This window comes from Paracoccus sp. SSJ, from assembly GCF_030234105.1.
GTDB classification, from domain to species: domain Bacteria; phylum Pseudomonadota; class Alphaproteobacteria; order Rhodobacterales; family Rhodobacteraceae; genus Paracoccus; species Paracoccus denitrificans.
In genome coordinates, this window is sequence record NZ_JASSPE010000014.1 from 54,839 (window position 1) to 108,609 (window position 53,771).

Genomic DNA, 53,771 nt, shown 5'->3' on the forward strand with positions numbered 1-53,771 from the left:
CGCGCCGATGGCCATGGTGGCGACCGGATAGCCCTTGGGCATCTGCAGGATGGAATAAAGCGAATCAACGCCCGACAGCGCCTTGGTCTGCACCGGCACGCCGATCACCGGCACCCGGGTCTTGCTGGCCATCATGCCCGGCAGATGCGCGGCGCCGCCGGCACCGGCGATGATGACCTTCAGCCCCCGCGCCACCGCCGTCTTGCCATAGTCCCACAGCCGGTCCGGCGTGCGATGGGCGGAAACGATCCGCGCCTCGTAACCGATGCCCAGTTCGTCCAGGATGGCCGCGGCCTCGCGCATGGTCGGCCAGTCGGACTGGCTGCCCATGATGATCCCGACGGGTTTTCCGGTGGCTTTTTCCATGGCTCGACCCCCTTTTGCGCCCCGCCCTACAGCGCCGGGCTGGATCATGCAATCAGGCGATGATGTCGGGGGTCAACTCGTCCTCGAGCCGGGAGATGCGGTCCTTGAGCGCAAGCTTTTGCTTCTTGAGCCGTTGCAGGGTCAGCGAATGGGTCAGGCTCTGCTCGGAAAGCGCGGCGATCGCCTCGTCGAGATCCCGATGCTCGCGCCGCAGCACCTCGAGCTTGGCACGGGCGATCTCTTCGTGGGACATCTCGTGTTGGGCGTTCATCTCGGGCCTCGGGCTGGATCGTTCCGGTTATAGCGCAGCCCCCTGACGTTGTTAATGGTTTTGCGGAAAAGCGTTAACGCGAGGCCGCGGTCCGAGAAAACGCTTGCCTGGCGGCGCCATACGCCCCGAAGCTTGGACCTGGATCCCATGCAGGAGAAGCCGATGCCCCGCACAGCCGCCGTCAAAGCCTCGGCCCTTGCGCTTGCACTGTCGCTGCCGCTTGTCCCCGCCCATGCGCAGGGGGCGGGCGAGCAGATGCAGCTTTGCGTCAACCAATGCCTTTATCACTTCGGCCCGGCCTCGAACCCGCGATACCATGCCTGCGTCGCCGAGCAATGCGAGGGGACCGGCCCGGCGCCCCAACGCCAGCAGCCCGCCCAGCCGCCGCGGCAGGGCGCCGCCTGGACCACCGGCGCGGTCGACGGCGGCAGGACGCATTACGCCAGGGTGCAATCCGGGCGGCTGGCGCTGAGCTACATGTGCCAGCGCGGCAGCGAGGGGCTGATCGCCGTCGAGGGCATGGCCGGCTCGCCCGGCTCGCTGGCGCTGCGCATCGACGGCAAGCGGATGGCGCAGCCCTTTGCCACAAGCGGCGGCATGCGCGCGACCCAGGCGGCGCGCGGCTCGGCGCTGCTGGCCGGGTTGCTGGGCGGCAGCCGGGTCGAGCTTTCGGACGACCGCGGCCGGGGCAGCCTGCCGCTGGCCGGATCGGGCCGGGCGATCCGAGCGGCCATGGCCGCATGCGGCCTGCGACCCTGAGGCCGCGCCGCTGCGACGCGGCAAGCCCTTGTTTCCGGCGGCATCCGTTCACATATTGGTCTTGCCGGATCGCCATTCCGGGGTCCGGCCGACAGTCGCTTTGATGCAAAGGGCTTGGGAACATGACCAAGATCAGTCTGGCCACTCATCCGTTCCTGCTGGGGTTCGACCAGTTGGAGCGCCTGGCCGAACGGGCCGCCAAGGGCGCCGAGGGCTATCCGCCCTACAATATCGAACACCAGGGGCCGAACGGCTTCCGCATCACGCTGGCCGTGGCGGGTTTTTCCGACGACGACCTGTCCATCACGCTGGAAGACCGCCAGCTGGTGATTCGCGGCCGCCAGTCGGATGCCGAGGAGGGCCGCGTCTTTCTGCACCGGGGCATCGCGTCCCGCGCCTTCCAGCGCAGCTTCGTGCTGGCGGACGGGGTCGAGGTGGTGTCGGCAGGTCTGGAAAACGGGCTTCTGAACATCGACCTGAGCCGCTCCGTGCCCGACAGCATCGTGCAGACCATACCGATCAGCCGCAAATGAAAGGGGATCGCAAATGAACGAGAAATTCGATTTCGGCCCGGAGAACGCGGGCAACATCGTCTATATCCGCCGCGTCGCCATGGACAGCCTGCCCGACGAGGTGCGCCGCCAGGTGCCGGATGCCGAGGCGCTTTACGCCGTGCATGGCGCGGACGGAGAGCGGCTGGCGCTGGTCAAGGACCGCAGCCTGGCCTTCATGCTGGCCCGTCAGAATGAACTGACCCCGGTCAGCGTGCACTGACCCGAAAGGCGCCTCCGCCCGGAAAAGCGGCGGCGGGGCATGTGGCCGGGGTCCGGTTGTCGCTTTCGCAGCGCAAGGCCGGGCTCGCGCCCGTCCGATACCAGTTCCCCGATCCGAGCTGAGAAAATGCCGAAGCGCACCGTCAAGGCGCCCGGCGGCCCCGCTCAAGGAGTGGGCCGCCCTTCACCATCGACCAGTTCCAGCCCGATCTCGTCCCGGTATTGCCGCAGCAGCGCCCGTGCAGCCGGATCGGCGGGCAGCAGCAGATGCGTCGCGCCATGGTTGCGACGGATCAGCGCCTGCCACAGCGTCTCGCGCCCGCCCGCATGGCGCGGCTCGGCCCCGACCGCCAGCAATTCGGCGCCAAGCTCGCCGGCCAGCCGCGCCGCGGCCGCCGCATCCGCAGGATCGCAGGCCAGCACCCGTTCGCAGCCCTGCGCGCGGAAATGCGCGCGCCAGCCGTTCGGCCCGCGCCGGGTGTCGCCCGCACCTGGCAGCCCCTTGACCGGCCCGCCCAGGCAGATCGGCCCGGCCGCGCGCTGCAAGGTCACGCCCGGATGGGCGGGATCGGCGCTGCCGAACAGGAGCTCAGCCTCGCGCGCCCTGTCCGGGCTCCATTTGTCGGTAACCGACAGGATGGCCATGACCGCGCCATCGGGGCCGCGCAGGGCGATATCCTCGCCCGGATCGACCTGAGCCGCGAAATCCGCGCCGACCTCCAGCACCACCGGCATGGGCCAGAGCGCACCCGTGGTCAGGCGCATCCCAGCCAGCACCGAATCGTAATCCGCCTGGGTCAGAAAGCCGCGCAGCGGCAGGAACCCACCGCCCGTCAGCAACTCCAGGTCGGCCATCTGCCGGGCCGTCAGATCCCAGGCTGCCATGCGCCCGGCCTCGGCCCGCAGCTTCTGCCCGGCCTCGGGGCTGACAAGCAGCGCACGGATCGGCTGGTGATGCGGCAGGTTCATCGGCGGCAAGCAGGCAGAACCCCGGCCATCAGGCGGGGATCTCGGCCGCATGCGGGTTCGGCTCGCCGGCCATGTCGTGCTCGGCCAGGAAGCGTTCGGCATCCAGCGCCGCCATACAGCCCATGCCGGCGCTGGTCACCGCCTGGCGATAGATGTGGTCGGTCAGGTCGCCCGCCGCAAAGACGCCGGGGATCGAGGTCCGCGTCGTGCCGGGCTCGACCTTGACATAGCCGCCGTGATGCAGCTCCAGCTGGTCCTTGACCAGTTCCGAGGCCGGCGCATGGCCGATGGCGATGAAGACGCCGTCCGCCGGCACCACCTGCTCGGTCCCCTGCCGGACATGGCGTACGCGCACGCCGGTGACGCCCGGCGGCTGCTGTTCGCCCTGCACCTCGACCAGCTCGTGATCCCAGAGCACCGAGACCTTGGGATTGCGGAACAGCCGCTCTTGCAGGATCTTTTCGGCCCGCAGGCTGTCGCGACGATGGATCAGCGTCACCTTGCTGGCGAAATTGGTCAAAAACAGCGCCTCCTCGACCGCGGTATTGCCGCCGCCCACCACCACGACCTCGCGGCCGCGATAGAAGAAGCCGTCGCAGGTCGCGCAGGCCGAGACGCCGAAGCCCTTGAACTTCTCTTCACTGGACAGGCCCAGCCAGCGCGCCTGGGCGCCGGTGGCCAGGATCACCGCATCCGCCGTGATGCGCGCCCCCGAATCAAGCTCGGCCACGAAGGGCCGCCGGCCCAGGTCCAGCCGCGTCACCGTATCGACAAAGATGCGCGCGCCCATGGCGCGGGCATGCGCCTCCATCCTGACCATCAGGTCGGGACCCTGGATCTCGGTCTCGCCGGGCCAGTTCTCGACCTCGGTGGTGATGGTCAGCTGGCCGCCCGGCTGCATGCCCTGGATCAGCACCGGCGACAGCATCGCGCGCGCGGCATAGACCGCGGCGGTATAGCCGGCCGGACCCGAGCCCACGATCAGCACGCGGCTATGGGCGGGCAGGCTGGTGTCGGCGGCAATCTCGGCAGGGGCATGGGACATGGCAGGGAACCTTTCGCTTGGCGCAGCCTTAGCTAATCACCGCCGGCCCGGCATGCAATCCATGAACCCCCTTTCGCGCAGCAGCGGAAAGAATGTTGCGCAATCCGGGCTCGCGGGATAGTTTCCGGCATGTTTTTTGCCCGCAAGGCAAATCAGGGGATCCGATGACTGCCGCCAGACTTGACGAAATCGACCGCAAAATTCTGGCGGAGTTGCAGGCCGACGGCCGCATGACCAATGTCGAGCTGGCCCGCCGCGTCGGCATTTCGGCCCCGCCCTGCCTGCGCCGCGTCCGCGCGCTGGAGGAGATGGGCTATATCCGCGGCTACCATGCCGATATCGACGCGCGCGAACTGGGATTCGAGGTGCAGGTCTTTGCCATGGTCCGGCTGGTCAGCCAGTCCGAGCGCGACCTGTCGGCCTTTGAAGCCCTGGCCTGCGAATGGCCGCTGGTGCGCGAATGCCACATGCTGAACGGCGAGATCGACTTCATCCTGAAATGCGTCTCGCCCGACCTGACCAGCTTCCAGCGCTTCCTGACCGAGAAGCTGACGGCGGCGCCGAACGTGGCTTCGGTCAAGACCTCGCTGGTGATCCGCTGCGCCAAGGACGAGCCGGGCGTGCCCTTCGAGGTGGTCGAGGAACGCGCGGCGGCGCTGGGGTGAGGGGATGCGGTGACGGCGGGGGCTTTTGAGTTCTTAGCCGACGGTCATGATACGCATACTCTGCCGACAGCGGCTATGTCTTGGAGGCCCACTTGAAGCTCCTGTCACTTATCGCGCTCGCCGTGTTGTCTGGGTGCGTAGAGGAGGACATTGCTTACCGATTTGTGGCCAAAGGAAACGCGAAACCTTTGTCTCTCTTGGCCAGCGAAGCGCAGTCTTTTGTATGCGTGGTTGCCATCTATCGTGCCTCGCCCAGCATAAAACCGCCCGAATTGGCTAACGGCTTTGAGCCATGGAGCGTGACTCAATTGTCTGATCGGGTGAACGAAACAGCGGTTGAACTGCGAGCCCTAAACAATGCTGGCGAATGTTGGGATGCGGAAATCCGCAAAGCGAGTGGTTCGCCTGACCCCTGGCACTATACCAAAGCCGCACAGCCAATGATCTCGTCTGACCACAGCGGGAATGTCGCCGTTTTCGATCCGCAACGCGGTATCTTCATCGCAATATCTGGGTGACTGACAGCTTCGTCCCGCATCGCGGAAACCGGCCAGACATCCCGCAGCCGCCCGCCCCGGCATCGAATGCCGTAGCCCGCGCGCCATCCCCCCGACCTACAACGCAATCGCCGAGATCAGCCGTCCGTAATCCGCCTGGTTCTGATGCGTGCTGCGGCGATAGGAGAAAAAGCGGTCCGGGTCGGAATAGGTGCAATGCCGCGTCCATTCCGCCTCGACCCCGGCCTCGCGCAGCCGCATCAGGCCGAACGAGGGCAGGTCGAACATCGGCCGCCCGTTCGGCCCGCCGGCGAAGAAACGGTGATAGCCCGGATCCTCGACCAGGAATTCGTCCATGAAATCCTCGCCGACCTCATAGGCGCGCTGGCTGATCGTGGGGCCGATCACCGCGCGGATCCGCGAAGCGCCCAGGTCGTTCATCGCGCCCACCGCCGCCTCGATCACGCCCGAAAGCGCGCCGCGCCAACCGGCATGGACGGCGCCGATCACCCCTGCCTCGGGATCGGCCAGCAGGATCGGCTGGCAATCGGCGGTCAGCACCGCCAGCGCCACGCCGGGCTGGTCGGTGACGATGCCGTCGGCGCGAATCCCCGCAAGACCGGCGGGATCGTCGCCCGCGCGCAGCACGGCAATCTCGGCGGAATGCACCTGATGCACCGTGGCAAGGCCGGCGGGCGGCACGCCCATCGCCTCGGCGACGCGGGTGCGGTTGATGCTGACGATCTCGGCCTGGTCGCTGGAGCCGTAGCCGCAGTTCAACCCCGAAAACAGCCCCGAGGAGGCGCCGCCGCGCCGGGTGAAGAAGCCGTGCCGCACCGAGGCGAGCAATGGATGGGTCAGGATCTCAAGCGTCGTCTGCATCGTCGTCCCGGGGCTCGAATCCGGCAGGCACGGGCGCATGGCGAGCCCAGAAGGCCAGCACCTTGAACAGGTGACCCATTTCGCCGGGCGCGGTCAAGCGATGAAGCGCGGCCATCGCCCCCTCGTCGCCCGCCCGGGCCAGTTGCTGCGCGCGGCTCTCGATCCCCAGCCGCAGCAGCCAGTCGCCCTGCGCGACCATGCGCGAGGCGCGAACCCCGGCCGCCCGCCCCGCCGCGGCCAGGGGCGCGAAATCGACATGCGCGGTCAGGTCGGCCTCGCCGGGGTTGGCCAGCACATCCTCGGGCCGGTGGCGGCGCAGGGCCTGGAAGGTGTCGCCCTGCCCGTCCCAACCGCCATAGTCGACGACGATGGCGCAACCGCCATGCGCCGCGATGCGCCCGGCGACCTGCGCGACGATCGGCGCGGCCTCGGGGCAGGTTTCGCGGATCACCCCCTCGGGCGCGAGGGGCAGCGAAGCATCGCCGGGGATGGGCAGCAGCCCCATCTCCAGCCCGCCCTGCGCATCCAGCGCCACCACGCGCTCGGCCCAGCCCTGCGCGCCGCGCTGGAACTGGCGAATCGGCAGGGCGTCGAAGAACTCGTTGGCGACCAGGAACAGCGGCGCCTGCGGCAGTTGCGATACATCGTCCAGATGCACGATCTCGCCCAGCCTGTCGCGCTGGACCCGGCGCAGATGCGGCGATGCTTCGACCAGCGCGACCCGCGCCGCCTCGGCCATGCCGGGCACGATGCGGATGGCGCGCAGGATGTCGGCCATCAGCGTGCCGCGCCCCGGCCCGATCTCGGCCAGGGTAAAGGGCGCGGGCCGGCCCTGGTCCAGCCACGCCTGCCCCAGCGCCAGCCCGATCATCTCGCCGAACATCTGGCTGATCTCGGGCGCGGTGGTGAAGTCGCCCGCCGTGCCGAAGGGGTCGCGGGTCGCGTAATAGCCATGCTCGGGATGCAGCAGGCACAGCCGCATGTATTCGTCCAGAGCCATCGGCCCCGACAGCCGGATGCGCGTGGCGATCAGGCGGGCCAGCGGCGTCATGCGGCCGTCTGCGGCACGGCCGGCCGCATGCGCGCGCGAATCAGGAAGGCCAGCCCGAGCAGCACCATCGGCAGCGACAGAAGCTGGCCCATGGTCACGCCCCAGGCCGGCCCGCCCAGCACATGGCCCAGCGGATTGTCGGGCGTGATGAACTGCGCATCGGCCTGGCGGAAGAACTCGACGACGAAACGCGACAGGCCGTAGCCGATCAGGAATATCCCCAGCGCCTGCCCCGGACGGCGCAGGCCCCCGGCGCGGACCAGCAGGAACAGCGCACCGGCCAGCAGCACGCCCTCCAGCCCCGCCTCGTAAAGCTGGCTGGGATGACGGGCGCAGGGGCCGGCGATGCCGGGGCAGTTCTGCGCCGCCTCGCCGGGAAAGATCACGCCCCAGGGCGCATCGGTCGGCCGGCCCCACAGTTCGGCATTGATGAAATTCGCCATCCGGCCAAGACCCAGCCCGATCGGCGTCGCCACCGACAGCGCATCGGCCAGCCGCAGCGCCGGAATGCCGTGGCGGCGGCAATACCACCAGGAGGCCAGCACCACGCCCAGGAAACCGCCGTGAAAGGACATGCCGCCCTGCCAGATCACCGGGATCTGCCCCGGATTGGCCAGGTAATAGGCCGGCTCGTAGAACAGCACGAAGCCCAGCCGCCCGCCCAGCACCACGCCGGCGATCACCCAGGTCAGCAATTCCTCGACCCGCTCGGGACGCATCGGCGCATCGGCGCCCCAAAGCCGCGGGCGCCGCATCAGCGCGACGATGATGCGCCAGCCGATCAGCAGCCCGACCAGATAGGCCAGCGCATACCAGCGCAGCGAAAGCGCCATGCCGAACAGGTGGATCGTGAAGATCTCGGGCGAGATGTCGGGAAAGGGGATCATGGGCTCCTCGTTTCGGCGCGGGCAGGCTACGCGGGGGCGACCGGGTGTCAACCGGCGCTGTCAGGCAATTGAACAGCCGCGCCCCCGGGGCCATATAGGGGGTCACGCTGAACCGAAAGGCCCGCCATGACCGCGAACAACCGCTTTATCGACGATCTCTCGAAATTGATGACCAATGCCATGGGCGTGGCCCAGGGCGCCAAGGACGAGGCGCAGACCGCCTTCAACGGCTGGATCGACCGCTGGCTGGCCGATCGCGACTTCGTCACCCGCGAGGAATTCGAGGCGGTACGCGAAATGGCGATCAAGGCGCGGTCCGAGAATGCCGAGCTGCGCGCCCGCCTCGACGCGCTGGAGGGCAAGGCGGCCGATCAGGGCTGAACCTGCCGGTGCAGCCGGCCCTGCTTGTCGTAAAGCAGCACCTCGCCCGTCTCGGTCACCACCACCAGCCAATCGCGGGCAAAGGTGACGGCGGCGGGCACGGCCCCTTCGGGCAGGGCGATCTGTTCGGGCAGTTCCGGCAAGGGCGGTTGCGACAGGCGCAACCATAGCAGCGCCGCGATCACCAGCACGCCCAGTCCCATCACCGCCGCCAGCGCGGTCACCAGGAAGCGCAGCCAGCGCAGCATCGGCAGCGCTTCCTCTGGCCCGCCGTCCAGCCTATCATCCCGTGCCATGGCCGAAATCCTCATCACCATTCCCGAAGGTCTGTCCGAGCGCCTTGATAAGGCGCTTGCCCTTGCCGCGCCAGAGCAGGCGGCGCTGTCGCGCTCGCGCCTGGCCAAGCTGATCGCCGAGGGCGCGGTCCTCGGCCCCTCGGGGCCGGTGACGGACGGCAAGGCGCGGGCCGAGACCGGCGACTACCGGGTGCGGATCGGTGCGCCCGAGCCGCTGGAGGCGCAGCCCGAGCCGATCCCCTTGGCCGTCGCCTATGAGGACGCGGAGCTGATCGTGGTGGACAAGCCCGCCGGCATGGTGGTGCATCCCGCGCCGGGCGCGCCCTCGGGGACGCTGGTCAACGCGCTGCTGGCGCATTGCGCGGGCAGCCTGTCGGGCATCGGTGGCGCGGCGCGGCCCGGCATCGTGCATCGCATCGACAAGGAAACCTCGGGCCTTCTGGTGGTGGCAAAGACCGACCGCGCCCATCAGGGGCTGGCGCGGCAATTCGCCGACCACACGGCACGGCGGCGCTATCTGGCCATCGCGCATGGCATGATCGACCCGGCCGATGCCCGACTGCGGGGCCTGCCGGGCGTGGGATTCGAGCCGGGCGGCGTGCTGCGCATCGCCACGCTGATCGGCCGCCACCCCGGCGACCGGCAGCGCCAGGCCGTCAGCTTCCAGAACGGCCGCCATGCCGTGACCCGCGCCCGGGTGGTCGAGACCTTCGGCACGCCCCCCGCCGCCATGCTGGTCGAATGCCGGCTGGAAACCGGACGCACGCATCAAATCCGCGTGCATATGGCCCATGCGGGATTGGGGCTGGTCGGCGACCCGGTCTATGGTGGCAACAGGCGGGCCTCGGCCAGGGCGTTGGGGGCGGATGCCGCCGCGGCCGTCGCCGCCTTTCCCCGCCAGGCGCTGCACGCCGCCGAGCTGGGCTTCGAACATCCGGTCAGCGGCCAGACGCTGACCTTTGCCAGCCCGCTGCCGGCCGACATGGCCGGACTGCTGGCGACACTGCGCCAAGCGGCGGACTGACGGAACCCGGGCCGCGCCGATAGCGTTCACAATTACCCGCCAAAGCGCGGGACAGGGAATTTTCAGATGGCGAACTACACCAACCTTCCGGCACCCAGCCCCGAACAGGGCCTCAACCGTTATTTGCAGGAGATCCGCAAGTTTCCCCTGCTGGAACCGGAAGAGGAATACATGCTGGCCAAGGCCTGGGTCGACCATCAGGACGCCGAGGCGGCCCAGAGGCTGGTGACGAGCCACCTGCGGCTCGCCGCCAAGATCGCAATGGGCTATCGCGGCTACGGCCTGCCGCAGGCCGAGGTCATTTCCGAGGCGAATGTGGGCCTGATGCAGGCGGTCAAGCGCTTCGACCCGGAAAAGGGCTTCCGCCTGGCCACCTATGCCATGTGGTGGATCCGCGCCTCGATCCAGGAATATATCCTGCGCTCGTGGTCGCTGGTGAAGATGGGCACCACCTCGGCCCAGAAGAAGCTGTTCTTCAACCTGCGCAAGGCCAAGTCCAAGCTGGGCGCGCTGGAAGAGGGCGACCTGCGCCCCGAAAACGTCACTCAGATCGCCCATGACCTGAACGTAACCGAGCAGGAGGTCATCGACATGAACCGCCGCCTGTCCAGCGGCGATGCCTCGCTGAACGCGACGGTAGGCTCGGGCGACGGCGAATCGACGGCGCAATGGCAGGACTGGCTGGAGGACGAGGACGCCAATCAGGCCGAGGCGTTCGCCGAGGCCGACGAATTGTCGGCGCGGCGCGAGATGCTGATCGCCGCCATGGACGTGCTGAACGACCGCGAAAAGGACATCCTGATGGAGCGCCGCCTGCGCGACGATCCGATGACGCTGGAGGATCTTTCGACGCGCTACGGGGTATCGCGCGAGCGCATTCGCCAGATCGAGGTCCGCGCCTTCGAGAAGCTGCAGAACCGCATTCGGGAGCTGGCGCGCGAACGCGGCATGACCGTGCCCGAAAACGCCTGACCCGCGATTGCCGCCGGCCTGTCCGTTCCATCGTCTTTCCGCTCCCGGCCTTGCTCTGCTCCGACGGCGCGCGAGGGACCATGCGCCGGCCGACACCCTGGCCGGCACGAGGGTCTTTTCGGCCCAAGGCATCGGAAAACCGCCGCCAGCCTTGCCTAAAAGCCCGGTGGAGCGACGTCGGCCCGAAGCGGCCGCCCCATGCAGCAGCCCGTTTGCGCGGCTGGCGCAGGCCGGGCGGTTTTCCCGGCAGCCACCCGCCGGCCCCACCAGCGCCGGGACGGGAATTATCGTGACAGCGGGCAGAGTTGACCGGCGCCCGGCTTGGCTTATGGTCGGGACAGGACAGCAGGGGCCGATGGCGCGGAAATGACGGCGCTGAACCAATATCAACGGCTGGAAGCCGCAGGAATCTGGCGCGAGACGCCCCAATCGCAGCTGCGCGACGTGATCGTCTCGTTCGGGGATGCGACATTGGTGCTGACCGATCCGCGCTCGGAAGTGCCGCTGGCGCATTGGTCGCTGCCCGCGGTCACCCGGCTCAATCCCGGCAAGTTGCCGGCGCGCTATGCGCCGGGCGGGCCCGATGCCGGCGAAGAACTGGAAATCGACGACGAACTGATGATCTCGGCCATTTCCAAGGTGCATCATGTGATCGAGGCCAGCAAGCCGCATCCCGGCCGACTGCGCGGCGGGCTGATGCTGGGCGCGGCGGCGGTCATGGCGCTGCTGGCGGTGTTCTGGGTCCCGCCGGCGCTGGTGCGCCATGCCGCCGATATCGCCCCGCCGGCGCAACGGGCCGAGATCGCTCGCATGGTGCTGGCCGAGGTTGCCAAGACCACCGGCAGCCCCTGCTCGCGCCCGGCGGGGGACATGGTGCGCCAGAAGCTGGCGATGCGGCTGATCGGCCCGGATGCGCAGATCGTCGTGGTGCCGGCAAGCCTGCGCGGCGCGATCCGCCTGCCCGGCCCGATCACCGTCATCGGCGAGGATCTGGTCGCGGGCCAGATGACCCCCGAAGTCGCCGCCGGCCATATCCTGGCCGCCCAGGCGGCGGCGGTGCAGGACGATCCCTTGCTGGCCGCACTGCGCCATGCCGGGCCCCGCGCCACCTTCCATCTGCTGACTGCCGGAACGCTGCCGGAAAAATCGCTGACGGGATATGGCGAGAAGCTGCTGGCCGGCCCCCTGCCCCGCCCCGAGGACGAACCGCTTCTAGCCTATTTCACCCGCACCGGCATCTCCAGCGAACCCTATGCCCGCTCGCTGGACCCGACGGGCGAGGCGGTGCTGGGCCTGATCGAGGCCGACCCCTTCCGCACCGCCGAACCGCGTCCCGTGCTTGGCGACCGGGAATGGATCGCGCTGCAGGAGATCTGCGATCAGTAGCCGCCGCTCAGCGCGGAAAGGCATCGTGATACCCGGCCTTGCGGATGGCATCGAGCGCCCGGACGATGCCTTCGCGGTCGGCAAAGGGGCCGGCCATGAGGAACTGCACCTCGCGACCGCCGACCCGATCCTTGCCGCGAAGCAGCGGATAGCCCATGCCGGCGATGCGGCCGGCCGCACGTTCGGCATTCCGGGGATCGGCGAAAGTGCCGATCTGCACATAGCGCGCCCCGGCCGGGATCATGCCGGCCGAAGGTTGCGTCGCAGGCTTGGCGCGGGGGGCGGCCGATACTGTGGCGGGGGCCGGTTTTTCGGGTGTCTGTCCGACAGTTGCGGATCGCGGCGGCCTGACCGCTGCCGTCGGCGGCGGCGCAGGCAGCGGAGCGGTGGCGGTTTCGCCTGCGGACAGATCGGGCAGCGTGCTTTCCGCGGCCTTGGACATGCTGCCCACCGGACGCGCGAAGCTAAGCCGCGACAGTTCGGATTTGGGCAGCGTCGCGCAATAGCCCTGCGTCGGATCGTCCAGCCCGGCCGCGCCCGGTCTATCGTCATAACCCAGCAGTTCGCAAAGCCGGCGGTTCGGTTGCAGGGCGCCCCCCATGTCCTGACGCAGCGCAGGCGCCGCCGCCAATGCCGCCCGCAACGTATCCGCCGGAACCGGGGAATGCGGCTCGGGCCCCAGATCTGGCAGACGCTCCATCGGCCGGGGATCGCTGGCCAATTCGCCGGGGCGCAGGTTGGTGATGACCTGCTGCAACAGCGCCTCTTCCAGCAATTCGGAGCGGCTGCGCCCGGCATTCGGGTCCAGCGCCCGCAGGCTTGATCCGCCATCCGCCCCGCGTGCCGAGAACGTCGGCGGATAGCCGCAGACCCGCGTGCCGTCGCGCGCAAGCCGCGGCGTCCAGCCGCCCGCATCGTCGCGCAGGAAAACGCAGCCGCGGCTGTCGATATACTGCCGCGACGGGAAATCGTCCGGCGGATCCTCGGCCGGGCGAAGCCCCTGCGCCAGCACAAGCCCCGGCAGCAGAACCAGCATCAGCCACAGAACAACCCGCATCGCCCCATCCTCGAATCACGCCTGATCCGGTGATAGGGCGAAAACCCTGAAGACCCCGTTAACGCCGGCTCATTTCGTGCCGAACATGCGGTCGCCGGCATCGCCCAGGCCCGGCACGATATAGCCGTGCTCGTCCAGCCGCTCGTCCAGCGCGGCGGTCACGATCGGCACGTCGGGGTGGGCCTCGCGCATCCGCTCGACCCCCTCGGGCGAGGCGAGCAGGCACAGGAAGCGCAGGTTGCGCGCGCCTGCCGCCTTGAGCAGGTCGATGGCCGCGACGGACGAGTTCCCCGTCGCCAGCATCGGATCGACGACGATGGTCATGCGCGCATCCAATTCCTTGGGAACCTTGGAATAATACTGCACCGGCTGCAGCGTCTCGGGGTCGCGGTAAAGCCCGATGAAGCCGACGCGCGCGGCCGGGATCAGCTCAAGGATGCCGTCCATGAGCCCGTTGCCGGCCCGCAGGATCGAGATCAGCGCCAGCTTCTTGCCTTCCAGCGTCGGCGCCTCCATCTCGCAAAGCGGGGTGTCGATGCGGATCGTGGTCATCTCCAGCTCGCGCGTGACCTCATAGGCCAGAAGCAGGCTGATCTCGCGCAGGAGACGGCGAAAGCCGGCGGTCGAGGTGGTCTTGTCGCGCATGAGCGTCAGCTTGTGCTGCACCAGCGGGTGATCGACGACGGTCAGGTGCGCTTGGGTCATGTCAGGTCCTTTCGCAGGCGGGTTCTGGTGGTCTGGTCGCAAAAGGCCGCATCGGCGGCCCAGAGGTTCATCTGCCGAAACTCGGCCTCGGCCCAACCGAAAGCGTCGGCAAGCCGCTGATATTCCTGCGACAGCGAAGTATGGAAGAAGGGCGGATCGTCGGTCGAGACGGTGACGCGCACGCCCGCATCGGCAAGCCGCGCAATGGGATGGGCGGCCCAGCCCGGCACCAGGCCAAGCGCGACGTTCGAGCCCGGGCAGACCTCCAGCGTGATCTCGCGTTCGGCAAGGTCGCGAAGCAGCTGCGCATCCTCGACAGCACGGATGCCGTGGCCGATGCGGGTGACGCCAAGCGCCAGCGCGTCGCGGATCGACTCGGGCCCGCGCCATTCGCCGGCATGGGCGGTCAGGCCCAGCCCCGCCTCGCGCGCGCAGTCGAAGGCCCAGGCGAAATCGCCAAGCTCGCCAGCATCCTCGGCGCCGCCGATGCCAAGGCCGGCGACCCAGCCGCCCGAGGTCTCGGCCGCGCAGATCGCGGTCTTGCGGGCACGCTCCGGGCCGAAATGGCGAATGCAGGTCAGCACGGCGCGGCTGGCGATGCCGTCACGCTCGGCCTGGGTCGCGGCCTCTTCCATGGCGGCCAGATAGTCGCGCCAGGCGGGCAGGTCCGCACCACCGCAGAATTCGGGCGAGACGAAAAGCTCGGCATAGATCGCACCCTGTTCCGCGCATTCCGCCAGCACCTCGGCAAGCAGCCGGGCATAGTCCCGCGGCGTGGTCAGAACCGAGGTCGCGGCCTCATAGACGCGCAGGAAGTCCTTGAAATCGCGATAGGCATAGGCGCCGTTCTCGTCGAAGATGCGGCTGATGTCGTGATGTTTCTCGGCGGCGAGCGCCCGGATCAGACCGGGCGGCGCCGCGCCTTCCAGATGCAGGTGCAGCTCGACCTTCTTCAGCGATTTCACAGGAACGACCTCCCCGGGCCGACCGGCGGCAGGCCAAGATGCGCAGCGACCGAGGCGGCGATGTCGGCGAAACCGACCTGGCCGATGCCGCGCGCGCCGCAGCCCCAGCCCAGAACCGGCACGCGTTCGCGGGTGTGGTCGGTGCCGTGCCATGTCGGATCGTTGCCGTGATCGGCGGTGAAGATCGCCAGATCGCCCGGCCGCAGGCGCGAGATCAGCGCGCCCGCCACGCCGTCGAACCATTCCAGCGCCGCCGCATAGCCCGCCACATCGCGGCGATGGCCGTAAAGGCTGTCGAACTCGACGAAATTGGCGAATGTCAGGCTGCCCGGTTCGGCCTCGTCCGCCAGGGCCAGCAGATGGCCGGCCAGATCGGCGTCGGACTTGCCCTTGTGCAGCTTGCCGATGCCGCGATGCGAGAAGATGTCGCCGATCTTGCCCACGGCATGGGTCGCCCGCCCTGCATCTTGCGCCACGTCCAGAAGCGTCGGCCCGGGCGGGGCGATGGCATAGTCGCGGCGGTTCGGCGTGCGGGCAAAGCCGCCCTCGGCGCCCAGGAAGGGCCGGGCGATGACCCGGCCCACGCGCATCGGATGGACCAGGGCAGCCACGTCCCGGCACAGCCGATGGAGCCGGTCGAGGCCGAAGGCCTCTTCATGCGCGGCGATCTGCAGCACGCTGTCGGCCGAGGTGTAGCAGATCGGCCAACCCGTGCGCAGGTGCTCGGCGCCCAGCCGGGCGATGATCTCGGTCCCCGAGGCGTGTTCGTTGCCGAGGATGCCCTCGGTTCCCGCGGCCTGGGCGATACGCCCGGTCAGGTCGGCGGGAAAGGCCGGGCGGGTGTTCGGGAAATAGTGCCAGTCCCAGGGCACGGGAACGCCCGCGATCTCCCAATGCCCCGAGGGGGTGTCCTTGCCGCGCGATATCTCGGTCGCCGCGCCCCACAGCCCCTGCGGCTCGGCGCCGAGGCCCGGCGCCGTCTCGCCGCTGGCCAGCCGGATCGCGGCGCCAAGGCCCAGCGCGTCCAGATGCGGCATCCGCAGCGGCCGCGCCTGCGCGATATGGGCGACGGTATTGGCGCCGGTATCGGGCAGGCCGTCGTTGAAATAGGCGTTCGCGTCGGGTGCCCCGCCGATGCCCACCGAATCCATCACGATCAGGAAGGCGCGTCTGTCGGTCATGTTACCTCGCTGCGGATCAATGGGCCGGGCTCCGGGCCATCGCCCAGCAGATAGGCGGCCGCGACGGTGGCGACCGCCGCATCGGCCGCCGCATCGGAAGCGGCATGGACCAGCGCCAGGGGACGACCCGGACCCGCCTCCTCGCCGATGCGGAGCAGTTCCGCAAGCCCCACCCGAGGGTCGATCCGGTCACCGGCATGCAGCCGCCCACCGCCCAGCGCCACCACGGCATGGCCCAGCACCTCGGTATCGATGGCGACGACGCGGCCATGGCCGGGCACGGCGCGCACCACCGGCGCGGGCGGCAGGTGGCGCTCGGGATGTTCGAGCAGGTCGGCCGGCCCGCCCTGCGCGACCACCATGCGGGCGAAACGCTCGGCCGCGGCGCCGCCGTCCAGCGCCCGCAAGGCGCCGTCGGCCAAGCCGCCAAGATCGAGGCAGGCCGAGGACAGCGCCAGCGACAGGTCGCGCAACGCCCCCTGTTCGCCCGTGAGCACGGCGATGGCCTCGCGCAGTTCCAGCGCATTGCCGGCGGCGCGCGCCAGCGGCTGATCCATGTCGGTGACATAGGCGCGGGTGCGGCAGCCGGCACCCTTCGCGGTATCGACCAGCGCCCGGGCCAGCGCCAGTGCCGCATCCGGGCTGCGCAGAAAGGCGCCGCTGCCTTGCTTGACGTCCAGCACCAGCGCATCCAGCCCCGCCGCCAGCTTCTTGGACAGGATCGAGGCGGTGATAAGGTCGATCGAGCCCACCGTCGCGCTTTCGTCGCGGATCGCGTAAAGCCGCGCATCGGCCGGCGCCAGTTCCGGCCCGGCCGCGACGATGGCGCAGCCGACCTCGGCCACCACGCGGCGGAAATCGTCCTCGGACAGCGCGGTGCGGAAGCCGGGGATCGCCTCCAGCTTGTCCAGCGTGCCGCCGGTATGGCCCAGCCCGCGCCCCGAGATCATCGGCACATAGGCGCCGCAACTCGCCACCAGCGGGGCCAGGATCAGGCTGACCGCATCGCCGATGCCGCCGGTCGAATGCTTGTCCACCACCGGCCCCGGCAGATCCCAGCGCAGCACATGGCCGGAATCGCGCATGGCCCGGGTCAACGCCACCCGCCCCGCCTCGTCCAGACCGCGCGTCAGCACCGCCATGGCAAAGGCCGCGGCCTGCGCATCGCTGACCGAACCGTCGGCCAGGCCGCGCGCGACCAGCGCCGCGCCCGCCGCGTCCAGCCCGCGCCCGTCGCGAACGGCGGCGATCACCGGACGCGGGTCGTGGCGGGGGCCGGCAGGGCTCATTCCGTGCCCGACATGTGGCTGATGCCAAAGCGGCCGGGCAGCAGCTCGCCGATGGTGGTGGCCAGTTCATGGCCCCGGGTCGTGGCCAGCAGCACCGGCGTCTCGGGGCGGCCGAACTCGGCCAGCTTCTGGCGGCAGCCGCCGCAGGGCGGCACCGGGCCTTGCGAGTCGGCGATGACGGCAACCTCGACGATCTCGGTCTCGCCCGCCGCGACCATGGCGGCTATGGCGCCGGCCTCGGCGCAGGTGCCCTCGGGATAGGCCACGTTCTCGACGTTGCAGCCGGCATAGATCCGGCCCGAGGCGCCGCGCACCGCCGCGCCCACCTTGAAGTTGGAATAGGGCGCATAGGCCCTTTCGCGCACCTCGCGCGCCGCATCCAGAAGCGCCATCGCCCCTCACCTTTCGCCTGCCCGTCCGACCGGATTGAGAGTTTGCGCGCCTGCCCCCCGCGATGCAAGTGCGGCGCATCCCCGCCCCTGCCCGCGATGCCCCCTGTTCCCCGGCGAAAAAATAGTTTAACGCTGAACCATCTTGAGAGGAGAGGGTCTGGCGATGGAAGAACGCAGACAGGACAACGCCCGGCAGGCGGCATTGGATTATCACGAATTCCCGCGCCCGGGTAAGCTCGAGGTGCGCGCGACCAAGCCCCTTGCCAACGGCCGCGACCTGAGCCGCGCCTATTCGCCCGGCGTGGCGGAAGCCTGCCTGGACATCAAGGCCGACCCCGCCGCCGCCGCCCGCTATACCGCGCGCGGCAACCTCGTCGCCGTGGTCTCGAACGGCACCGCCGTCCTGGGGCTGGGCAATATCGGCGCACTGGCCTCGAAGCCGGTGATGGAGGGCAAGGCGGTCCTGTTCAAGAAATTCGCCAATATCGACTGCTTCGACATCGAGCTGAACCAGCCCGACCCCGAGAAGCTGGCCGAGATCGTCTGCGCGCTGGAGCCGACCTTCGGCGCCATCAACCTCGAGGACATCAAGGCGCCCGACTGCTTCATCGTCGAGAAGCTGTGCCGCGAGCGCATGAACATCCCGGTCTTTCACGACGACCAGCACGGCACCGCCATCGTCGTCGGCGCCGCCGCGACCAACGCGCTGCATATCGCCCACAAGCGGTTCGAGGACATCAAGGTCGTCTCGACCGGCGGCGGCGCGGCCGGCATCGCATGCCTCAACATGCTGCTGAAGCTGGGCGTGAAGCGCGAGAACGTCTGGCTGTGCGACATCGCCGGCCTGGTCCACGAGGGCCGGACCGAGGAAATGACCCCGCAAAAGGCGGAATATGCGCAGAAATCCGACCTGCGTACGCTGGATGAGGCGATCGAGGGCGCGGACCTGTTCCTGGGCCTGTCCGGCCCCGGCGTGCTCAAGCCGCATATGGTGGCCAAGATGGCCAAGCGCCCGATCATCTTCGCGCTGGCCAACCCCACCCCCGAGATCCTGCCCGAGGATGCCCGCGCCGTCGCGCCCGATGCGATCATCGCCACCGGCCGCAGCGACTATCCCAACCAGGTCAACAACGTCCTGTGCTTCCCCTTCATCTTCCGCGGCGCGCTGGACGTGGGCGCAACCACGATCAACGACGAGATGCAGCTGGCCTGCATCGAGGGCATCGCCGCGCTTGCCCGCGCCACCACCAGCGCCGAGGCGGCGATGGCCTATCGCGGCGAGAAGATGAGCTTCGGCGCCGACTACCTGATCCCGAAGCCCTTCGATCCGCGGCTGATCGGCGTGGTCTCGACCGCCGTGGCCCGGGCCGCGATGGAAACCGGCGTGGCCACCCGGCCGCTGGACGACATCGCCGCCTACAAGCGCGCGCTGGACGGCTCGGTCTTCCGTTCGGCGATGATCATGCGCCCGGTCTTCGAGGCGGCCGCCACCGCCAAGCGCCGCATCGTCTTTGCCGAGGGCGAGGATGAGCGCGTGCTGCGCGCCGCCAACGCCATGCTGGAGGAAACCACCGACGCGCCGATCCTGATCGGCCGCCCCGAGGTGATCGAAAGGCGCGCCGAACGCGCCGGCCTGCCGATCCGCCCCGGCCGCGACTTCGAGATCGTGAACCCGGAAAACGACCCGCGTTATCGCGACTATTGGGGCACCTATCACGAGTTGATGGCCCGGCGCGGCGTCACGCCCGACATCGCCCGCGCCATCATGCGCACCAACACCACCGCCATCGGCGCCGTCATGGTCCACCGGGGCGAGGCCGACAGCCTGATCTGCGGCACCTTCGGGCAATACAGCTGGCACCTGAACTATGTCAGCCAGGTGCTGGCGCGCGACGGGCTGCGGCCGCAGGGCGCGCTGTCGCTGATGATCCTCGAGGACGGGCCGCTGTTCATCGCCGACACCCAGGTGACCCATTCCCCCACCCCCGAGCAGGTGGCCGAGGCCGCCATCGGCGCCGCCCGCCATGTGCGCCGCTTCGGCGTGACGCCCAAGGTCGCGTTGTGCAGCCATTCGCAATTCGGCAACCTGGACACCGACTCGGGCCGCAAGATGCGCGCGGCGGTCGAGATCCTGCATGCGCGCGGCGTCGATTTCATCTTCGACGGCGAGATGCATGTGGACTCGGCGCTGGACCCGACGATCCGCGAGCGGCTGCTGCCGCATTCCCGGATCGAAGGCGCGGCCAACGTGCTGGTCTTTTCGGGCACCGACTCGGCTTCGGGCGTGCGCAACGCGCTCAAGCTCAAGGCCAACGGGCTGGAGGTCGGGCCGATCCTGATGGGCATGGGCAATCGCGCCCATATCGTGACGCCCTCGATCACCACCCGCGGGCTGCTGAACATGAGCGCGATCGCCGGCACCCCGGTCGATCACTACAGGTAAGCGCACGGAACATGGGGCGGGGCGGCGGTGATTCTGCCGCCGCCCCTGCCCGGCCGGACTTCATTTTGCAAAATGGCGCGGGATTTTCAGCCCAAAGCAAAGTCTGCGCCGGTTTGCAAATTAACTCGCCCTGTGGGGGCGATGTTCTGCAAAATTTTTTGTCGCACCCCCGGTTGTGGGCGTTAACATCCTTGCGCCCTGCCTCCTGGCGCGCATAACTCCGCCCCATTCATCCGGGGAGGAGTTGGTTCATGGGATATCGGGAGATCTATTCCGCCTGGCAGGCAGATCCTGAGGGTTTCTGGATGCAGGCGGCCGAGGCCATCGAATGGGAGCGCAAGCCCTCGAAGGCGCTGTTCGACGACAAGGCCCCGATCTACGAATGGTTCTCGGACGGGATGGTGAACACCTGCTGGAACGCGGTGGACCGCCATGTGCTGGCCGGGCGCGGCGACCAGATCGCCATCCAGCATGAAAGCCCGATCACGCTTTCGACCAAGGGCATCACCTACAAGCAGTTGCAGGACCGCGTCGCCTCGCTGGCCGGCGCGCTGCGCATGCGCGGCGTCGAAAAGGGCGACCGCGTCATCATCTACATGCCGATGATCCCCGAAGCGCTGGAGGCGATGCTGGCCTGTGCCCGCCTTGGCGCCATCCACTCGGTCGTCTTCGGCGGTTTCGCCGCGAACGAATTGGCGGTGCGCATCGACGATTGCCAGCCCAAGGCGATCATCGCCGCCTCTTGCGGGCTGGAGCCGAACCGGGTCGTGCATTACAAGCCGCTGCTCGACGCCGCCATCGACATGGCCGAGCACAAGCCCGAATTCTGCGTGATCTTCCAGCGCGAGCAGGAGGTGGCGAAGCTGGTCGAGGGCCGCGACTTCAACTGGCACGGCTTCCAATACGGCGTGAAGCCCGCCGAATGCGTGCCGGTCGAGGGCAATCACCCGGCCTATATCCTTTACACCTCGGGCACCACCGGGCAGCCCAAGGGCGTGGTGCGCCACACCGCCGGCCACCTGGTCGCGCTGCAATGGTCGATGACGAACATCTACAACATCGCGGCCGGCGACCGTTTCTGGGCCGCCTCGGACGTGGGCTGGGTCGTCGGGCATTCCTATATCTGCTACGGGCCCCTGATCGCCGGCGCGACCACCGTGGTCTTCGAGGGCAAGCCCGTGGGCACGCCGCATCCCGGCGTGTTCTGGCGCATCATCCAGAACCACCGCATCAAGAGTTTCTTCACCGCGCCGACCGCGCTGCGCGCCATCCGCCGCGAGGACCCGGAGGGCGAGTGGATCAAGCGCTACAAGCTGCACGACCTGCAGGCGCTGTTCCTGGCCGGCGAACGCGCCGACCCCGACACGGTGAAATGGGCGCAGGAGCACCTGGGCGTGCCGGTGGTCGATCACTGGTGGCAGACCGAGACCGGCTGGGCCATCGCCGCCAATCCCATCGGCATCGAGACCCTGCCGACCAAGCTGGGCAGCCCCTCGGTCCCGATGCCCGGCTATGACGTGCAGGTGCTGGACGAGGCGGGCCATCCGGTGCCGGCAGGCACGCTGGGCGCCATCGCGGTCAAGCTGCCTTTGCCGCCCGGCACGCTGCCCGGGCTGTGGAATGCGGAAAACCGCTTCCGCAAGTCCTATCTCGACCATTTCCCGGGCTATTACGAGACCGGCGATGCGGGCTATATCGACGAGGACGGCTATCTTTACATCATGGCGCGCACCGACGACGTGATCAACGTCGCGGGGCACCGGCTTTCGACCGGAGCGATGGAGGAGGTGCTGGCCAGCCATCCCGATGTGGCGGAATGCGCGGTGATCGGCGTGGCGGACAGTCTCAAGGGCCAGTCCCCGGTCGGGTTCCTGTGCCTCAAGGCCGGGGCAAGCACGCCGCATGAGCGGGTGGTCGCGGATGTGGTGCGAATGGTGCGCGACAAGATCGGCCCGGTCGCAGCCTTCAAGTCGGCCTGCGTGGTGGACCGGCTGCCCAAGACCCGTTCGGGCAAGATCCTGCGCGCCACCATGGCCAAGATCGCCGATGGCGAACCGTTCAAGACCCCCGCCACCATCGACGACCCGGCGATCCTGGACGAGATCCGCGAGGCTCTGGCGGGGCTCGGCTATCCCGAGACCGCCAAGGCGAGCTAGGCCGTTCCCGGCTTCGCGGCCGGATTCGAGTATTTGGGGAACGAAGAAGCAGGGGCACCGCGTATGGAAGCGGCGCCCCTTGTCGTCAGTCGATTTGTGCGCCGAGGCCGCGCATCAGCGGCAGGAAATCGGGGAAGGAGGTGGCGATGGGACCGCCGTCATCGACCGAGATCGGCTGGTGCGAGGCGAGGCCCGCGACCAGGAAGGACATGGCGATGCGGTGGTCGAGATGGGTGGCGCAGGTGGCGCCGCCATCGAGCCCGCCCTTGCCGTGGACGGTCATGGTATCCTGAGTGTCCACGACCTCGGCGCCATTGGCGCGCAGGCCGACGGCCATGGCGTCGATGCGGTCGCTTTCCTTGACGCGCAATTCGTGAACACCCTGCATGACGGTCGTGCCCTCGGCAAAGCAGGCGATGACCGAGAGGATCGGGAATTCGTCGATCATGCTGGCGGCGCGTTCGGCGGGCACGGTCACGCCTTTCAGCGGACCATGGCGGACGACCAGGTCGGCGACCGGCTCGCCGCCCTCTTCGCGCTGGTTCTCGAAGCGGATGTCGGCGCCCATCTCCAGCAGCGTGACATAGAGCCCGTCGCGGGTCGGGTTGCGGCTGACGCCCGGGACGCGGATTTCCGAGCCCGGCACGATCAGCGCCGCCGCCACCGGGAAAGCGGCGCTGGACGGGTCGCGCGGCACCACCACCGGCTGCGGTTTCAACTCGGGCCGGCCCTTGAGGGTGATGACATGCCCCTCGGCGGTCGTCTCGGTGGTGATGGCGGCACCGAAGCCGGCCAGCATGCGCTCGGTATGGTCGCGGGTCAGCTCGGCTTCGATCACCACCGTTTCGCCCGGCGCGTTGAGCCCGGCAAGCAGCACCGCCGACTTGATCTGGGCGCTGGCGACCGGGGTCTTGTAGCGCACCGGCACCGGCTCGGACGCGCCCTTGATGGTGAGCGGCAGGCGCTTGCCCTCGCGCGCCGTGACCTCGCAGCCGAAAAGTTCCAGCGGGTCGGTGACGCGGCCCATCGGGCGGCGCGACAGGCTGGCATCGCCGGTGAAGGTGGCGGTGATCGGCGTGGTTGCCATGGCGCCCATGATCAACCGCACGCCGGTGCCGGAATTGCCGCAGTCGATCACCCCCTCGGGCTCGGCAAAGCCGCCGACTCCGACGCCGTTGACGCGCCATTCCCCCTCGCCCAGCCGCTCGACCTGCGCACCGAAGGCCCGCATCGCCGCTGCCGTGTCCAGCACGTCCTGGCCCTCCAGCAGGCCGGTGATATGGGTCTCGCCCACCGAAAGCGCGCCTAGGATCAGCGCGCGATGGCTGATCGACTTGTCGCCCGGCACCTGGGCCTCGCCGGTCAGGGGGCCCGAGCGGCGGGCGGTCATCGGCAGCGGTTCGGCGGAATGTGACATGAAGGCCCCCTCGTGCTTGTCGCGCAAGGTGATAGCGGTCACGGGCGGGGGTTGCAATCGGGGGCGATCAGGGCGCTTCAGGATCGGCGGCGGAAGGTGACGTAATGCGGCACCCGGCCTTCGCGCAGCGCCTTCTGCTCATAGCGGGTGCTGGGCCAGTCCTCCCATGCCTGCGGCCCCTCGGCAATCAGGTCGAAGCCGGCCTGCGGCACCTCTTCCAGCGTCTGGCGGACATAATCGGGGATGTCGGTCGCGACGCGGAACTCGGCGCCCGGCTTCATCACGCGGGCGAGCGGGATGAGGTGCTCGGGCGTGACGAAACGGCGGCGGTGATGGCGGGCCTTGGGCCAGGGGTCGGGATAGTTCAGAAAAGCCTTGTCGATCGAGGCATCGGGCAGCACATCCATCAGGTCGCGCGCATCACCCGGATGCACGCTCACGTTCTCGACCCCCGCGGCGCGGATCTTGCCCAGGAGCATGGCGACGCCGTTGATGAAAGGCTCGCAGCCGATGATGCCGATCTCGGGATAGCGGGCGGCCATGTGGACCATGTGCTCGCCGCCGCCGAAGCCGACTTCCAGCCAGACCGGCCGGTCGTCGCCGAAGATCGTGCTGGGCGCGACGGGCTCGCGCCCGGGGTTCTCCTGGACGGTGATGCCGCGCGGACGCAGGCTGCCCAGATCCTCGGACAGATAGCCCTTCTGGCTTTGGCGCAGGGTCTTGCCGTGGCGGCGACCGTAGAAGTTGCGGCGCGGGGGATTCGGATCGAATTCGCTCATGATTCGTTCAGGCCGGTTCCGTCACTCGGCGGCAAGGCGCGAGATCACCACCGTCACCTCGGGTTTCTTGCCGATTTCCTCCATCGAGACCTGGCGGGTGATCTTGCGGATCGCCTCTTCCAGCCGGTCGTCGTCCATCACCGTGCGGTCGTCGGCGCGTTCCAGGAACTCGGCCAGCTCGCCCTCGATATTGCGCGCCAGCGGCACCCCGGCGCGGCCCAGCTCTGGCAGGCCGGACAGCTCCACCCAGGCGTCGGGCAACGGGCTGTCGTCCTCGTCGATGATGACCGAGACCATGGCACGGCCGTTCAACGCCATGCGGATGCGGTCGCGGACCACGCCGTCCATGGCCCCGATCAGCATCGTCCCGTCGAGGTAAAGCCGCCCGGTATCGATCTGATCGACCACCCGCGGCGCCGTGCCCGACAGGTCCAGCATGGTGCCGTTCGTCGCCACGACCGAGGGGATGCCACGCGCCTCGGCCAGCTTGGCATGTTCGCGCAGGTGCATGTGCTCGCCATGCATCGGAATGACGATCTGCGGCTTCAGGAGGTCGTGCACAGCCTCGATATCCGGCCGGTTGGCATGGCCCGAGACGTGATAGAGCCCGTCTTCGGCGTCATAGAGGTCCACGCCCATCTCGGAAAGCGCATTCATGATGCGGATCACGCCGCGCTCGTTGCCGGGGATGGTGCGCGAGCTGAACAGGAAGCTGTCGCCCTCTTTCAGCTCGATGCCCAGATAGCGGCCGCGCGACAGCTGGGCGCTGGCGGCACGGCGCTCGCCCTGGCTGCCGGTGACGATCAGCATCACCTTGTCGCGCGGCAGTTCCGAGGCTTCCTCGGGGCCGATGAACGAGGGGAAGTTCGTCAGGATGCCGGTTTCGACGCCGACGGTCACCATGCGACGCATGGCCCGGCCCAACAGGCAGATCTTGCGGCCGGCGGCAACGCCGGCTTCGGCCAGGGTCTTGAGGCGGGCGATGTTGCTGGCGAAGGTGGTCGCCACCACCATCTGCCGCTGCGCCATGACGAAATCCAGAAGCGGATTGGCCAGCACCGCCTCGGACCGGCCGGGATGGGGCGAGAAGACATTGGTGGAATCGCAGGTCAGCACCTTGATCCCCTGCCCCTCGTTGGCGATGTCGTGCCAGAGGATCGGGTCGAAAGCCTCGCCTACCACCGGGGTGCCGTCCAGCTTGAAATCGCCGGTATGCACGATCCGCCCCGCCGGCGTGTCGATGATCAGCGCCGAACTTTCAGGGATCGAATGGCTGATCGGGACGAACTGCACCCGGAACGGGCCGGCCGTCACGACATCGGGCCGCGGGGCGTGGATATGCAGCTGATCGACGGGCTGGCCGGCCTCTTCCAGCTTCAGCCGCGCCAGCGCGCCGGTGAAGCGGCGGCAATGCACCGGCTTTTGCAGCCTGGGCCACAGCAGGCCAAGCGCGCCGACGTGATCCTCGTGCCCATGGGTGATGAAGATGGCGTCGATGCGGTCGCGATTGGCTTCCAGCCAGGCGACATCGGCCATGATCAGGTCGATGCCGGGCGCGCTGTCCATGTCGCCGAAGGTCACCCCCAGGTCGACGACGATCAGCCGCTCGCGTCCCGGCTGGCCATAGCCGTAGACATAGGCGTTCATGCCGATTTCGCCCGCGCCGCCCAGCGGCAAATAGATCAGGCGCTCAGCCATTGCCCATCTCCTTGTTGTAATCATGGATCAGGCGCAGGCCGTGCATGGTCAAGTCGTCCTCGATCGCGTCGAACAAATCAAATCCCTGGTCGAACAGCGGCGCCAGCCCGCCTGTGGCTATAACCTTCATCGGCCGGCCGCGTTCCAGGCGGATCTTGTCGACCACGCCCTGCACCAGGCCGATATAGCCCCAGAAGATGCCGGACTGGATGCAGGCCACGGTATTGGTGCCGATCACCTTGGCCGGCATGGTCACGTCGACATGCGGCAGGCTGGCCGCGCCCATGTGCAGGGCCTCCAGCGACAGGTTCACCCCCGGCGCAATGACGCCGCCGACATAGGCGCCGTCGGTGTCCACCACGTCGAAGGTCGTGGCGGTGCCGAAATCGACCACGATCAGGTCCGGCCCGTGCCGCTCGAACGCCCCCCAGGTATTCACCAGGCGGTCGGGGCCGACCACGGTGCCGAAATCGACCCTCGGCGCCACAGGCAGCAGGCAGTCCGGCTTGCCCACCACCAGCGGGCGGGTGTCGAAATAGCGATTGCAGAGCACGCGCAGGTTGAACACCACCCGCGGCGCGGTCGAACTGATGATGCAGGCATCGATGTTCAGTTCCAGCTTCTGCAGGGAAATCAGCGTGGACAGCCAGACGAAATACTCGTCCGCCGTGCGCCGGTGGTCGGTCGAGATGCGCCAGAGGCCCACGAATTTCTCGCCGTCCCAGACGGAAAAGACCGTGTTGGTGTTGCCGGTGTCGATGCAAAGCAGCATGGCCTAGCCTCCGAAAAAGACTTCGGCGGCGGGAATGACCTGCCGCCCCGCCGGGCCGCGCAGGATCAGCGCGCCGCTGTCGTCGATGCCCTCGAAGATGCCGTGGCTTTCGGCAGTGCCGGTGCGGGCGATGATCGGCTCGCCCAGCCGGGCCGCGCGGGCCAGCCAGGCATTGCGGATCGGCGCGAAGCCATAGATGTCGAGCTGCGCCTGCCAGCGTGCAAAGGCCGGCGCCAGCAGGTCCAGGAATTCCTCGGGATCGACGGCGTGGCCAGTCTCGCCTTGCACGGAAACCGGCGGGGTGGCACCGGGCTCGACCGCGCCGGCATCGGGCGCGGCGGCCAGGTTGACGCCGATGCCGACCGCGACGGCCTGCACGCCGGGGCCGGAGCCCGAGCTTTCCAGCAGGATGCCCGCCACCTTGCCGCCGTTCAGCAGCACGTCGTTCGGCCATTTGATCGCCAGCCGCGCGGCCGGGCCGCAGGCCAGACCAAGCGCATCGTAGAGCGCCAGCGCGGCGACGAAGGACAGTTGCGCCGCCGCCAGCGCCCCTCCCTGGGGCCGCAGAACCAGCGTGCCGGCAAAGTTTCCGGCCGGCATGACCCATTCGCGCCCGCGACGGCCACGGCCCGCGAATTGCTCGCGGGCCAGCACCCAGGCAGAACCGGAAAGGCCGGGCGCCAGCTTCAGCGCCTCGGCATTGGTGCTGTCGGTGCGGGCCAGCACATGGCGGGCCACGCCCTCGGGCCAGGCGTCACTCACCTTGCACGGGCTCGGCTTGCGCGGCTTCGGCGGGCTGCTCGATGGCGGCCACCGGACCGACCAGGGTCTCCGCGGCGCGGCCGGCGGCGGAATCGACGCCGAACATGCTGATCGCACCCACCAGCATCGCCAGCGCCGGCACCATCAGCGCCAGGTATTGCACCGCGCCCATGCGCGAGGTCATGCCCTCGGATTCGCCGCCGAAATACATGTAATAGACGATGCGCAGGTAATAGAAGGCGCCGATGACCGAGGCGATCACGCCCAGCACCGCCAGCCAACCCATGCCGGCATCGACCGCCGCCGTCAGCACGCCGAACTTGGCAAAGAAGCCCAGCGTCGGCGGCACGCCGGCAAGGCTGAACATCAGGACCAGCATCGCCAGCGCCTTGACCGGATCGGTCCAGGCAAAGCGGTTCAGCGCGGCAAGGTCGGTCACCGGCACGCCGTCGCGCTCCATCGACAGGATGAAGGCGAAGGTGCCGATGTTCATCACCGCATAGATGGTCATGTAAAGCAGCATGTTCTGCACGCCGATGGCGGTGCCTGCGGCAAGGCCGACCAGGGCAAAGCCCATATGCGCGATCGAGGAATAGGCCATCAGCCGCTTGATGTTGGTCTGGCCGATCCCGGCGATCGAGCCCAGGAACATCGACATCACCGCCAGCGCCGCGACGATCTGGCTCCAGTCGCCGATGACATGGCCGAAGGCGTCGAAGACCAGCCGCGCGATCAGCGCCATGGCCGCGACCTTGGGCGCGGTGGCGAAGAAGGCGGTGACCGGCGTCGGCGAGCCCTCGTAGACGTCGGGCGTCCACATGTGGAAGGGCACGGCCGAAACCTTGAACGACAGGCCCACCAGCATGAACACCAGGCCGAACAGCACGCCCAGCGACAGGTGGCCGGCCTCGATGGTCGAGATGATGCCCTCGAACCCGGTGGTGCCGGCAAAACCGTAGACCAGCGAGGCGCCATAGAGCAGCAGGCCCGAGGAAAGCGATCCCAGCACGAAGTATTTCAACCCCGCCTCGGACGAGCGCACCGAGTCGCGGCGCATGGCGGCGACGACGTAAAGCGCCAGCGATTGCAGCTCCAGCCCCATGTAGAGCGTCAGCAGGTCGCCGGCCGAGACCATGAACATCATGCCCAGCACCGCCAGCGCGACGATGATCGGGAACTCGAAGCGCAGCATGTTGCGGCGCTGCATGTAATCGGCGCTCATCGCCAGCACGCCGGCGGCGGCGACCAGCGTCACCACCTTGGCAAAGCGCGAGAAGCCGTCGTCGATGAACATGCCGTGGAAGGCGGCGCCGTCGACATGGTTGCCGAGGCCCACCATGGCCGCGACGACCAGGAAGGCCGCGACCGTGACCCAAAGCAGCGTCCGGGCCAGCCTGTCCTTGCCGAGATAGGCCCCCGCCATCAGGGCGGCAAGGGCGTAACCGGCCAGCACCACCTCGGGCAGAATGGTCGAGAAATCGAGCGAGGTCATGTCCGTCCCCTAGTGGCTGGCTTGGGCCGTGGCGACGGGTGCCGCCGGCTGGCTCTGGTTGTAGTCTTGCACGAGTGCTGCGACCGCCGGGCCGGTCACGTCGGTGACGAGCCGCGGATAGACGCCCAGGATCAGCGTCACGGCGATCAGCGGGATGAACACCCAGCGTTCGCGCGGGGTCATGTCGGTGATCGACTTGAGGCTTTCCTTGATGAGCTGGCCCAGCGTCACCCGGCGATACAGCCAGAGCGCATAGGCCGCCGACAGGATCACCCCCGAGGTCGCGACCAGCGCCACCCAGGTATCGACGCGGAAGACCCCCATCAGCGTCAGGAACTCGCCCACGAAACCCGAGGTGCCCGGCAGGCCCACGTTCGCCATGGTGAAGAACATGAACACCGCCGCATAGGCCGGCATCCGGTTCACCAACCCGCCATAGGCGTCGATCTCGCGCGTGTGCATGCGGTCGTAGATCACGCCGACGCACAGGAACAGCGCGCCCGAGATAAAGCCGTGCGACAGCATCTGGAAGATCGCGCCGTCGACGCCGATCTGGTTCGCGGCAAAGACGCCCATGGTCACGTAGCCCATATGGGCGACCGAGGAATAGGCGATGACCTTCTTCATGTCCGACTGCGCCAGCGCCACCAGCGAAGTGTAGACGATGGCGATGGCCGACAGCCAGAAGACATAGGGCTGGGCCACGCCGCTGGCGACCGGGAACATCGGCAGCGAGAAGCGCAGGAAGCCGTAGCCGCCCATCTTCAGCAGCACCGCGGCCAGCAGGACCGAGCCGGCGGTCGGCGCCTGGACGTGCGCGTCGGGCAGCCAGGTATGGACCGGCCACATCGGCATCTTGACCGCGAAGCTGGCAAAGAAGGCCAGGAACAGCAGCATCTGCATGCCGCCGACCACGGTCATGCCCAAGAGGCGGAAGTTCTCGGACGGGAAGTCGAAGGTCAGCAGCGTCGGGATGTCGGTGGTGCCCGCCATGCGATACATGGCGATCATCGCCACCAGCATCAGCACCGAGCCGAGGAAGGTGTAGAGGAAGAACTTGAAGGACGCATAGATGCGGTCCTTGCCGCCCCAGATGCCGATGATCAGGAACATCGGGATCAGCCCCGCCTCGAAGAACAGGTAGAACAGCACCAGATCGAGCGCGGTGAAGACGCCGATCATCAGCCCTTCCAGCACCAGGAAGGCGATCATGTATTCCTTGACCTTGTCCTGAACCTGCCAGGTCGAAAGGATGGTCAGCGGCATCATGAAGGTGGTCAGCAGCACGAACAGCACCGAGATGCCGTCCACGCCCATCTTGTAGCGCAGCCCCATGATCCAGGCGTGATCCTCGACGAACTGGAAGCCGGTGTTCGCCGGGTCGAAGCGGAACAGCACGAAAAGCGAGATCACGAAGGTCGCCGTGGTGGTCAGCAGCGCCAGCCATTTGGCGTTGCGCGCCGCGGCCTCGTCCTGGCCGCGCAGGAACAGCGCCATGATGATGGCGGCGACGATCGGCAGGAAGGTGATGATGGAAAGAAGGTTCGTCATGTCAGTGCGCGCCCCGCATCATCACCCAGATCAGCAAGCCCACGATGCCCAGAACCATCGCGAAGGCGTAGTGGAACAGATAGCCCGATTGCACCCGGACCGCCGCGCGGGTCAGCCGCGGGATCAATCCCATGGCCACTCCGTTGATGGTGCCGTCGATGACGGCGCCGTCGCCGCCCTTCCACAGCACGCGGCCAAGCCATTTCGCCGGGCGGACGAAGATGAACTCGTAGATCTCGTCGAAATACCATTTGTTGAGCAGGAACCGATACAGCGCCGGCTGCTGCGCCGCCAGCCGCCGCGGCAGCGACGGGTTGGCGATGTAGAATGTCCAGGCGGTGATCAGCCCCAGCACCATGGCGACGAAGGGCGAGACCTTCACCCAGGCCGGCGCATGATGCGCCTCGTCCATGATGTGGTTGTCGGGATGCATGTAGATCGCACCGCCGACCGGCGCGGCGATCTCGGCATGTTCGGCCTCGGCGGCCGCTTCGCCCTCGGCGGTCGCGGTATCGGCGACGGCGTGCTCCACCGGAGCCTCGGCGGTCGCGTGCTCTGCTTCTTCGCCCTCGGCCGCTTCGTGATGCGCGCCGGCGATGTGGAAATATTCCGTGACCTTGTGATGGTCGCCGAAGAAGGGACCATACCAGACCATGCCGGCAAAGACCGCGCCGATGGCCAGCACGCCCAGCGGGATCGTCATCACCGGCGGGCTTTCATGCGCATGATCATAGGCGTGATGGTCGCCGCGCGGCTTGCCGTAGAAGGTCAGGAAGATCAGCCGCCAGCTGTAGAAGCTGGTGAAACAGGCCGCGATGACCAGCAGCCAGAAGGCATAGCCGCTGCCCGCATAGGCGCTTTCGATGATCGCGTCCTTGGACAGGAAACCGGCAAAGCCCAAGTGGGTCAGCGGAATGCCGACGCCGGTGATGGCGAAGGTGCCGATCATCATCGCCCAGAAGGTCAGCGGGATCTTCTTCCGCAGCCCGCCATAGTTCCGCATGTCCTGTTCATGGTGCATGGCATGGATCACCGAGCCGGCGCCCAGGAACAGCATGGCCTTGAAGAAAGCGTGCGTCAGCAGGTGGAACATGGCCGCCGAATAGACGCCGACACCCGCCGCCACGAACATGTAGCCCAACTGCGAACAGGTCGAATAGGCGATGACGCGCTTGATGTCGTTCTGCACCAGGCCGACGGTCGCGGCGAAGAAGGCGGTGGTGGCGCCGATGATGACGATGAAGTTCTTGGCATCCGGCGCGAATTCGTAAAGCGGCGACATGCGGCAGACCAGGAACACGCCGGCCGTCACCATGGTCGCGGCATGGATCAGCGCCGAAACCGGGGTCGGGCCTTCCATCGCGTCCGGCAGCCAGGTGTGCAGCAAGAGCTGCGCCGACTTGCCCATGGCGCCGACGAACAGCAGGAAACCCAGCAGGTTCGCGGCGTTCCAGTCGCGCCACAGGAAATGCATCTCGGTCTGCGCAAGCTGCGGCACCTGGCGGAAGATCTCGTCGAACTGGACCGAGCCGGTCAGCCAGTAGATGCCGAAGATACCCAGCAGGAAGCCGAAGTCGCCGACCCGGTTGACGATGAACGCCTTCATCGCCGCGGCATTGGCGCTGGCCTTCTTGTAGTAGAATCCGATCAGCAGGTAGGAGGCGACGCCCACGCCCTCCCAGCCGAAGAACATCTGCAACAGGTTGTCCGCCGTCACCAGCATCAGCATGGCGAAGGTGAAGAACGAGAGATAGGCGAAGAAGCGCGCCTTGTAGTGCTCGTCATGCGTCCAGTTGTCGTCATGGGCCATGTAGCCCAGCGAATACATGTGCACGAGCGCCGAAACGGTGGTCACGACGATCAGCATGATCGCGGTCAGCCGGTCCAGCCGGATCGCCCATTCGGCATGGAAATCGCCGGTCACGACCCAGTCGAGCACCGGGATATGCCGCGGCACGCCGTCGAAGGACAGAAACAGGTACCAGCTGATCAGGCAGCTGAGGAACAGCACGCCCGTGGTCAGGTATTGCGCTGCCTTCTCGCCGATCGCCCGCCAGCCCAGCCCGGCGATCAGCGACGCGATGAGCGGCGCAAAGAGGACGAATTTTTCCATGGCCGCTTATCCCTTCATCACGTTGACGTCTTCCACCGCGATGGTGCCGCGGTTGCGGAAGAAGACCACCAGGATCGCCAGGCCGATGGCGGCCTCGGCGGCGGCGACGGTCAGCACGAACATGGTGAAGACCTGCCCGGCCAGATCGCCCAGATGGGTCGAGAAGGCGACGAAGTTGATGTTCACCGCCAGCAGCATCAGTTCGATCGACATCAGGATGACGATGACGTTCTTTCGGTTCACGAAGATCCCGAAAATGCCGGTGACGAACAATATCGCCCCCACAACAAGATAATGAGTCAATCCGATCATCGTCCTGGTCCCTCCGGGTCGTTCACCCGTTGAAATATCCGTTTGCTACTAGGACCGCCGTGACGATCCCGATGGCTATCGCGGTCCAGCCTGCCGCGTTCAAAGCCCCTGCCCCGGCTTCACGTCCTTCAATTCCATCGTCTTGGCCGGGTCGCGCCACATCTGTTCCAGCACGTTCTGGCGCTTGACGTCCTTGCGGTGGCGCATGGTCAGCACGATCGCCCCGATCATCGCCACCAGCAGCACCAGGCCGGCAAGCTGGAACATCAGCACATAGCGGTCGTAAAGCACGAGGCCGAGGCCCAGGGTGTTCTCGACCGCCGCATCCACCGGAGCGGCGCGCAGGCTTTCGGCCTGGTCCGAGGGCGTCCAGCCCGAAAAGGCGATGCCCAGCTGCGCCAGCAGCACGACGCCGATCACCAGCGCCAGCGGCAGGTAGCGCGCCAGTTCGCCCTTCAGCTCGGCGAAATCCACGTCCAGCATCATGACGACGAACAGGAACAGCACCGCCACAGCGCCGACATAGACCACGACCAGCAGCATGGCGACGAACTCCGCGCCTTGCAGCACGAACAGCCCCGCCGCGGACAGGAAGGCCAGGATCAGCCACAGCACCGAATGCACCGGGTTGCGGCCGATCACGACCATGAACCCGGCGACGCAGGCGCTGATCGCGAACAGGTAGAAAGCGAAGGTCATCATTCCTCGTCCTCCTCGGCATAGACGCTCTGGGCGATTTCCAGCGCCTTCTGCATCGCGGGCAGCCCGCCGAACATGCTCATCTGAAAGATCGTCTCGGCGATCTCGCGTTTGGTGGCGCCGGCCGCCAGCGCCTGACGGACGGTCATGCGCAACTGCGGCTCGGCCAGCGCGCCCTGAACGGTGATCGCGCCGATGGTGAGAAGCAGGCGCGTCTTGGCGTCCAGCCCCTCGCGGTTGAAGGTCTTGCCGAACCACATTTCCAGCATGTCGGCAGGAATGGTCGGCACCAGCTTTTCCATGGCGCGCATGTCGAAATGCTCGAGCGCCGGGTTGAAGGCGCGCGCCATCTCCTGGCCGGATTGCAGCATCTGCTGGAACAGCTTCTGGAAGGCATCGGTCATGGACTTGTTCCTTCCGCTTCGAAAACCTCGATGGCGGCGTTCAGCGCGTTGATCGCCGCCGGCATCCCGCCATAGAGGTGCATCTGGAAGATCGCCTCGCAGATTTCCCGCGCGCTCGCGCCCGCGCGCAGGGCCGAGGCCACGTTCACCTTGAGCTGCGGCCGGGTCTGCCCGCCCATCGCCGCCAATGCGCCGACGGTGACCAGCAGCCGGGTCTTCAGATCCAGCCCCTCGCGCGCATAGACCTCGCCCATCCCGTGACCCACGACCGTTTCGGCCACCGCATCGGGCAGCCAACGGCCATAGCGGTCGCGCAGGGCCACCTCCATCCCCGGATTGAGATGCTCGGCCAAGGCGCGGCCGCGCTGATATGCGGCGTCAGCGGTCATCTGTAGGGCGCATCCAGTTGCAGGTTGCGGGCGATCTCGGCCTCCCAGCGTTCGCCGTTCGCAAGCAGCTTTTGCTTGTCGTAGAACAGCTCCTCGCGGGTTTCGGTCGCATATTCGAAGTTCGGACCCTCGACGATGGCATCGACCGGGCAGGCTTCCTGGCAGAAACCGCAATAGATGCATTTCGTCATGTCGATGTCGTAGCGCGTGGTCCGGCGCGAGCCGTCCTCGCGCGGTTCGGCGTCGATGGTGATGGCCTGGGCCGGGCAAACCGCCTCGCACAGCTTGCAGGCGATGCAGCGTTCCTCGCCGTTGGGATAGCGGCGCAGTGCGTGTTCGCCCCGGAAGCGCGGCGACAGCGGGCCCTTTTCATGCGGGTAGTTCAGCGTCGGCTTGGGCGACACGAAATAGCGCATCCCCAGGCCGAAACCCTTGATGAAATCCCACATCAGGAAATATTTGGTCGCACGGGCGAAATCGAAGGCCATCAGAAACGCTCCCCTTCCCTGGGGGCCGCGAAACGGTCGAACGCGGCGACATAATCCCGAATGCGGGCGCCGTCCTGCGCTTGTTCCGCACTGTCCAGATTGTTGGCGAGGAAATGCGCCAGCTCCACCTTGTCGGTCTCACTGGCTTTGGCAAATGCCTCGGCTAGCTTGTTGGAATACATGGCTTATCCTCCGACCGCAAAGCGGGCCCAGAAGCCGCCCAGGATTTCGTAGCGGGCCAGGATCGCCACCAGCACCACCCAGCCCAGCGACAGGGGCAGGAACACCTTCCAGCCGATGCGCATCAGCTGGTCGTAGCGGTAGCGCGGCACGATCGCCTTGACCATGGCGAACATGTAGAACCAGAACCACATCTTGATGACCATCCACCACCAGCCGTCGGCGATGAACGGCACCGGCGACAGCCAGCCGCCGAAGAACAGCAGCGACAGGAGCGCGCACATCAGATACATGGCGATATATTCGCCCGCCATGAACAGCAGGTAGGGCGTGGACGAATATTCGGTCATGAAGCCCGCGACCAGTTCGGACTCGGCCTCGACCAGGTCGAAGGGCGGGCGGTTGCACTCGGCGAGCGCCGAGACGAAGAACAGCACCACCATCGGCAGGTGCGGCAGCCAATACCAGTTCAGCAACCCGTAATCGCCGCGCTGCGCCTCGACGATGGCGGTCAGGTTCATCGAGCCGGTCGAGATGATGATCCCGATGATGATCAGCCCCAGCGACACCTCGTAGGAGATCATCTGCGCCGCCGACCGCAACGAGGCGAGGAACGGATATTTCGAGTTCGAGGCCCAGCCGCCCATGATGACGCCGTAGACCTCGAGAGAGGAGGCGGCAAAGATGAACAGGATGCCCACGTTGATGTTCGCCATCACCCAGCCTTCGTCGAAGGGGATGACCACAAAGGCGAACAGCGCCAGCATCATCGACAGGAAGGGCGCCAGGAAATAGACGAACTTGTCCGCGCCGGCCGGAATGACGATTTCCTTGACGATGTATTTCAGCGCGTCGGCGAAGGTCTGCAACAAGCCCCAGGGGCCGACCACGTTCGGGCCGCGGCGCATCTGCACCGCCGCCCAGATCTTGCGGTCGCCATAGACCATGAAGATCAGCGAACCCATGACGAAGGCGATGACCGCCAGACCCTGCAAGAGCATGCTGAGCGCGAAACCGTAGGGCGAGGCCCAGAATTCAGCCATGATCTTTCGTCCCTCTCATCACGCCGCGGGAATGCCGCGTGCCTTGCATTCCTGCAAGGTCTGTTTCGTTGTCATCACCGTCAGGCCCATCGGTTTTTTCTCGGAAAGCGTGAATACCGAACCGACGACCATCTTGCCGTTGCGCTTGTCCCGGAGCGTGCGGATGTGCCGGGCGTAGGACGCCCCTTTCGCATCGGCCCAGCTGGCCAGCGCGCATGTGGCATAGGCGAAGGCGGTGTCGGCGTCCACCCCGCCGCGCAGGTTTGCCGTAACTTCCACCAGGCTGTCCGCCCCCTTGCGCGAACTGGCAAGCGCGGCGACCTGCGCGCCCTGGAAATCCTGGGGATCGGCCTCGAAACTCACGGGCAGGTTCAGCCGCAACGGGCGGGAACGGGCCGAGAATGCGGCCAGCGCCTTTTCCTGCGCCGTGGGCTCGCGCTTGCGCACCGGGGCCATGTTTGGCAGGCCGGACAGGTCCAGCTCCAGATTCGCGTTCAGAGCCATCAGTTCGGCCTCGGTCACCGCGAAGGCGTCGCGGCCCTCGGGGCTGTCCAGCGCCATCTCGCTGACCGAACCGTCGGGTTCGAGAATCAGGATCTCGCCGGATTTGGTCGAGATCCGGCCCCTGGTCAGCGTCTTCTTGTCCGGCGCGCCTGCGTCACTTTGCAGCACCGCCACGCCCAGTTCGGCCGGCTTGGGCCGCGGGCGCGCATCCTTGGTCTCGGCACAGCCGGCCAGCAGGGCCAGGGCGCCGATACCGCTCAGAAGGGCAAGGCGGGGCCGCATCCCCGTCACTCCGCCGCCAACGGCGCCGGGGCCTTGCGGGCCGCGGCCATCGCCGAAAGCTCACCCATCAGCGGCGAGGAGCGCGCAATGGGGTTGGTCAGGTAGAAATCCCTGATCGCGTAGCGGAAGCTCGCCTGCCCCAAATCGAACCGGCCGAGCGGTTGCCATTCGTTCTGCGGCAGCTGGTCGATCTGCGCCAGATGCGGCACGGCCTCGACCAGCTTGCGGCGCAGGCCGGCAAGGCTGTCCCAAGGCTGGGTCGCACCCAGTTCGGCCGAAAGGGCACGCAGGATCGCCCAGTTTTCCTTGCCTTCGCCCGGCGCGAAATTGGCGCGCATGGCCAGTTGCGGCCGGCCTTCGGTATTCACGAACAGGCCGCTTTCCTCGGTATAGCAGGCGCCGGGCAGGATGATGTCGGCGCGATGCGCCCCGCGGTCGCCATGGCTGCCCTGATAGATGACGAAAGGCCCCTGATCGATGTCGACCTCGTCCGCACCGAGGTTGTAGACCACCTCGGCCCCGTCGATGGCGGCCAGCAGCCCGCCCTCGGTCACGGCGCCGACATCCATGGCGCCGACGCGGCCGGCGGCGGTGTGCAGGATCAGCAGCCCGGAATTCGAGTTCTCGGCCAGCTTCATGGCATGGGCCAGCACCGCCTCGCCATCCGCCTCGCGGATCGCGCCCTGGCCGACGATCACGATGCTCGGCCTGGCCTTGGTCTCGTCGCTGATCTCGCGCGAGGACAGGCTTTCCAGCGCCGCGCGGTCGGTGCCGACATGAGCATAGTCATAGGTCAGATCGACCGGCTCGCCGACCAGCCCGACCTTGGCGCCCTTGCTCCAGGCCTTGCGGATGCGGGCGTTCAGCACCGGCGCCTCGTCGCGCGGGTTGGTGCCGATCAGCTGGATCATCTCGGCATTGTCGATGTCCTCGATCCGCGCCGTGCCGACATAGGCCGAGCGGTTGCCTGCCGGCAGCCGCGCGCCGTCCACGCGGCATTCGACCTTGCCGCCCAGCCCCTCGACCAGTTGCTTGAGACTGAAGGCGGCTTCGGCCGGGACCAGATCGCCGATCAGACCGGCAATCTTCTTGCCCTTCATCGCGCGGGCGGCGGCCTCAAGCGCCTCGGGCCAGCTGGCCGGGCGCAACCGGCCGTTCTCGCGGATATAGGGCCGGTCGAGGCGCTGGCGGCGCAACCCGTCCCAGACGAAGCGGGTCTTGTCGGAAATCCATTCCTCGTTCACGCCGTCATGGTTGCGCGGCAGGATGCGCATCACCTCGCGGCCCTTGGTGTCGATACGGATGCTCGACCCCAGCGCATCCATCACGTCGATGGATTCGGTCTTGGTCAGTTCCCAGGGCCGCGCGGTGAAGGCATAGGGCTTGCTGACCAGCGCACCGACCGGGCAGAGGTCGATGATGTTGCCCTGCATGTTCGATTCCAGCGTCTGGTTCAGATAGCTGGTGATCTCGCTGTCTTCGCCGCGGCCGGTCTGGCCCATCTGGGTGATGCCCGCCACCTCGGTCGTGAAGCGCACGCAGCGCGTGCAGGAGATGCAGCGGGTCATGTGCGTCTCGACCAGCGGGCCGAGGTTCAGATCCTCGGTGGCGCGCTTGGGCTCGCGGTAGCGGCTGAAATCGACGCCGTAGGCCATGGCCTGGTCCTGCAGGTCGCATTCGCCGCCCTGGTCGCAGATCGGGCAGTCCAGGGGATGGTTGATGAGCAGGAACTCCATCACCCCCTCGCGCGCCTTCTTGACCATGGGCGAGTTGGTGCGGATCTCCGAGGGCGCGCCCTCGGGACCGGGGCGCAGGTCCTTGACCTGCATGGCGCAGGACGCGGCGGGCTTGGGCGGGCCGCCCACCACCTCGACCAGGCACATGCGGCAGTTGCCGGCGATCGACAGCCGCTCATGATAGCAGAAACGCGGCACCTCGATCCCGGCCATCTCGCAGGCCTGGATCAGGGTCATGTTGGGATCGACCTCGATAATCGTGTCGTCGATCTTGATCTTGCGAAGATCTGCCATCTTGTCTTCCCTTATCCCTCGCGCCCGGAGATCGAGCCGGAACGATCTCCGGCAGGTTTCGCGCGATGTAAATGCTGGCCGAAGGCTGGCCCGGTTTTCTGTGGCGCTGTCGGTTCCATCCGCCCCGTCGTCATGGCTGCGGCTCCTGCACGGAAACGGTCGCGCGGGCGGCGTCCTGCCCTGGCCGCGACGCGCGCTCGCCGGCAAAGCCGTCTGCGGCGATCATCGCCGCCGCTGCCGCCGCCATCAGGGCAATACCGATCCGGTTCATCCACGTCTTCATTTCGCCACCAACAAGCTGCCGATTACGGTGTTCCGCGCGATCTCCTGCCGGCCGATGCGGCAAAAGCTCTCGGGTTCCGCGGCCTTGGCGCCCTGACGGGTCAGGTAATCCTCGGCCACGGCATAGATGCGCTGCTTGTCCGGCCTGCTGTCCAGGAAAGCGTCGATCTCGGCGCGGGAATAGCCCTTGCTCTCGGCATAGCGCTTGAGCTTGCGCGCCTCGCCATAGGCATAGAGGATGCGGCCGTCGATGCTGGGACAGGTGCGGCGGATGCGATCGGCGATGCGCGCCGCGATCAGCCGGTCGTTGATGTATTTCTCCTGAGACAGCGGCTCCAGCGCGGCGGCAGGCGTCGCCAGCGTCGCGGCGATCAGCGCGGCAGGAATGAGTTTCATGGCAGATGCCTCCTTCATGGGATGGACCTGGTCCATAACACGGAGGCGCCGCCGGGGTTCGACACCAAGGGGTGAGCGCCGCGTGATCCGGCCCGGCCGGCGCGCGCGCAGGCGCGGGCTTTCCCCCCAAGGGGTCAGCCATGCCGGAATCAGGGGGCCGGTTGCCATCGCCGTTTACTCCGCCGCCATCGCGCCCATGCGGCCGGTGCGCTTGGCCTTGATGCGGTCCTCGATCTCTTCGCGGAAATTGCGGATCAGGCCCTGGATCGGCCAGGCCGCCGCATCGCCCAAGGCGCAGATGGTATGGCCCTCGACCTGCTTGGTCACGTCGAAGAGCATGTCGATTTCCTCGACCTCGGCATCGCCGCGCACCAGGCGCTCCATCACCCGCATCATCCAGCCGGTGCCTTCGCGGCAGGGGGTGCACTGGCCGCAGCTTTCGTGCTTGAAGAACTTGGACAGCCGCCAGATCGCCTTCACCACGTCGGTCGACTGGTCCATGACGATCATGCAGGCGGTGCCGAAGGACGAGCGCAGTTCGCGCATGCCGTCATAGTCCATGATGGCGTTTTCGCATTGCTCGGCGGTCAGCACCGGGCAGGAAGCGCCGCCGGGGATCACCGCCTTGAGGTTCTTCCAGCCGCCGCGGATGCCGCCGCCATGCTTTTCGATCAACTCGCGCATGGGGATCGACATGGCTTCTTCGACCACGCAGGGGGTGTTGACATGGCCGGTCAGGCCGAACAACTTCACGCCCGCATTGTTCGGCCGGCCGAAGCTGGCGAACCACTCGGCGCCGCGGCGCAGGATGGTCGGCACCACAGCGATCGATTCGACGTTGTTCACCGTGGTCGGGCAGCCGTAAAGGCCCGCGCCCGCCGGGAAGGGCGGCTTCATGCGCGGCATGCCCTTCTTGCCTTCCAGCGATTCCAGCAGCGCGGTTTCCTCGCCGCAGATATAGGCGCCGGCGCCGTGATGCAGGTATAGGTCGAAATCCCAGCCCGAACCGGCGGCATTGCGGCCCAGAAGGCCCGCGTCGTAGCATTCGTCGATGGCGGCCTGCAGCGCCTCGCGCTCGCGGATGAACTCGCCGCGGATATAGATATAGGCGGCATGGGCGCCCATGGCGAAGCTGGCAATCAGCGCGCCCTCGATCAGCGTGTGCGGATCGTGGCGCATGATCTCGCGGTCCTTGCAGGTCGCGGGCTCGGATTCGTCGGCATTGATGACCAGGTAAGAGGGGCGGCCGTCCGATTCCTTGGGCATGAAGGACCATTTCATGCCGGTCGGGAAGCCGGCGCCGCCACGGCCGCGCAGGCCCGAGGCCTTCATCTCGTCGATGATCTTGTCGCGCCCGCGCTGGATGATCGCGGCGGTGCCGTCCCAATGGCCGCGCTTTTTCGCGCCGGCCAGGCTGCGGTCGCCCATGCCGTAAAGGTTCGTAAAGATCCGGTCCTGATCGTTCAGCATCGTCTTATCCTTGTCCCTGCGAGGACGCCTTGCGCCGCCGCCAGATCCGAAAGGTCACCAAAAGCGACCAGATCAAGGCCCCAATCGCCGCCAGATCGGCGAGAAAGGCATATTTCGCGGGCCAATCCTGCTGGCCCCCCAGCCATTGCACCCCCAGCCACAGCGCCATGGTGACGGCGATCACCACCGCCACCAGACGCATCTGCCGGGCATCCGCCGCAGCGGTCCCACCCGCCTGCGACGCCGCATGTCCTGCCGGGCGGGCCATCAGCCGACCTCGCCCTTGTCGACGCGGCGGGAATGGCCGGTCTCGCCCCCCGCCGCCAACAATTTCGCCTGGCCGACCCAGTCGTCGGCCTCGATCCGCCCGCCCATCCGGCCCAGCCGCTGCGCGAAATCGTCAACGGTGGCGGGGTCCCATGCGGCGATCTGGTCATAGCGCGTCACGCCCTGCGCGTTCAGCCAGTCCGAGATCTTGGGGCCGATGCCCTTGATCCGCTTCAGATCGTCGGCGCCCGGCGCGACCTTGGCCGCAGCGGCAGGCTTGGGTTCGGGCCGGTGCTCGACAAGCGGCTCTGCCGGCATCGCCCCGGCGACGATGGGCATCTGCGCCTCCGAGGTGAAGGGCTCGGGCCCCAGCGAGCCGCCGACCAGCAGGGTCTCGGGCTGGCGGTCCACGGCGGCGCGCTGCCAGTCGGTGCCGGTCAGGCCGGCGCTCTCCTCGAACAGTTCGGGCCGTTCATGGCAGACCAGCCAGACCATCAGCGCCCCGAACAGCACGAAGGTCACGACGCCCAGGAACAGCCCGGCCAGCCAATGCAGATCGCCGATGCCGGCGGTGAACAACAGCACCACCACCCCGGCGATTGCCGCCGAGATCCAGCAGTTCCTGTTGCACTCTGCCCGTTCCATCGCGACCCGCCTGCTCCCTTTCGATTAGACGCCGTTCTGCGTGGCAAGCCAAGGCGTCGTGATCGGCACCTCGGTGCCGTCGATGCGCTTGATCGAGTCGCCCAGCCGCAGGGCGCGCGCCACGCTGGCGTTATGCGCCTCGCCGCCCTTCAGATCGGCCAGCGCCGTCGGGCCGCCCAGGGCCTCGGCAGAGAACCGGCCGTTCTGCGGACCCGGCACCGGAACCTCGCCCGCCGCAAAGCGGTCGATCAGCGCCGCGAGCTTCTCGACCGTCAGATCCTCGTAGAAATCCTTGCCGATCTGGGCCATGGGCGCGTTGGTGCAGGCGCCAAGGCATTCGACCTCTTCCCAGCTGAACCGACCGTCCGCCGACAGCGCATGCGGCTCGGGCGCGATCTTTTCCTTGCAGACCCGGATCAGATCCTCGGCGCCGCAGATCATGCAGGTCGTGGTGCCGCAGATCTGGATATGCGCGACCGAGCCGACCGGCTGAAGCTGGAACATGAAATAGAAGGTCGCGACTTCCAGCGCCCGGATATAGGGCATGCCCAGAAGGTCGGCACAATATTCGATGGCGGGGCGGCTCAGCCAGCCCTCTTGTTCCTGCGCGCGCCACAGGACCGGGATGATCGCCGATTGCTGGCGGCCTTCCGGGTATTTGGTCATCTGGGCACGGGCCCATTCGAGGTTGGCGGGCGTGAACTCGAAGGAGTCCGGCTGGATGGGGGACAGACGGCGCAGCATCAGCGGTCAACCTCTCCGAAAACGATGTCGAGCGTGGCGATGATCGCCGGAACGTCGGCCAGCATGTGGCCGCGCGACATCCAGTCGATCGACTGGAGATGCGCAAAACCCGGCGCCCGCAGCTTGGCACGCCAGGGCTTGTTGGTGCCGTCGGCGACCAGATAGACGCCGAACTCGCCCTTGGGCGCCTCGACGGCGGCATAGACCTCGCCCGCCGGAACCTTGAAGCCTTCGGTGTAAAGCTTGAAGTGGTGGATCAGGCTTTCCATATCGCGCTTCATCTCGGCGCGCCTGGGCGGGGTCAGCTTGCCGCGGGCCAGCACGTCGCCCGCCGGCTCGGCGCGCAGCTTCTGCACCGCCTGCTGCATGATCTTGCAGGATTCGCGCATCTCGGCCATGCGGCACAGATAGCGGTCGTAGCAGTCGCCGTTCCTGCCCACCGGGATCTGGAAGTCGAATTCGTCATAGCATTCATAGGGCTGCGAACGGCGCAGGTCCCAAGCCAGGCCCGAGCCGCGCACCATCACGCCGGTATAGCCCCAGTCCAGCGCGTCGGCCTCGGTCACGATGCCGATATCGACCAGGCGCTGCTTGAAGATGCGGTTTTCCGTCAGGAGCGTGTCGAGGTCGTCGACCAGCTTCGGGAAGCGCTCGCACCATTCCTCGATGTCGTCCAGGAGGTCGGGCGGCAGGTCCTGATGCACCCCGCCCGGGCGGAAATAGGCGGCATGCAGCCGCGCCCCGCAAGCGCGCTCGTAAAAGATCATCAGTTCTTCGCGCGCTTCGAACCCCCAGAGCGGCGGGGTCAGCGCGCCCACGTCCATGGCGCCCGTGGTGACGCCCATCAGGTGGTTCAGGATGCGGCCGATCTCGGAATAGAGCACCCGGATCAGGCTGGCACGGCGCGGGATCACCGTGCCGGTCAGCCGCTCGATGGCCAGGCACCAGGCATGTTCCTGGTTCATCGGCGCCACATAGTCCAGCCGGTCCAGATAGGGCAGGTTCTGCAGATAGGTGCGGCTTTCCATCAGCTTCTCGGTGCCGCGGTGCAGCAGGCCGATATGCGGATCGGCGCGCTCGACGATCTCGCCGTCCAGCTCCAGCACCATGCGCAGCACGCCATGGGCGGCCGGGTGCTGCGGGCCGAAGTTGATGTTGAAGTTGCGAATGCTCTGCTCGCCGGTCAGGGCGTCCATCGAGCCGTCGTCATAGCTGTTCTTGCGGATGTCGCCGTCCATGGTCAGCCCTCAAATCCGATGCGGGACGCACAGCCCGTGCTGCGCGGCTGCGGTCACTTCTTCGCCTCCGGCGCCTTCTCGTCGCCCGGAAGCACGTATTTCGCGCCCTCCCAGGGGGACAGGAAGTCGAACTGGCGGTATTCCTGAACCAGGTTCACCGGCTCGTAGACCACGCGCTTCTCGATGTCGCTCCAGCGCACCTCGACATAGCCTGTGGTCGGGAAATCCTTGCGCAGCGGGTGGCCGCGGAAACCGTAATCGGTCAGGATGCGGCGCAGGTCCGAATGGCCCGAGAACAGGATACCGAACAGGTCGAAGACCTCGCGCTCATACCAGTTGGCGCCGGGGAATACGCCGATCAGGCTGGGAACCAGTTCGTCCTCGCGCACCTGGACCTTAACCCGGATGCGCTGGTTCTGATACATCGACAGCAGGTGATAGACCACGTCGAAACGCGCAGGCCGTGCCGGGTTGTCCACGGCGGTAATGTCGATCAGCGTGGAAAAGCGGCAGTTCGGATCGTTGCGCAGGAATTCGATCAGGCCGATCACGCCCGACAGCGTGGCATTGACCGTCAGCTCGCCGAAGGCGACTTGGGTCGAGATCACGTCGTTCTCGCGGCGGAGCGCGATATGCTCGGCCAGTTCCAGCAGGGCTTCGTCAGAGAGGGCTTCGGACATGGCTCACCTCACCAGCGTGCCGGTGCGCCGGATGCGGCGCTGAAGTTGCAGGATGCCGTAGAGCAGCGCCTCGGCGGTCGGCGGGCAGCCCGGGACATAGATGTCCACCGGCACGATGCGGTCGCAGCCGCGCACCACCGAATAGGAATAATGATAGTAGCCGCCGCCATTGGCGCAGCTGCCCATCGAGATGACATAGCGCGGCTCGGGCATCTGGTCATAGACCTTGCGCAGCGCCGGGGCCATCTTGTTGGTCAGCGTGCCCGCGACGATCATCAGGTCCGACTGCCGCGGCGAGGCGCGCGGCGCGGTCCCGAAGCGTTCCAGGTCATAGCGCGGCATCGAGGTCTGCATCATCTCGACCGCGCAGCAGGCCAGGCCGAAGGTCATCCAGTGCAGCGAACCGTTGCGCGCCCAGTTGATGATGTCCTCGGTCGTGGTCAGCAGGAAGCCCTTGTCCTGCAACTCTCGGTTCAGCTCGGCCGTGGCGAGGTCACGGTCGGCGCCTGCGGTGTTCAGGCCGGTCATCACGCCCATTCCAGCGCCCCCTTCTTCCATTCATAGGCAAAGCCCACGGTCAGAACGGCCAGGAACACCACCATGCCCCAGAAGGCGACGTCCGACAGGCTGGCAAAGCTGACCGCCCAGGGGAACAGGAAAGCGACTTCGAGGTCGAAGATGATGAACAGGATCGACACCAGATAGAAGCGCACGTCGAACTTCATCCGCGCGTCGTCGAAGGCGTTGAAGCCGCATTCATAGGCGCTGACCTTTTCCGGGTCCGGGTTGCGCACGGCGATGACCGCGGCGGCCAGAATCAGCACGATGGCAAGCGCCGAGGCCATTCCCAGAAAAACCAGGATCGGCAGGTATTCTTGCAGCAGGTATTCCACTGGGTTGGGCTCCCTTTCGCTCGCAGGAACCCGACTGGCGCCCCGCGATGGGTTTGGCTAAGGTCCGTTTATCCCCGGTCGCGGATATGGTCAACGGTGCCACCCCGCGTCAGACCGGCTTTGCAGCCGCTGCGACACGAGAAAACCGCAGGTCACGGCACGGGATTTTCAAGGTATTTTACTCGGCTTCCCGGCCGATTCGACCCAGATGCGTGTCGCGAAAGCCCGAGGGCGATTTCAGCCCGTAACCCAGCATCCGGTCAAAGCCGACATGCGCCAGCCAAAGCCCGCCGCCGGCGATCAGCCCGGTCGATCCCAGCGCCACGCCCAGCACCGTCAGCAGGAAAGCCGGCGCATAGAGATGGCCCAGGTTGTAAAGTGCCGCACCGATGCGCGGGCCGGCCAGATAGCCAGCCATCGTCAGGTCGGGCGCAAGCAGGATCGCCAGCCAGATCGCAGCGCCCCAGCCCGGCGCCGCCAGCGCGGCCACGGCGAGCCCGCCAAGCGCCAGCCCGGCGCCCTCGATCCGCTGCCAGGCGATCGTGCTCATTCCGCAGCGCGGCTGCGCGCCGCGTCGAGCATGGGCGCCAGATAGCGGCCGGTATGGCTTTCCGGCACCTCGGCCACCTGCTCGGGCGTGCCGGTGGCGACGATGCGGCCGCCGCCGTCGCCCCCCTCGGGGCCGATGTCGATGATCCAGTCGGCGGTCTTGATGACGTCCAGATTATGTTCGATCACCACCACCGTATTGCCCTGGTCGACCAGGGAATGCAGCACTTCCAACAGCTTGCGCACATCCTCGAAATGCAGCCCGGTCGTCGGTTCGTCCAGGATATACAGCGTCTTGCCGGTGGCGCGGCGCGACAGTTCCTTGGAAAGCTTCACCCGCTGCGCCTCGCCGCCCGACAACGTCGTGGCCTGCTGGCCGACCTTGATATAGCCCAGCCCAACCTCGACCAGCGCATCCATCTTTTCGCGGATCGAGGGCACCGCCTTGAAGAATTCCTGCGCATCCTCGACCGTCATGTCCAGCACGTCGGCGATGGACTTGCCCTTGAAGGTCACCTCCAGCGTCTCGCGGTTGTAGCGTTTGCCCTTGCAGGTCTCGCAGGTGACATAGACGTCGGGCAGGAAATGCATCTCGATCTTGATGACGCCGTCGCCCTGGCAGGCCTCGCAGCGGCCGCCCTTGACGTTGAAGCTGAAGCGGCCGGGCTTGTAGCCGCGCGCCTTGGCCTCGGGCAGGCCGGCGAACCAGTCGCGGATGGGGGTGAAGGCGCCGGTATAGGTCGCCGGATTCGAGCGCGGCGTGCGGCCGATGGGGCGCTGGTCGATGTCGATCACCTTGTCCAGCAATTCCAGCCCCCTGATCGTCTCGCAGGGTGCAGGCGTCTGGCGTGCGCCATTAAGTCGCAGGCTGGCGGTTTTGAACAGCGTCTCGATGGTCAGGGTCGATTTGCCGCCGCCCGAGACGCCGGTGACGCAGACGAACTTGCCCAGGGGAAACTCGGCCGTGACGTTCTTGAGGTTGTTGCCGGTGGCGCCGACCACCTTGACCGCCTTGCCATTGCCCTTGCGGCGTTCCGGCGGCACGGCGATCTCGCGCGCGCCCGAAAGATACTGTCCGGTCAGGCTGCAGGGATCGGCGGCGATTTCGGCCGGCGTGCCCCGGGCCACGACCTGCCCGCCATGCACCCCCGCACCCGGGCCGATGTCGAAGACATAGTCCGCATGGCGAATCGCATCCTCGTCATGTTCGACCACCAGCACGGAATTGCCCTGGTCGCGCAGCCCCTTGAGCGTCGAGAGCAGCCGGTCGTTGTCACGCTGGTGCAGCCCGATCGAGGGCTCGTCCAGCACGTAAAGCACGCCGGTCAGCCCCGAGCCGATCTGGCTGGCCAGCCGGATACGCTGGCTTTCGCCGCCCGAAAGCGTGCCCGCCGCGCGGGAAAGCGTCAGGTAATCCAGCCCGACATTGACCAGGAAGCCCAGCCTTTCGCGGATTTCCTTGAGGATGGCGGCGGCGATCTCGTTCTTCTGCTTGGTCAGGTGCCGGGGCGCCGCCTCGATCCAGGCCAGCGCCTCGCGGATCGACAATTCGGTGACATTGCCGATATGGCTGCCGGCGATCCTGACCGCCAGCGCCTCGGGCTTCAGCCGATAGCCGTTGCAGGCGCCGCAGGGGCGGTTGTTCTGGTATTTCTCGAATTCCTCGCGCACCCAGGCCGAGTCGCTTTCGCGCAGCCGCCGCTCCATGTTCGGGATCACGCCCTCGAACTGGCGGGTGACCTCGTAGACGCGGCCGGCATCGTCGAAGCGGAACGGGATCTCGTCCTCGCCCGAGCCGCGCAGGAACATTTCGCGCACCGATTCCGGCAAATCCTTCCACGGCGTCTTCTTGTCGAAGCCATAGAACCTGGCCAGCGCGTTGACGGTCTGGGTCAGATAGGCCGATTTCGACTTGGCCCAGGGCGCGATGGCCCCCTGCGCCACCGACAGCGCCGAATCGGGCACCACCAGGCGGTCGTCGAAGAACAGCTCGACCCCCAGCCCGTCGCAGACCGGGCAGGCACCGAAGGGCGCGTTGAACGAAAACAGCCGCGGCTCGATTTCGGGGATGGTGAAGCCGCTGACCGGACAGGCGAAATTCTCGCTGAAGGTGATGCGCTCGGGCTCGGCCGCGCCATTTTCCTCGCCAGCCCCGCCCGCGGCGGTTTCCAGCAACGCGATGCCGTCGGCCAGGTCCAGCGCGGTGCGGAAGCTGTCGGCCAGCCGCGTCTCCATGCCCTCGCGCACGACGATGCGGTCGACCACCACGTCGATATTGTGGCGGAACTTCTTGTCCAGGGTCGGCGGCTCGTCCAGTTCGTAGAACTGGCCGTTCACCTTGACGCGCTGGAAGCCCTGCTTCCTCAGCTCAAGGAATTCCTTCTTGTATTCGCCCTTGCGGTCCCGGACGATGGGCGCCAGCAGGTAGGCGCGCGTGCCCTCGGGCATTTCCATCACCCGGTCCACCATGTCCTGCACCTGCTGCGCCTCGATGGGCAGGCCGGTCGCCGGCGAATAGGGCGTGCCGGCGCGGGCGAACAACAGCCGCAGGTAATCGTAGATCTCGGTCACCGTGCCGACGGTCGAGCGCGGGTTCTTCGAGGTGGTCTTCTGCTCGATGGAGATCGCCGGCGACAGGCCCGAGATATGGTCCACGTCCGGCTTGCCCATCATGTCGAGGAACTGCCGGGCATAGGCGGACAGGCTTTCGACATAGCGCCTCTGCCCTTCGGCATAGATGGTGTCGAAGGCCAGAGAGGACTTGCCCGAGCCCGACAGGCCGGTGATCACCACCAGCTTGTCGCGCGGAATGTCCATGTCCACGTTTTTCAGATTGTGCTCGCGCGCGCCGCGAACCTCGATGAACTTCTGTTCCATCGCGCCAGTCCTGATTCCGCCAAGCGCATGAGATAGGCATCCGCGCCGAAATGGCAACCTCAAACAGAACATCACAGGAACATTTCCGCTTGCGGCCCCGGCAGCCCTGCCCCACCATGCAGGTGAGTCGCAAAAGGAGGCACCGATGAGCCGACAGCACTACAAGGGCGGCTGCCAATGCGGCAGCGTCGCCTATGAGGTGGATGCCGATCTGGACAAGACCTTTACCTGCAACTGTTCGCGATGCCAGCGGCTGGGCTTCGTGCTGACCTTCGTGCCCAAGGCGGACTTCCACCTGACCAGCGACGGGTCGGTGACGGAATACCTGTTCAACCGCAAGCAGATCCGTCACCGCTTCTGCCCGACCTGCGGCGTCGAATCCTATGCCCTGGGCCAAGGGGCGGACGGAGGCGAGATGGTGGCAGTGAACGTGAACTGCCTGGAAGGCGTCAACCCGCGCGAATTGGCCAGCCAGGCGGTGGACGGGGCCAGCTACTAGCCGCCAGTATGGCTCATGTAGCGGCTGACCTGCCCGGCGACATGCCGGCGGGAATAGTCGAAGTCGTGGCCCTTGGGCTTGCGGGCGATGGCATCGCGGATCGCCGCGCGCAGCGGCGCATCCTCCGCACCGGCCCGCAAGGGCGCGCGCAGATCGGCGCGGTCCTCTTGCCCCAGGCACATGAACAACTCGCCCGTGCAGGTGATGCGCACGCGGTTGCAGCTTTCGCAGAAGTTATGCGTCAAGGGCGTGATGAAACCGATCTTCTGCCCGGTCTCCTCAAGGCGGACGTAGCGCGCCGGCCCGCCGGTGCGCTCGGCCAGCGGCGTCAGGGTGAACCGCTCGCCCAGCCTGTCGCGCAGGTCGGACAGCGCCCAGTATTGGTCCAGCCGCTCTTCCTCGCCCATCTCTCCCATCGGCATGACCTCGATGAAGGTCAGGTCGTGGCCCTGATCCGCGCACCAGCCAACCAAGCGGAACAGTTCGTCCTCGTTGAAGCCCTTCAGCGCCACGGTGTTGATCTTGACCCGCATGCCGGCGGCCTTCGCGGCCTCGATCCCCTGCAACACCTGCGGCAATCTGCCCCAGCGGGTGATCCGCGCGAAGCGGTCCTCGTCCAGCGTATCCAGCGAGACATTGACCCGCCGCACGCCGCAATCGGCCAGTTCGGTCGCGAAACGCGCCAACTGGCTGCCGTTGGTGGTCAGCGTCAACTCGTCCAGGCCGGCACCCAGATGGCGCGACATGGCGCGAAAGAATTCCATGATATTGCGCCGCACCAGCGGCTCGCCGCCCGTGACCCGCAGCTTGCGCACGCCCAGGCCGACAAAGGCGGAACACAGGCGGTCCAGTTCCTCCAGCGTCAGCAGGTCGCGCTTGGGCAGGAACTGCATGTGCTCGGCCATGCAATAGGTGCAGCGAAAATCGCAACGATCCGTCACCGAAACCCGAAGGTAGGTGATCGGCCTGGCAAATGGGTCTATCAGCGGGGCATGCGCATCCATGGCGCAAAGATAGGCATGGGCCGGCATCGGCACAAGCCGGCCGATCCGTTGACAGTCTCGTAACCAGGAATGGAAGGTCGGGTGGACAGGACCGCCTTCCCGAGTCTAGCCTCGGCCCCGACCAGAAGGACGATCACGAAGGGAATTGCCGATGACCAAGCCGATCCTGCGCCTGCCGGGCGCGCTGATGCTGCTGGCACTGGCCGCCTGCACCCCTGCCGACAAGACGCCGCAGACCGCGCCCGGCGCCACCACCGCCAGCGACCAGCGGGCGGCAAGCGCCGCCGGCACGGCCCTGGTCACCGCGGCCGCACGCCCCTCGCCCGCCGCGCGCACCGCGGCGGAGTTCGACACCACCACGCGCGAGCAAAGGGCCGCGGCCGCCGCCCCGCCCACGACGGGGGAACGCCGGCTGGGCACCACCATCGCCTCGCTGGGCGATCCGTCGCAGCCCGGCTTCTGGATCAAGACGCCGCTGGCGAAATCCGAAACCGACGGCCGCATCGTGAACCCGGCGAACGGCAAATCCGCCAAGGTGCGGCTGATCCCGCTGGACGGCCCGGCCAGCGGCGGCAGCCAGGTCTCGCTGCCGGCATTGCAGCTGATCGGGGTCAGCCTGACCGACCTGCCCACGATCGAGGTCTATGGCAGCTGACCGCCCCCGGAACCGTCGCGGCTTTCCGGCAGCCACCGCCCGGCCTCGCGCCGGGCAAAGGGCTTCAGCCGCGCTCCATCCGCCGCAAGCCAGTCGCGCACGCGCTGAGGGTCGTGCTTGGACAATTCGCGCAACCACCAGCCGATGGCCTTCTGGACGAACCATTCGCGGTCATCGGCCAGCCGGACCAGCCAGGACAGCACGCGCTCGCGCCGCTCCAGATCCTGGGGTTTGGGATTGCGGATATGCGTCCAGGGCAGCGTACCGACCAGCGCCGCGCGCCGCACCCATAGGCTGGGATGCTCCAGCCAAAGCTCGACCTCGTCCAGCCGCGCGGGCTGGGCCAGCAACCGCCGCTCGCCCGCCTTCATGGCATGATCGGCAATCGCCCAGGTGTCGAATTGCGGCACCCATCCGGCGATTAGCCTCCATGCCGCCTCGTCGGGCCTGATGCGCGCCTGGGTCAAAAGCTTCGCCGCCGCGATTCGCGCCTCATGCACGTCGCTGTCCCAAAGCCGCGCCGCCAGATCGACCCGCCCCGGTACGTCCAACTCGGCCCGCCAGCCGCGCGCAAGATCGTCGATCACCGGCACCACCACGCCCAGATATTCGCGCGGCGCCTTGTGATAGGCCGCCATCTCCGCGGCCTTGCCGGCATCACCCAGCGCTTTCAGCTCATCCAATTCCCGCATCTTCACCGTTTTCCAAATACTCGAAATGGGCCGGTCACCGACCTCATGCGGGGAATAATCCGCCCTGGGCGCAAAAAGAAGCAATGGAAAAGGGGCGGCGCCAGAGAGAGACGCCGCCCCAGTCGAATACGCCAAGAGGGAAAACCTGACGATATGGGTGCAACGCCGCAGAGCGCCTTTCGGTTCATCACGTTTCCTCGATCCCGGCGGCGCATGAGCAACGGCTTGCGTTGGTCCGGCAAAAGCGCAAGCCTGCCCCCGACCGGAATGGAAGGAGCCCCGCCATGACCAAGCATGCGACCGACCTGAAGATGCTGCTCAAAGACCCCTCGCTCTTGCAGACCCGCGCCTATGTCGCCGGCGAATGGGTCGATGCCGACGACGGCAAGACCTTCCCGGTGGTGAACCCGGCACGCGGCGACGTGATCGCCGAGGTGGCGGACCTGAGCCGCGCCGAGGTCGCCCGCGCCATCGCGGCCGCCGCCGAGGCGATGAAGGGCTGGGCCGCGCGCACCGCCAAGGAACGCGCCCAGATCATGCGCAAATGGTTCGACCTGATGATGGAGAACCGGGACGACCTGGGCCGCATCCTGACCGCCGAGATGGGCAAGCCGCTGCCCGAGGCCAAGGGCGAGATCGCCTATGGCGCCAGCTTCATCGAATGGTTCGGCGAAGAGGCCAAGCGCATCTATGGCGAGACCATCCCCGGCCACCTGCCCGACAAGCGCCTGACGGTGATCCGCCAGCCGATCGGGGTGGTGGGCTCGATCACGCCCTGGAACTTTCCCAATGCGATGATCACCCGCAAATGCGGCCCGGCCATCGCCGCCGGCTGCGGCTTCGTCGGCCGTCCCGCCGCCGAGACGCCGCTTTCGGCCCTGGCGCTGGCCGTTCTGGCCGAGCGCGCCGGCATCCCCAAGGGGCTGTTCAGCATCGTGACCTCGTCGCGGTCATCGGACATCGGCAAGGAATTCTGCGAGAACCCGCTGATCCGCAAGCTGACCTTCACCGGCTCGACCGAGGTCGGTCGCATCCTGCTGCGGCAGGCCGCCGACCAGGTGCTGAAATGCTCGATGGAGCTGGGCGGCAACGCGCCCTTCATCGTCTTCGACGACGCCGACCTGGACGCGGCGGTCGAGGGGGCCATGGCCTCGAAATTCCGCAACAACGGCCAGACCTGCGTCTGCGCCAACCGCATCTATGTGCAAGCCGGCGTCTATGACGCATTCGCGCAAAAGCTGGCCGCGGCGGTGGACAAGCTGCGCGTCGGCGACGGGCTGGAAGAGGGCGTGACCACCGGCCCGCTGATCAACCAGGATGCGGTGGAAAAGGTCCAGGAGCATATCCAGGACGCCGTCGCGGGCGGCGCCACCGTGGTCACCGGCGGCAAGCCGCGCGAGGGGCTGTTCTTCGACCCGACCGTGGTCACCGGCATCACCGACAAGATGAAGGTGGCGACCGAAGAGACCTTCGGCCCGCTCGCGCCGCTGTTCCGGTTCGAGACCGAGGAAGAGGCCGTCGAGCGCGCCAATGCCACCATCTTCGGCCTTGCC

Annotated in this window: 59 protein-coding genes (2 of these 59 running past the window's edge); 14 read left to right on the forward strand and 45 right to left on the reverse strand. The window is 67.2% G+C overall.

Annotation, left to right across the window (positions count from 1 at the left end):
* A protein-coding gene (gene purE, locus QPR87_RS15400; protein ID WP_104491765.1) for a 5-(carboxyamino)imidazole ribonucleotide mutase crosses the window boundary here: on the reverse strand, positions 1-366 show its 5' portion. It extends 132 nt beyond the left edge of the window; only the first 366 of its 498 coding nucleotides appear in the window; it begins with the start codon at positions 364-366; its stop codon lies off the left edge, out of view.
* Positions 367-418: 52 nt separating this feature from the next.
* Complete coding sequence (locus tag QPR87_RS15405; RefSeq protein ID WP_011748490.1) at positions 419-637, reverse strand: YdcH family protein; 219 nt, start codon at positions 635-637, stop codon at positions 419-421.
* Positions 638-799: 162 nt separating this feature from the next.
* Between QPR87_RS15405 and QPR87_RS15410 the strand changes: the two genes are divergently transcribed.
* The 3 genes from QPR87_RS15410 to QPR87_RS15420 all read left to right on the forward strand — a co-directional run bounded on the left by QPR87_RS15410 (position 800) and on the right by QPR87_RS15420 (position 2,170).
* A complete protein-coding gene (locus QPR87_RS15410; protein WP_285050155.1) occupies positions 800-1,396 on the forward strand; it encodes a DUF1176 domain-containing protein in 597 nt (198 codons plus the stop codon).
* A gap of 122 nt (positions 1,397-1,518) precedes the next feature.
* Positions 1,519-1,929, forward strand: a complete 411-nt coding sequence (locus QPR87_RS15415; protein ID WP_011748492.1) for an Hsp20 family protein — start codon at positions 1,519-1,521, stop codon at positions 1,927-1,929.
* Between the two features lie 13 nt (positions 1,930-1,942).
* On the forward strand, positions 1,943-2,170 hold the full coding sequence (locus tag QPR87_RS15420) for a DUF1150 family protein (protein WP_011748493.1): 228 nt from the start codon (positions 1,943-1,945) through the stop codon (positions 2,168-2,170).
* 164 nt (positions 2,171-2,334) lie between these two features.
* On the opposite strand, the gene QPR87_RS15425 is transcribed toward QPR87_RS15420, so the two are convergent.
* Both QPR87_RS15425 and trxB read right to left on the reverse strand, forming a co-directional pair.
* Entirely contained in the window at positions 2,335-3,138 is an 804-nt protein-coding gene (locus QPR87_RS15425; RefSeq protein ID WP_285050260.1) for a bifunctional sulfate adenylyltransferase/adenylylsulfate kinase, read from the reverse strand.
* Between the two features lie 28 nt (positions 3,139-3,166).
* Entirely contained in the window at positions 3,167-4,183 is a 1,017-nt protein-coding gene (trxB, locus tag QPR87_RS15430) for a thioredoxin-disulfide reductase (protein ID WP_011748495.1), read from the reverse strand.
* 164 nt (positions 4,184-4,347) lie between these two features.
* On the opposite strand from trxB, the gene QPR87_RS15435 reads away from it, so the two are divergent.
* Together QPR87_RS15435 and QPR87_RS15440 are read left to right on the forward strand one after the other, a co-directional pair.
* Positions 4,348-4,848 (forward strand): Lrp/AsnC family transcriptional regulator, encoded by a 501-nt coding sequence (locus QPR87_RS15435; protein ID WP_011748496.1) that lies wholly within the window; start codon positions 4,348-4,350, stop codon positions 4,846-4,848.
* A 92-nt stretch (positions 4,849-4,940) separates the two neighbouring features.
* Entirely contained in the window at positions 4,941-5,366 is a 426-nt protein-coding gene (locus tag QPR87_RS15440; RefSeq protein WP_128492949.1) for a hypothetical protein, read from the forward strand.
* A 96-nt stretch (positions 5,367-5,462) separates the two neighbouring features.
* Here QPR87_RS15440 and pgeF read toward each other — a convergent pair whose 3' ends face one another.
* From pgeF to lgt, 3 genes are read right to left on the reverse strand one after another with little or no spacing between them, the layout of a single operon-like run.
* Complete coding sequence (gene pgeF, locus QPR87_RS15445) at positions 5,463-6,227, reverse strand: peptidoglycan editing factor PgeF (RefSeq protein ID WP_285050160.1); 765 nt, start codon at positions 6,225-6,227, stop codon at positions 5,463-5,465.
* Positions 6,211-7,278, reverse strand: a complete 1,068-nt coding sequence (locus QPR87_RS15450; protein WP_285050162.1) for a class I SAM-dependent methyltransferase — start codon at positions 7,276-7,278, stop codon at positions 6,211-6,213. The genes pgeF and QPR87_RS15450 overlap by 17 nt, the downstream gene beginning before the upstream one ends.
* Positions 7,275-8,165: a prolipoprotein diacylglyceryl transferase gene (gene lgt, locus QPR87_RS15455; protein WP_285050163.1), complete on the reverse strand. Its 891-nt coding sequence runs from the start codon at positions 8,163-8,165 to the stop codon at positions 7,275-7,277. Before lgt ends, QPR87_RS15450 begins: the two co-directional genes overlap by 4 nt.
* A gap of 126 nt (positions 8,166-8,291) precedes the next feature.
* On the opposite strand from lgt, the gene QPR87_RS15460 reads away from it, so the two are divergent.
* Positions 8,292-8,546 carry an accessory factor UbiK family protein gene (locus tag QPR87_RS15460; RefSeq protein ID WP_011748501.1) on the forward strand — a complete coding sequence of 85 codons (255 nt, stop codon included), beginning with the start codon at positions 8,292-8,294 and terminating at the stop codon, positions 8,544-8,546.
* Here the strand turns inward: QPR87_RS15460 and QPR87_RS15465 are convergent.
* Positions 8,537-8,842, reverse strand: a complete 306-nt coding sequence (locus tag QPR87_RS15465) for a DUF6476 family protein (protein WP_232290458.1) — start codon at positions 8,840-8,842, stop codon at positions 8,537-8,539. The genes QPR87_RS15460 and QPR87_RS15465 overlap by 10 nt on opposite strands.
* Between QPR87_RS15465 and QPR87_RS15470 the strand changes: the two genes are divergently transcribed.
* From QPR87_RS15470 to QPR87_RS15480, 3 genes are all read left to right on the forward strand, one after another.
* Positions 8,841-9,866 carry an RluA family pseudouridine synthase gene (locus QPR87_RS15470; protein ID WP_285050167.1) on the forward strand — a complete coding sequence of 342 codons (1,026 nt, stop codon included), beginning with the start codon at positions 8,841-8,843 and terminating at the stop codon, positions 9,864-9,866. The genes QPR87_RS15465 and QPR87_RS15470 overlap by 2 nt on opposite strands.
* Positions 9,867-9,932: 66 nt before the next feature.
* The gene (gene rpoH, locus QPR87_RS15475; RefSeq protein WP_011748503.1) at positions 9,933-10,838 is read left to right on the forward strand and encodes an RNA polymerase sigma factor RpoH; all 906 of its coding nucleotides are present in this window, start codon (positions 9,933-9,935) and stop codon (positions 10,836-10,838) included.
* 366 nt (positions 10,839-11,204) lie between these two features.
* Positions 11,205-12,224: a hypothetical protein gene (locus QPR87_RS15480; protein ID WP_285050169.1), complete on the forward strand. Its 1,020-nt coding sequence runs from the start codon at positions 11,205-11,207 to the stop codon at positions 12,222-12,224.
* 7 nt (positions 12,225-12,231) lie between these two features.
* Here the strand turns inward: QPR87_RS15480 and QPR87_RS15485 are convergent, their stop codons facing one another.
* The 6 genes from QPR87_RS15485 to QPR87_RS15510 all read right to left on the reverse strand — a co-directional run bounded on the left by QPR87_RS15485 (position 12,232) and on the right by QPR87_RS15510 (position 17,813).
* On the reverse strand, positions 12,232-13,281 hold the full coding sequence (locus QPR87_RS15485; RefSeq protein ID WP_285050172.1) for an SPOR domain-containing protein: 1,050 nt from the start codon (positions 13,279-13,281) through the stop codon (positions 12,232-12,234).
* Between the two features lie 69 nt (positions 13,282-13,350).
* Positions 13,351-13,986 carry a uracil phosphoribosyltransferase gene (gene upp, locus QPR87_RS15490; protein WP_011748506.1) on the reverse strand — a complete coding sequence of 212 codons (636 nt, stop codon included), beginning with the start codon at positions 13,984-13,986 and terminating at the stop codon, positions 13,351-13,353.
* Positions 13,983-14,951, reverse strand: a complete 969-nt coding sequence (locus QPR87_RS15495) for an adenosine deaminase (protein WP_285050173.1) — start codon at positions 14,949-14,951, stop codon at positions 13,983-13,985. Before QPR87_RS15495 ends, upp begins: the two co-directional genes overlap by 4 nt.
* Positions 14,948-16,132, reverse strand: a complete 1,185-nt coding sequence (locus QPR87_RS15500) for a phosphopentomutase (protein ID WP_104491743.1) — start codon at positions 16,130-16,132, stop codon at positions 14,948-14,950. The genes QPR87_RS15495 and QPR87_RS15500 overlap by 4 nt, the downstream gene beginning before the upstream one ends.
* A complete protein-coding gene (locus tag QPR87_RS15505; protein WP_285050175.1) occupies positions 16,129-17,421 on the reverse strand; it encodes a thymidine phosphorylase in 1,293 nt (430 codons plus the stop codon). The genes QPR87_RS15500 and QPR87_RS15505 overlap by 4 nt, the downstream gene beginning before the upstream one ends.
* Positions 17,418-17,813 (reverse strand): cytidine deaminase, encoded by a 396-nt coding sequence (locus QPR87_RS15510; protein ID WP_011748510.1) that lies wholly within the window; start codon positions 17,811-17,813, stop codon positions 17,418-17,420. Before QPR87_RS15510 ends, QPR87_RS15505 begins: the two co-directional genes overlap by 4 nt.
* Before the next feature lie 163 nt (positions 17,814-17,976).
* On the opposite strand from QPR87_RS15510, the gene QPR87_RS15515 reads away from it, so the two are divergent.
* Positions 17,977-20,256 carry an NADP-dependent malic enzyme gene (locus QPR87_RS15515; RefSeq protein WP_011748511.1) on the forward strand — a complete coding sequence of 760 codons (2,280 nt, stop codon included), beginning with the start codon at positions 17,977-17,979 and terminating at the stop codon, positions 20,254-20,256.
* 251 nt (positions 20,257-20,507) lie between these two features.
* Positions 20,508-22,412, forward strand: a complete 1,905-nt coding sequence (locus QPR87_RS15520; protein ID WP_285050179.1) for a propionyl-CoA synthetase — start codon at positions 20,508-20,510, stop codon at positions 22,410-22,412.
* An 85-nt stretch (positions 22,413-22,497) separates the two neighbouring features.
* On the opposite strand, the gene aroA is transcribed toward QPR87_RS15520, so the two are convergent.
* From aroA to uvrA, 29 genes are all read right to left on the reverse strand, one after another.
* A complete protein-coding gene (gene aroA, locus QPR87_RS15525) occupies positions 22,498-23,829 on the reverse strand; it encodes a 3-phosphoshikimate 1-carboxyvinyltransferase (RefSeq protein ID WP_285050181.1) in 1,332 nt (443 codons plus the stop codon).
* 77 nt (positions 23,830-23,906) lie between these two features.
* Complete coding sequence (gene trmB, locus QPR87_RS15530; RefSeq protein ID WP_285050182.1) at positions 23,907-24,608, reverse strand: tRNA (guanine(46)-N(7))-methyltransferase TrmB; 702 nt, start codon at positions 24,606-24,608, stop codon at positions 23,907-23,909.
* Between the two features lie 21 nt (positions 24,609-24,629).
* The gene (locus tag QPR87_RS15535; protein ID WP_011748515.1) at positions 24,630-26,306 is read right to left on the reverse strand and encodes a ribonuclease J; all 1,677 of its coding nucleotides are present in this window, start codon (positions 26,304-26,306) and stop codon (positions 24,630-24,632) included.
* Complete coding sequence (locus QPR87_RS15540) at positions 26,299-27,078, reverse strand: type III pantothenate kinase (RefSeq protein WP_011748516.1); 780 nt, start codon at positions 27,076-27,078, stop codon at positions 26,299-26,301. Before QPR87_RS15540 ends, QPR87_RS15535 begins: the two co-directional genes overlap by 8 nt.
* 3 nt (positions 27,079-27,081) lie before the next feature.
* A complete protein-coding gene (locus QPR87_RS15545; protein ID WP_230999328.1) occupies positions 27,082-27,840 on the reverse strand; it encodes a biotin--[acetyl-CoA-carboxylase] ligase in 759 nt (252 codons plus the stop codon).
* On the reverse strand, positions 27,833-29,332 hold the full coding sequence (gene nuoN / locus QPR87_RS15550; protein WP_011748518.1) for an NADH-quinone oxidoreductase subunit NuoN: 1,500 nt from the start codon (positions 29,330-29,332) through the stop codon (positions 27,833-27,835). Before nuoN ends, QPR87_RS15545 begins: the two co-directional genes overlap by 8 nt.
* Before the next feature lie 9 nt (positions 29,333-29,341).
* Positions 29,342-30,883, reverse strand: a complete 1,542-nt coding sequence (locus QPR87_RS15555) for an NADH-quinone oxidoreductase subunit M (RefSeq protein WP_285050184.1) — start codon at positions 30,881-30,883, stop codon at positions 29,342-29,344.
* Position 30,884: 1 nt separating this feature from the next.
* Positions 30,885-32,996, reverse strand: coding sequence for an NADH-quinone oxidoreductase subunit L (nuoL, locus tag QPR87_RS15560; RefSeq protein ID WP_104491737.1), 2,112 nt, complete (start codon positions 32,994-32,996; stop codon positions 30,885-30,887).
* A gap of 6 nt (positions 32,997-33,002) precedes the next feature.
* Positions 33,003-33,308: an NADH-quinone oxidoreductase subunit NuoK gene (gene nuoK, locus QPR87_RS15565; protein WP_010392916.1), complete on the reverse strand. Its 306-nt coding sequence runs from the start codon at positions 33,306-33,308 to the stop codon at positions 33,003-33,005.
* Positions 33,309-33,407: 99 nt separating this feature from the next.
* Positions 33,408-34,010 carry an NADH-quinone oxidoreductase subunit J gene (locus QPR87_RS15570; RefSeq protein WP_041529947.1) on the reverse strand — a complete coding sequence of 201 codons (603 nt, stop codon included), beginning with the start codon at positions 34,008-34,010 and terminating at the stop codon, positions 33,408-33,410.
* Positions 34,007-34,411, reverse strand: coding sequence for a carboxymuconolactone decarboxylase family protein (locus QPR87_RS15575; RefSeq protein ID WP_011748522.1), 405 nt, complete (start codon positions 34,409-34,411; stop codon positions 34,007-34,009). Before QPR87_RS15575 ends, QPR87_RS15570 begins: the two co-directional genes overlap by 4 nt.
* Positions 34,408-34,800: a carboxymuconolactone decarboxylase family protein gene (locus QPR87_RS15580; RefSeq protein ID WP_011748523.1), complete on the reverse strand. Its 393-nt coding sequence runs from the start codon at positions 34,798-34,800 to the stop codon at positions 34,408-34,410. Before QPR87_RS15580 ends, QPR87_RS15575 begins: the two co-directional genes overlap by 4 nt.
* Positions 34,797-35,288: an NADH-quinone oxidoreductase subunit NuoI gene (nuoI, locus tag QPR87_RS15585; protein ID WP_011748524.1), complete on the reverse strand. Its 492-nt coding sequence runs from the start codon at positions 35,286-35,288 to the stop codon at positions 34,797-34,799. Before nuoI ends, QPR87_RS15580 begins: the two co-directional genes overlap by 4 nt.
* Positions 35,288-35,470 (reverse strand): hypothetical protein, encoded by a 183-nt coding sequence (locus QPR87_RS15590; protein ID WP_041529948.1) that lies wholly within the window; start codon positions 35,468-35,470, stop codon positions 35,288-35,290. Before QPR87_RS15590 ends, nuoI begins: the two co-directional genes overlap by 1 nt.
* A 3-nt stretch (positions 35,471-35,473) precedes the next feature.
* Positions 35,474-36,511 carry an NADH-quinone oxidoreductase subunit NuoH gene (gene nuoH, locus QPR87_RS15595; protein ID WP_011748525.1) on the reverse strand — a complete coding sequence of 346 codons (1,038 nt, stop codon included), beginning with the start codon at positions 36,509-36,511 and terminating at the stop codon, positions 35,474-35,476.
* Between the two features lie 18 nt (positions 36,512-36,529).
* On the reverse strand, positions 36,530-37,297 hold the full coding sequence (locus QPR87_RS15600) for a YNQ4 family lipoprotein (RefSeq protein ID WP_011748526.1): 768 nt from the start codon (positions 37,295-37,297) through the stop codon (positions 36,530-36,532).
* A 5-nt stretch (positions 37,298-37,302) separates the two neighbouring features.
* Positions 37,303-39,327, reverse strand: a complete 2,025-nt coding sequence (nuoG, locus tag QPR87_RS15605) for an NADH-quinone oxidoreductase subunit NuoG (protein WP_285050193.1) — start codon at positions 39,325-39,327, stop codon at positions 37,303-37,305.
* A 130-nt stretch (positions 39,328-39,457) separates the two neighbouring features.
* Positions 39,458-39,598, reverse strand: coding sequence for a hypothetical protein (locus QPR87_RS15610; RefSeq protein ID WP_157137436.1), 141 nt, complete (start codon positions 39,596-39,598; stop codon positions 39,458-39,460).
* Between the two features lie 8 nt (positions 39,599-39,606).
* Entirely contained in the window at positions 39,607-40,005 is a 399-nt protein-coding gene (locus tag QPR87_RS15615; protein WP_041530248.1) for a DUF5333 domain-containing protein, read from the reverse strand.
* A 174-nt stretch (positions 40,006-40,179) separates the two neighbouring features.
* On the reverse strand, positions 40,180-41,475 hold the full coding sequence (gene nuoF, locus QPR87_RS15620) for an NADH-quinone oxidoreductase subunit NuoF (RefSeq protein WP_011748529.1): 1,296 nt from the start codon (positions 41,473-41,475) through the stop codon (positions 40,180-40,182).
* Positions 41,476-41,479: 4 nt separating this feature from the next.
* Positions 41,480-41,743 (reverse strand): DUF5337 domain-containing protein, encoded by a 264-nt coding sequence (locus QPR87_RS15625; RefSeq protein WP_104491733.1) that lies wholly within the window; start codon positions 41,741-41,743, stop codon positions 41,480-41,482.
* Entirely contained in the window at positions 41,743-42,387 is a 645-nt protein-coding gene (locus tag QPR87_RS15630; RefSeq protein ID WP_230999330.1) for a helix-hairpin-helix domain-containing protein, read from the reverse strand. Before QPR87_RS15630 ends, QPR87_RS15625 begins: the two co-directional genes overlap by 1 nt.
* Positions 42,388-42,411: 24 nt before the next feature.
* Entirely contained in the window at positions 42,412-43,131 is a 720-nt protein-coding gene (gene nuoE / locus QPR87_RS15635) for an NADH-quinone oxidoreductase subunit NuoE (RefSeq protein ID WP_011748532.1), read from the reverse strand.
* Positions 43,131-44,369, reverse strand: a complete 1,239-nt coding sequence (locus QPR87_RS15640; protein WP_011748533.1) for an NADH-quinone oxidoreductase subunit D — start codon at positions 44,367-44,369, stop codon at positions 43,131-43,133. The genes nuoE and QPR87_RS15640 overlap by 1 nt, the downstream gene beginning before the upstream one ends.
* Before the next feature lie 53 nt (positions 44,370-44,422).
* Positions 44,423-45,049 carry an NADH-quinone oxidoreductase subunit C gene (locus QPR87_RS15645; RefSeq protein WP_011748534.1) on the reverse strand — a complete coding sequence of 209 codons (627 nt, stop codon included), beginning with the start codon at positions 45,047-45,049 and terminating at the stop codon, positions 44,423-44,425.
* 3 nt (positions 45,050-45,052) lie between these two features.
* A complete protein-coding gene (locus QPR87_RS15650; RefSeq protein WP_041529949.1) occupies positions 45,053-45,586 on the reverse strand; it encodes a NuoB/complex I 20 kDa subunit family protein in 534 nt (177 codons plus the stop codon).
* The gene (locus tag QPR87_RS15655; RefSeq protein ID WP_285050201.1) at positions 45,577-45,942 is read right to left on the reverse strand and encodes an NADH-quinone oxidoreductase subunit A; all 366 of its coding nucleotides are present in this window, start codon (positions 45,940-45,942) and stop codon (positions 45,577-45,579) included. The genes QPR87_RS15650 and QPR87_RS15655 overlap by 10 nt, the downstream gene beginning before the upstream one ends.
* 178 nt (positions 45,943-46,120) lie before the next feature.
* Complete coding sequence (locus tag QPR87_RS15660; RefSeq protein WP_104491729.1) at positions 46,121-46,492, reverse strand: DUF4260 domain-containing protein; 372 nt, start codon at positions 46,490-46,492, stop codon at positions 46,121-46,123.
* Positions 46,489-49,368, reverse strand: coding sequence for an excinuclease ABC subunit UvrA (uvrA, locus tag QPR87_RS15665; RefSeq protein WP_011748538.1), 2,880 nt, complete (start codon positions 49,366-49,368; stop codon positions 46,489-46,491). The genes QPR87_RS15660 and uvrA overlap by 4 nt, the downstream gene beginning before the upstream one ends.
* 145 nt (positions 49,369-49,513) lie before the next feature.
* Between uvrA and QPR87_RS15670 the strand changes: the two genes are divergently transcribed.
* Positions 49,514-49,867: a GFA family protein gene (locus QPR87_RS15670; RefSeq protein ID WP_285050202.1), complete on the forward strand. Its 354-nt coding sequence runs from the start codon at positions 49,514-49,516 to the stop codon at positions 49,865-49,867.
* On the opposite strand, the gene moaA is transcribed toward QPR87_RS15670, so the two are convergent.
* Complete coding sequence (gene moaA / locus QPR87_RS15675) at positions 49,864-50,898, reverse strand: GTP 3',8-cyclase MoaA (RefSeq protein ID WP_285050203.1); 1,035 nt, start codon at positions 50,896-50,898, stop codon at positions 49,864-49,866. The two genes, QPR87_RS15670 and moaA, sit on opposite strands and share 4 nt — an antisense overlap.
* 124 nt (positions 50,899-51,022) lie before the next feature.
* Between moaA and QPR87_RS15680 the strand changes: the two genes are divergently transcribed.
* On the forward strand, positions 51,023-51,526 hold the full coding sequence (locus QPR87_RS15680; protein ID WP_285050205.1) for a hypothetical protein: 504 nt from the start codon (positions 51,023-51,025) through the stop codon (positions 51,524-51,526).
* Here the strand turns inward: QPR87_RS15680 and QPR87_RS15685 are convergent.
* Positions 51,514-52,218 carry a DNA alkylation repair protein gene (locus QPR87_RS15685; RefSeq protein ID WP_011748542.1) on the reverse strand — a complete coding sequence of 235 codons (705 nt, stop codon included), beginning with the start codon at positions 52,216-52,218 and terminating at the stop codon, positions 51,514-51,516. The genes QPR87_RS15680 and QPR87_RS15685 overlap by 13 nt on opposite strands.
* A gap of 284 nt (positions 52,219-52,502) precedes the next feature.
* Here QPR87_RS15685 and QPR87_RS15690 point away from each other — a divergent pair, with 284 nt between their 5' ends.
* Positions 52,503-53,771, forward strand: the 5' portion of a protein-coding gene (locus QPR87_RS15690; protein WP_285050208.1) for an NAD-dependent succinate-semialdehyde dehydrogenase. Its footprint extends 204 nt past the window's final position; the window shows 1,269 of its 1,473 coding nt (coding positions 1-1,269); it begins with the start codon at positions 52,503-52,505; its stop codon lies beyond the right edge, outside the window.

What these genes read in the sequence shown, in the direction of transcription:
- QPR87_RS15405 (WP_011748490.1), bottom strand. Translation starts at nt 637, where the DNA reads ATGAACGCCCAACACGAGATGTCCCACGAAGAGATCGCCCGTGCCAAG.
- QPR87_RS15410 (WP_285050155.1), top strand. Translation starts at nt 800, where the DNA reads ATGCCCCGCACAGCCGCCGTCAAAGCCTCGGCCCTTGCGCTTGCACTG.
- QPR87_RS15415 (WP_011748492.1), top strand. Translation starts at nt 1,519, where the DNA reads ATGACCAAGATCAGTCTGGCCACTCATCCGTTCCTGCTGGGGTTCGAC.
- QPR87_RS15420 (WP_011748493.1), top strand. Translation starts at nt 1,943, where the DNA reads ATGAACGAGAAATTCGATTTCGGCCCGGAGAACGCGGGCAACATCGTC.
- QPR87_RS15425 (WP_285050260.1), bottom strand. Translation starts at nt 3,138, where the DNA reads ATGAACCTGCCGCATCACCAGCCGATCCGTGCGCTGCTTGTCAGCCCC.
- trxB (WP_011748495.1), bottom strand. Translation starts at nt 4,183, where the DNA reads ATGTCCCATGCCCCTGCCGAGATTGCCGCCGACACCAGCCTGCCCGCC.
- QPR87_RS15435 (WP_011748496.1), top strand. Translation starts at nt 4,348, where the DNA reads ATGACTGCCGCCAGACTTGACGAAATCGACCGCAAAATTCTGGCGGAG.
- pgeF (WP_285050160.1), bottom strand. Translation starts at nt 6,227, where the DNA reads ATGCAGACGACGCTTGAGATCCTGACCCATCCATTGCTCGCCTCGGTG.
- QPR87_RS15450 (WP_285050162.1), bottom strand. Translation starts at nt 7,278, where the DNA reads ATGACGCCGCTGGCCCGCCTGATCGCCACGCGCATCCGGCTGTCGGGG.
- lgt (WP_285050163.1), bottom strand. Translation starts at nt 8,165, where the DNA reads ATGATCCCCTTTCCCGACATCTCGCCCGAGATCTTCACGATCCACCTG.
- QPR87_RS15460 (WP_011748501.1), top strand. Translation starts at nt 8,292, where the DNA reads ATGACCGCGAACAACCGCTTTATCGACGATCTCTCGAAATTGATGACC.
- QPR87_RS15470 (WP_285050167.1), top strand. Translation starts at nt 8,841, where the DNA reads ATGGCCGAAATCCTCATCACCATTCCCGAAGGTCTGTCCGAGCGCCTT.
- QPR87_RS15465 (WP_232290458.1), bottom strand. Translation starts at nt 8,842, where the DNA reads ATGGCACGGGATGATAGGCTGGACGGCGGGCCAGAGGAAGCGCTGCCG.
- rpoH (WP_011748503.1), top strand. Translation starts at nt 9,933, where the DNA reads ATGGCGAACTACACCAACCTTCCGGCACCCAGCCCCGAACAGGGCCTC.
- QPR87_RS15480 (WP_285050169.1), top strand. Translation starts at nt 11,205, where the DNA reads ATGACGGCGCTGAACCAATATCAACGGCTGGAAGCCGCAGGAATCTGG.
- QPR87_RS15485 (WP_285050172.1), bottom strand. Translation starts at nt 13,281, where the DNA reads ATGCGGGTTGTTCTGTGGCTGATGCTGGTTCTGCTGCCGGGGCTTGTG.
- upp (WP_011748506.1), bottom strand. Translation starts at nt 13,986, where the DNA reads ATGACCCAAGCGCACCTGACCGTCGTCGATCACCCGCTGGTGCAGCAC.
- QPR87_RS15500 (WP_104491743.1), bottom strand. Translation starts at nt 16,132, where the DNA reads ATGACCGACAGACGCGCCTTCCTGATCGTGATGGATTCGGTGGGCATC.
- QPR87_RS15505 (WP_285050175.1), bottom strand. Translation starts at nt 17,421, where the DNA reads ATGAGCCCTGCCGGCCCCCGCCACGACCCGCGTCCGGTGATCGCCGCC.
- QPR87_RS15510 (WP_011748510.1), bottom strand. Translation starts at nt 17,813, where the DNA reads ATGGCGCTTCTGGATGCGGCGCGCGAGGTGCGCGAAAGGGCCTATGCG.
- QPR87_RS15515 (WP_011748511.1), top strand. Translation starts at nt 17,977, where the DNA reads ATGGAAGAACGCAGACAGGACAACGCCCGGCAGGCGGCATTGGATTAT.
- QPR87_RS15520 (WP_285050179.1), top strand. Translation starts at nt 20,508, where the DNA reads ATGGGATATCGGGAGATCTATTCCGCCTGGCAGGCAGATCCTGAGGGT.
- aroA (WP_285050181.1), bottom strand. Translation starts at nt 23,829, where the DNA reads ATGTCACATTCCGCCGAACCGCTGCCGATGACCGCCCGCCGCTCGGGC.
- trmB (WP_285050182.1), bottom strand. Translation starts at nt 24,608, where the DNA reads ATGAGCGAATTCGATCCGAATCCCCCGCGCCGCAACTTCTACGGTCGC.
- QPR87_RS15535 (WP_011748515.1), bottom strand. Translation starts at nt 26,306, where the DNA reads ATGGCTGAGCGCCTGATCTATTTGCCGCTGGGCGGCGCGGGCGAAATC.
- QPR87_RS15540 (WP_011748516.1), bottom strand. Translation starts at nt 27,078, where the DNA reads ATGCTGCTTTGCATCGACACCGGCAACACCAACACGGTCTTTTCCGTC.
- nuoN (WP_011748518.1), bottom strand. Translation starts at nt 29,332, where the DNA reads ATGACCTCGCTCGATTTCTCGACCATTCTGCCCGAGGTGGTGCTGGCC.
- QPR87_RS15555 (WP_285050184.1), bottom strand. Translation starts at nt 30,883, where the DNA reads ATGACGAACCTTCTTTCCATCATCACCTTCCTGCCGATCGTCGCCGCC.
- nuoL (WP_104491737.1), bottom strand. Translation starts at nt 32,996, where the DNA reads ATGGAAAAATTCGTCCTCTTTGCGCCGCTCATCGCGTCGCTGATCGCC.
- nuoK (WP_010392916.1), bottom strand. Translation starts at nt 33,308, where the DNA reads ATGATCGGATTGACTCATTATCTTGTTGTGGGGGCGATATTGTTCGTC.
- QPR87_RS15570 (WP_041529947.1), bottom strand. Translation starts at nt 34,010, where the DNA reads ATGATGACCTTCGCTTTCTACCTGTTCGCGATCAGCGCCTGCGTCGCC.
- QPR87_RS15575 (WP_011748522.1), bottom strand. Translation starts at nt 34,411, where the DNA reads ATGACCGATGCCTTCCAGAAGCTGTTCCAGCAGATGCTGCAATCCGGC.
- QPR87_RS15580 (WP_011748523.1), bottom strand. Translation starts at nt 34,800, where the DNA reads ATGACCGCTGACGCCGCATATCAGCGCGGCCGCGCCTTGGCCGAGCAT.
- nuoI (WP_011748524.1), bottom strand. Translation starts at nt 35,288, where the DNA reads ATGGCCTTCGATTTCGCCCGTGCGACCAAATATTTCCTGATGTGGGAT.
- QPR87_RS15590 (WP_041529948.1), bottom strand. Translation starts at nt 35,470, where the DNA reads ATGTATTCCAACAAGCTAGCCGAGGCATTTGCCAAAGCCAGTGAGACC.
- nuoH (WP_011748525.1), bottom strand. Translation starts at nt 36,511, where the DNA reads ATGGCTGAATTCTGGGCCTCGCCCTACGGTTTCGCGCTCAGCATGCTC.
- QPR87_RS15600 (WP_011748526.1), bottom strand. Translation starts at nt 37,297, where the DNA reads ATGCGGCCCCGCCTTGCCCTTCTGAGCGGTATCGGCGCCCTGGCCCTG.
- nuoG (WP_285050193.1), bottom strand. Translation starts at nt 39,327, where the DNA reads ATGGCAGATCTTCGCAAGATCAAGATCGACGACACGATTATCGAGGTC.
- QPR87_RS15610 (WP_157137436.1), bottom strand. Translation starts at nt 39,598, where the DNA reads ATGAACCGGATCGGTATTGCCCTGATGGCGGCGGCAGCGGCGGCGATG.
- QPR87_RS15615 (WP_041530248.1), bottom strand. Translation starts at nt 40,005, where the DNA reads ATGAAACTCATTCCTGCCGCGCTGATCGCCGCGACGCTGGCGACGCCT.
- nuoF (WP_011748529.1), bottom strand. Translation starts at nt 41,475, where the DNA reads ATGCTGAACGATCAGGACCGGATCTTTACGAACCTTTACGGCATGGGC.
- QPR87_RS15625 (WP_104491733.1), bottom strand. Translation starts at nt 41,743, where the DNA reads ATGGCCCGCCCGGCAGGACATGCGGCGTCGCAGGCGGGTGGGACCGCT.
- QPR87_RS15630 (WP_230999330.1), bottom strand. Translation starts at nt 42,387, where the DNA reads ATGGAACGGGCAGAGTGCAACAGGAACTGCTGGATCTCGGCGGCAATC.
- nuoE (WP_011748532.1), bottom strand. Translation starts at nt 43,131, where the DNA reads ATGCTGCGCCGTCTGTCCCCCATCCAGCCGGACTCCTTCGAGTTCACG.
- QPR87_RS15640 (WP_011748533.1), bottom strand. Translation starts at nt 44,369, where the DNA reads ATGGACGGCGACATCCGCAAGAACAGCTATGACGACGGCTCGATGGAC.
- QPR87_RS15645 (WP_011748534.1), bottom strand. Translation starts at nt 45,049, where the DNA reads ATGTCCGAAGCCCTCTCTGACGAAGCCCTGCTGGAACTGGCCGAGCAT.
- QPR87_RS15650 (WP_041529949.1), bottom strand. Translation starts at nt 45,586, where the DNA reads ATGGGCGTGATGACCGGCCTGAACACCGCAGGCGCCGACCGTGACCTC.
- QPR87_RS15660 (WP_104491729.1), bottom strand. Translation starts at nt 46,492, where the DNA reads ATGAGCACGATCGCCTGGCAGCGGATCGAGGGCGCCGGGCTGGCGCTT.
- uvrA (WP_011748538.1), bottom strand. Translation starts at nt 49,368, where the DNA reads ATGGAACAGAAGTTCATCGAGGTTCGCGGCGCGCGCGAGCACAATCTG.
- QPR87_RS15670 (WP_285050202.1), top strand. Translation starts at nt 49,514, where the DNA reads ATGAGCCGACAGCACTACAAGGGCGGCTGCCAATGCGGCAGCGTCGCC.
- moaA (WP_285050203.1), bottom strand. Translation starts at nt 50,898, where the DNA reads ATGCCGGCCCATGCCTATCTTTGCGCCATGGATGCGCATGCCCCGCTG.
- QPR87_RS15680 (WP_285050205.1), top strand. Translation starts at nt 51,023, where the DNA reads ATGACCAAGCCGATCCTGCGCCTGCCGGGCGCGCTGATGCTGCTGGCA.
- QPR87_RS15685 (WP_011748542.1), bottom strand. Translation starts at nt 52,218, where the DNA reads ATGCGGGAATTGGATGAGCTGAAAGCGCTGGGTGATGCCGGCAAGGCC.